Consider the following 57671-nt stretch of genomic DNA (forward strand, 5'->3'; position numbering starts at 1 on the left):
GTCTATGGTAAATAACATGTGGGAAATTACAGTTAATGAAGAACTGGATTATCAGCCTATTAAAAACAGCTTCAATAAAGAAGAAGTCGCTAATCAAATTTCCAAAGGGAACAGTGTTATTATCGGCACAGCTTATGCACGATCTGATTCTGGTAAAAGATTGGGTGGCTTGGTCAATACTGCAAAAAAGCAATATGCTCCAAAAGGTACAGAAATTACACTTTTTCCAAGTTCAGCTTATTATGAAGAGTGGTTAGAAGTGAACAAGAAAATCCGCAAACAGAAAAAAATGCCGGAAGTTCCTTTAAACTCCGATTTCGGATATTCTGTCAAAAAGGCCAAAGTTTATGATGATCAGGGACATTTTGAATTTGCAGATCTGATGCCGGGTACCTATGTAGTTATGGTCAGCTTTGATTTTTCTAACTCCTATAATTATTCGTATGTATCCGGATATACCAATTATTATAATTATTTTGGTTATCAGGGGTCTACAACCAATTATGGTACAGCAAGACAATCCTACACTGATAAAGCGAATATTGAGAAACGCGTAACCATAGATAAGGATGGCGAGAAAAAAGAAGTGAATTTAAAAGAAATGTAATCAAAATAGCAAAACCGCATAAACCATTAGTTTATGCGGTTTTTTTAATTATTTAATGTTAACATCATTTGTATATCGACTCTTTTATAAGGAGAAGGAATACCTTTGATTTCTTTAAAACCTAGTTTTTCATATAATTTTATCGCTGCTCCAAGCTTGGTATTGCTTTGTAAATAAATTTTGGAAGCACCTTTTTTCTCAGCCCATTTTAGGGCATTTTCTGCCAATAACAGCCCGATTCCTTTTCCTTGTGCTTTTGGACTTACTGCCATTTTTACTAATTCAAAATCGAAATGATCATTATTATTTTTTAATAATGCACAAACTCCTAAAATTTCATTGTTTAAAATTGCAGAAAAGATTTCTCCGCCTTTATCAATAATATATTCCTGAGGATGATTTAAAGTTTTTAAATCACTTGGTTCAATTTCAAAATAAGTTGAAATCCACTCTGTATTTAGGTCTTTAAAAGCCTTTTGATATGATGGGGAGAAGGGTACTACTATTACTTTTGTTGTGGTATTGGATTCCATAGTTTTAGATATTATTTTTAATGATTTGTCCCAATTTTTTTATGCTGTCTTCGACACGTTCATTCCACTCAAGAGCGTAGCTAAGCCTCATACAATTATGGTATTGATTATACTGGGAAAAAATTCTGCCGGGTGCATAGTTGATTTTTTGAGCCAAAGCAGTATTGTATAATTCCGTTGTAGAAATTCTTTCATCCAGCTCCAGCCATAACATAAAACCTCCTTTGGGCTGGGATATTTTTGTATTGTCCGGAAAATAAGATTCCACTGCACGATTTATTTGCAGGTAATTGTTGTATAGTTTATTTCTAAAAGTTCTTAAATGATGATCATAACGTCCATGTTCTAAAAAATCCGTAATTACATCAGAATATAAAGAAGAGTTACAGACGGTTTGTACAAGCTTCTGACGGATAATTCGATCCTTAAATTTTCCGGGCGCAATCCAGCCAACCCTGTATCCTGGAGCAAGGGTTTTTGAAACAGATCCGATCCATAATACCAAATCAGCTTCGTCATAGAATTTGCAAGGTTTAGGACGTTCAGTGCCAAAATAGAGATTGCCATATATATCATCTTCTATCAATGGAATATTATAAGCAGTTATCATTCTGACTAACTCTTTTTTATTCTCGTCCGGCATTTTAAATCCCATTGGATTATTAAAATTGCTGACAATACAACAGGCGGCTATTTCTGGTATTACTTTTTTAAGAGCATCCAAATCCAGCCCATACAATGGATGGGTTGGAATTTCAACGGCTTTTAATCCTAACGTTTTAATTGCCTGAAGTATTCCAAAATAAGCGGGACTTTCTACAGCCACACTATCTCCGGGAGAAGTAGTTGCCATTAATGCATTATAAACGGCACTCATTGCACCAGAAGTAATAACCAGGTCGTCTTCTGTAATTTTTCCTTCCATTACTAAGGCCCACTTCGCAATTGCACGTCTAAGCTCTTCCGTACCTTGTACCGGTTCGTATGAAGTGCCGGCATCATTTCTGTTTCGTAAGGTAGTAATAATGCTTTTATTCAATTTTGTTAACGGCAGAAAATCTTTTCCCGGGAGACCTAATGCGAATTGGGTTACATCTGATTTGTTGAGCGTGCCGAATACTTTATCAATTAAATCTTCCGGGGTGTTTTTGGATTCAAGAGGATTAATATTTGCGACGCTGGGCAGTTCTGAATTTCTCAGTGCACTTCTGCTTACAAAATACCCCATTTTTGGTCGGGATTCAATAAGTGAACGACTCTCCAATTCCAGATAAGCTAATTTTATGGTATTTACACTGACATTATAAAGTTTATGAGCACTTCTTACAGATGGTAATTTATCACCCATTATTAAAGTTTCATTTTGGATTTGCTCTTCTATAATTTTAGCAATTTTTAAATATAATATTTCAGTTTTTTTCATTTCGACTGCTTACTTTGATTAAAGATCGAGCCATTTGGCCAAGTAATTACTGCTTTTGTTGAATTGTTCAGGATCCTTAAAATTATCATTTCTTTTTTTCTTAAGAAAATTTGAGATCGTGTTTGTAAATTCATTTTTATCTTCTGCACTTAAAGTTACGTCATCAAAAATCATAAAACTGACACGGTTATCCTGATCAAGAACCAAACTGGCAAATGAATTTATTTTTTTGCCCCTTTGTGCCAATAAAAATGGAATTCCAAAAGATAAATTCTTTGAATTATTTTTATGCAGGTTTTGATAATATATATCTTGCAAGGCTAACATATCAAATATATAAACTTCTCTAAATTTTAGGTTTGTTAAAGTTTGGTCTCTTACTTCCATAATCTTTTTTTAGCAAAATTAGCGTCTTACCACTTTTAGATACAGATACAGAAAATGTTATTTTTATAGGTACAGTTTTAAAAATACTTTTTTAATCTCAAATGTTATTCTAGGCTTAATTTTTATTTTATCGTAATATAGTTGTTATAATTTTTAGTAAAATTTAGTTTTTTGTAATATTTTATATAAAATATATAATTTAAAAAAGTTTGCTATATTTGAAGTGTTGTATTAACACTTATTAGAATTAAAAAAGAGAAATGAAAAGCAATTTAAATAATCAATTAAATAAAAAAACTTTCAGTGCTGCAAGCTTATTTTTAATGTTGCTATTTTTTTCATTCAGTGTAAAAGCTCAGTTAAAAACTATAGAAAGTGAAGTAGGTTTAGGTTGGAGCAATAATTCTGTTAATACGGTTATTTTTAGAAATAGTGCACTGACATCGTTCAAAGGAAATCAATACACCGCTTATTATGATCCGGAAAGCAGAATGGTTTTGGCAAAACGAAAACTAAATTCAAACAACTGGGAAAAAGTAATCACTCCGTATAGTGGAAATGTAAAAGATGCTCATAATGATATCAGTATTGCAATAGACAGTGAAGGATATCTTCATGTGAGTTGGGATCATCATGATACGCGTTTGCGTTATGCCAGAAGTAAAAAGCCCTTTACTTTAGAATTAGGCGAAGAAAAAGCTATGACAGGAGTTGATGAAAGTAAAGTTACTTATCCTGAATTCCATAATCTTCCCAATGGAAATTTATTGTTCTGCTATCGTTCCGGAGCTTCTGGAAGAGGAAATTTGGTTATGAAATCTTATGATTTAAAAACGCAGCAATGGACATCCTTACAAAATAATTTAATTGACGGCGAAAACCAGCGCAGTGCCTATTGGCAAATATGTATGGGAGAAAAAGGAATTTACATTTCATGGGTTTGGAGAGAAAGTTGGGATGTGTCAACGAACCATGATATTTGTTATGCTTTTTCAGCTGATGGTGGTAAAACATGGCAAAAATCTACAGGAGAAAAATATACTTTACCTATTACAAAAGCCACAGCCGAAAATGCCTGGGAAGTACCACAAAACAGCAGTTTAATTAACCAAACCGCAATGACTGTTGACGAAAAAGGAAATCCATACATTACTACGTATTGGGACAATAATGGTATTCCGCAATATAAGGTAGTGTATTTGGCTGATGGAAAATGGAATTTAATCAATACCGATTTTCATACCAAACCATTTAGTTTAGGCGGAGGCGGTACAAAAAGAATTCCGATTTCCCGTCCTGAAATTTTGGTCAAAAAATCGATGTTGTATCTGCTTTTTAGAGATGAAGAACGCGACAATAAAATCACATTGGCTTATGCCAATTTAGAAAATAAAAAATGGCAGTTAACAGATCTAAGTCGTTTTACGGTAGGACAATGGGAACCGAATTTGGATAAAGAACTTTGGAAAAATAAAAAGCAATTGCATATTTTTTCTCAAAACGTAAGTCAGGCCGATGGAGAAGGATTGGTAAAAGTAAATCCGGAGCCTGTACAAATTTTAGAGGTAAAACAACTTCCTATTCTAAAGCCTTAATTTTTTGATATAATACAATTTTTCCTTTCAATATTTTTTAATTCAATAATTATGAATAATGTGAAATATCGTCTCAATTACTCGTTTTTTGGCCGTTTATGTTAATATACCCCTTCTAATTTACTGTAACGTCCCTCTTATCTTATAGGTCGTTATCTAAATTTGTGAAGTTGATTTTTATTTCGAAATCAAGCATTGACAAGCTGGTTTGAAATAAATTTTGGAGTATTAAATTAAAAACCATTGTGTAGTTAAATGAAAAAAATTGTATTAGCACTTGCTTTGTTTTGGAGTCTGCAAAATAATTTTGCCCAGAATAATGAATGGGAAAATCCTCAGATTTTGGACAGAGGAAAAGAAAAAGGCAGAAGTTCCTTTCTGCTGTTCAGTAATGAAACGGAATTGAAAGGAAATAATCCTCAAAAATCAGAGTTGTATCAAAGTTTGAATGGAAACTGGAAGTTCAATATTGTTAAAAAACCATCCGAAAGACCGTTGGATTTTTACACCACAACGTTGAATGATTCCAATTGGAAAAACATTCAGGTGCCATCTAATTGGGAACTACAAGGTTTTGATATTCCTATTTATACCAATATTACGTATCCGTTTCCGAAAAATCCGCCTTTTATAGCGGAAGATTATAATCCGGTTGGAAGTTACAGAAGTACTTTTAAAGTATCGGAATCATGGAAAGACAAAGAAATCATTCTTCATTTTGCTTCTATTTCAGGTTATGCGAGAGTATTCCTGAACGGAAAAGAAGTCGGAATGACCAAAGCATCCAAAACCCCGGCTGAATTTAATATTACTTCTTTTTTAAAGAAAGGAGAAAATCTGCTTGCTGTTCAGGTATTCCGTTGGCATGATGGAAGTTACTTAGAAGATCAGGATTTTTGGAGATTAAGCGGTATCGAAAGAGATGTTTATCTGCAGGCAATGCCTAAAACGACAATTTGGGATTATTTTGTAAAAAGTGACTTAGACAATCAATACAAAAACGGACTTTTCAATCTGGATGTAACGCTAAAATATTTTGAAAAAAGTAAAGTAAAAAATCCATCCGTAAAGGTTGAATTGTTTGACGATCAGAACAAAGTGATTTATTCTGAAAGCAAAAAAGTAAATGATAAAGCGCAAAATATAAGCTTCGAAAAAACAATTGAAAATGTAAAACAATGGAGTAACGAAACGCCAAATTTGTATCGCTATACCATTTCATTATTAGATGATAAAGGAAAAACTTTAGAAATTATTTCTAAAAAAACAGGTTTTAGAAAAGTAGAAATTAAGAACGCTCGTTTATTGGTAAATGGCAAAGTCATTATGGTAAAAGGAGTTAATATCCATGAACATGATGATGTAAACGGTCACGTTCCGAATGAAAAACTAACGCTGAAAGATCTTCAGTTAATGAGGGAACACAACATTAACGCGATCAGAATGAGTCATTATCCGCATGATCCTCATATTTATGAATTATGCGATCAATATGGTTTTTATGTGGTTGATGAAGCTAATATCGAAAGTCATGCAATGGGAGCTGAATGGCAGAATTGGTTTGACCAGAAAAAACATCCTGCTTATTTGCCGGAATGGGCGCCGGCACATTTAGACCGTATTGAAAGAATGTTTGCTATTGACAAAAATCATCCTTCGATTATTATCTGGTCTTTAGGAAATGAATGTGGGAATGGCCCTGTTTTTTATGATGCTTACGATTGGTTAAAAAAAGTCGATACTACACGTCCGGTTCAGTTTGAACAGGCAGGAGAAAATAGAAATACAGATATCGTAGCGCCAATGTATCCAAGCATTAAAAGCATGAAAAATTACGCGAATTCTGATAAAACACGTCCGTATATTATGTGTGAATATGCACATGCAATGGGACAAAGTAGTGGTAATTTTCAGGAATATTGGGACATTATCAACAACAGCAAACGTATGCAGGGCGGTTTTATCTGGGATTGGGTAGATCAGGGAATCAAAACTAAAAATGATAAAGGACAAGTTTTCTGGGCTTACGGAGGAGATTTGGGAGGCGCTGCTTTGCAAAATGACGAAAATGGTTGTGCCGATGGCCTTATCTTTTCTAACAGAACACCAAAGCCAGCTTTAGAAGAAGTAAAAAAAGTATATCAAAACATTGAAATTCTTTTAAACAGCAGAACCGAATTAATAATCAGAAATCATTTTAATTATACTAATCTGTCCAATTATAACTTTAAATATGAACTGATTAAAAACGGAGCAAAAGTAAAAACGGGCGAATTTAGTTTAGACTTAGAACCGGAACAAAGTAAAAAAGTAGCGATCTATTTAGGCGATATCGATGAAAATTCAGAATATTTTTTAAATGTTTTTGCCCTTTCAAAATACGATGATCCTTTAGTAGCAAAAGGATTTGAATTTGCCAGAGCACAATTTGAAATAGCAAAAGGAAATTATTTTGCAGCTAATACGAAAACAAATAGCGCTTCTAAATTAAAATATTCAAAAGCAAATACTATTCTTTCTTTTGAAACAGAAAATAGTAAAGGAGAATTTGACCTGAAAAAAGCAGAAATCTCAAAATACGAATCGAAAAACGGAAAAAATGTGATTACGAATTTTCCAACACCTTATTTCTGGCGTGCTCCAACAGATAATGATTTTGGAAGCGGGATGCCAAATAAATTAGGAATCTGGAAAGAAGCATCAAAAAATCCGACCGTTGTAAGCGTTGTTTTGGATGAAAAAAATACAGCAGGATTAGGAATAAAAGTAGCTTATAAATTAGCGCAAGCTGATGTTCCTTACACTGTTGATTATTTAATTCAGAATAACGGAGCAATTAAAGTTACGTCTTCAATCGATATGTCTGGAAAAGATTTACCAGAACTGCCTCGTTTTGGAATGCGTTTGAAACTCAAAGGAGATTATGATAATTTGAGTTATTACGGAAGAGGCCCTTGGGAAAATTATTCGGATAGAAATTCGGCAGCGTTTATGGGAGAATACTCGGATAAAGTGAACAATCAATATGCAAGAAATTTTATTCGTCCGCAGGAATCTGGATATAAAACAGATGTTCGCTGGCTGACATTAAAAAACAATAACGGACAAGGTTTAAAAATTGAAGGCGCGCAGCCAATTGGTTTTAGTGCACTGAATATTTCGACAGAAGATCTGGATCCCGGAAAAAATAAGGAACAACGCCATCCAACAGATTTAAACTTAGATTCTAAAGAAGCAGTTTACCTGCATTTAGATTACAAGCAAAGAGGTCTTGGAGGTGATGACAGCTGGGGAAGTTTGCCTCATGAGCAATATCGTTTGTTAGACAAAAAATACAGTTATTCCTATACCATATCATTGATTAATTAGTTAGTAGTTCATCTTTTTGGAAAGAAAAACCTATGAGTAAACATCATAGGTTTTTCTGATTTTAAAATATTTAAGAATAATTGCCTTTTCGGCGTAAAATTTTATGACATATGCGTATTTAAATTAACCTATATCTATTATAGATTCATCAAAACTTAAACTAACCTAACCACCACACATTTTGAAAAATAGAATTCTATTATTTTTAATGCTTTTAGTTTGTTCTCCGTCTCAACCACAGTCGGTTGCAGGATCGGCTGTTTCTAAATTTGGGCAGGAAAAATATAATATTGGTTACATCGGTATAAAAAACGGTCTTGCCAATAACGCTGTTACTTCGGTTTATAAAGACAAAAGAGGTTTAATGTGGTTTGGTACTTATGATGGAATAAGCAGATACGATGGCTATAATTTTTTAAATTTTAGAAATGAACCAAACGACTCTAATTCGCTAAATAATAATCGTGTTGTAAGCATTTGCGGTACTAAAAATGAGATTTGGATTGGTACAAAAGGAGGTATCAGTGTTTACAATTATCTGAACAATCATTTTAGCAGAAAATATTACTTAAATGCTAAAACTTCAAAGATTGAGCCGATAGATTTTGTGGTCAACAAAATTATAGATCATAAATCAGTTATGTATATCGGCACTGCTGGTCAGGGACTGCTTTATTACGAAGACAAGCAGGAAAAAATCATTCAGATTCCGCTGTATGTAAACGGAAAACTGCAATGGGATTATCATGTTCAGGGAATGGATTTCGATAAATCGGGTAAATTTTGGTGTTTTGTTCAGGGAATTGGATTGGTAACTATGGATGCAACGGCGAAAAAACTGATTGTTGTTTTCTCTGATTTTACTGTTGGAAGCTGTATTTTATGCGATAAATCTTCGAACATCTGGATTGGTACAGACGAAGGTTTGTTGAAATATAATTCCGTAAATAAAATACATCAAATGTATAGAAATCAGGAAGTTCAGTATCCTATTTCCGATTTGATGTGCAAACCTGATAAAAAAGAACTTTGGATTGCTACAAACGGTAACGGCATCGTAAAGTATCATTATGCTTCGGATAGTTTTTCTTTATTTAATGCCAATTCAGACGAAGAAAAACTGAACAGCAATGCCATTTCATCACTTTTTTCAGATAATGAAAACCGAGTTTGGATTGGAACTTTAAGAGGAGGAGTTAATAAAGTGGAAGAAAGAAAAAGTCCTTTTATTACGATTTCAAAAAATGAAAAAATAAAAAATACGCTGCCAAGTGATTTTATTCTTTCTTTATCTGAGCAGGACAGTGATCATTTATGGATTGGAACAGATGGAGCAGGCGCAAGTTTGTGGAACAGAAAAGATAATACATTCACAAATTACTCTCACAGCACCAATAACCCGAATTCGATTTCCAACAATTTTGTCTCGGCAATTGTAAACGACAACAAAGGAACTTGGTTTGCAACTTATGGCGGAGGTGTTTGTTTGTTTAATTCTCAGACTCGTAATTTTAAAAAATATAGTTTTTTTAATCCCAAAACAAATGCAGTCCAAAAGAATATCTGGGTGCTTTTTCGAGGAAAGGATAATACATTATGGGCCGCTTCGCCAGATGATGAAGGCTTGTATCGTTATAATGAAACACTAGATAAATTTGATTTTGTAGATGCAAAAATTAGGGGAATCATTTCAATTGCAGAAGATCACAATGCAAATCTTTGGATAGGGAATTTTACGGATCTGGTTGAGTTCAATCCAAGAACAATGAAACGTAAAGTGATTGATCTCAAATATCCCGTACGATCTGTTATTGCTGTTTCTCCAACAAAAATGCTGGTAGGAACTGAAGGCGGCGGTCTGTTGATTTTTAATCCTCAAACTTTAGAGAAAAAGTTTCTGACTCACAAAAATGGAATTCCAAATAATTCGGTATTAAATATTGTAAAAGATAATAAAGGAGATTATTGGTGCAGCACCTACAATGGAATATTTGTGTACAATGCACAGACAGGAAAAATCACAAGTTATCATGATGCTGACGGACTTCAGAGCAATCAGTTTAATTATAATGCGGCGCTCAAACTTTCAACTGGCGAGATACTTTTTGGAGGAATTAAAGGATTTAATATCATAAATACCAAAATCAATAGCCAGATTCATGATTTTCCTAAGCTTGTCATCACTTCTATAAAAGTCAATAATAAGGCTTTTGATCATTCTCATCTGACTTCTTTTGGAATTGATAAGCTAAAATTATCCTATGATGAATCCATGCTAAACATTGATTTCGCAGCTTTAGAATACAGTTTGCCTGAAAAAATTTCCTATGCTTATTTTTTAGAAGGATGGGATTCGCAGTGGCATTATGTGGATAATATTCGCAGCGCAAATTATTCCAGAATAACAGAGGGAGATTATGTGCTGAAAATTAAGTCTACGAATGCAGAAGGAGTCTGGAATACAAAATCGATTTCGCTTCCTATTACGATATTACCGCCGTGGTACAGGAGTGGTTTGGCTTATTTTATCTATTTTCTAATGATCTGTTTGGTTATTTATGTGGTTGATAAATACCAGCGCCAACAGGCAAAACTTAAATACGAAGTAAAACTTTCGCAGGATTTGGCGAAACAGGAGAAAGAACTTAATGAGAAAAAAATAACCTTTTTCACTAATATTTCTCATGAGTTCAGGTCGCCTTTAACCATGATTATTAATCCTTTAAAAGATATCATTTATGGAACCGACCAACAGATTGATCCTGGCGCCATTGAAATGGTATATAGCAATTCCAGAAGATTATTGAGTCTGGTGGATCAGCTGCTTCTTTTTAGAAAAACAGAAACAGAAACTGGAAAACTTAAAATTGGTCAGATTGATATTGTGGAGCTTGCGAAAGAGGTTTTTAGCTGTTTTGTGCATCATGCCAAAGTCAAAAAAATAGATTACAGTTTTAGTATTTCTGAAGAAAGAGTATTGGTCTATGTCGATCGGGAAAAGATTGAAATGGCTCTGTTTAATTTGATTTCCAATGCATTAAAATTTACAGAAAAAGAAAACGGAAGAGTCGCCGTTACGTTACGATGCAAAGATAATGAGGTGGTTATAAAAGTGATTGATAATGGAGAAGGTGTTCCAGATGCTGATAAAGAGAAAATATTTAATTTGTTTTATCAGTCCAATACTAACATAAAAAACAACCGTAAAGGATTTGGTATCGGACTTTATTTGGTCAAACAATTTGTGAATCAGCATTATGGACAGGTTAGCTGTCGAGATAATAAAAGTGGTGGAGCAACTTTTGAAATTAGATTACCACTTGGAAAAGAGCATTTTGGAGATATTGAAATCAGAGAAGATTTAAGCGACAGAACCTTGTTTTTAGAAGAAGCTTTGGAAGATACTGTGATACAGGAAAATGTATTGCAAAGTTTGGAAGAACCAGAAAATGTCAATGATTTAATTAAAGATGCCAAAAGTATTTTGGTTGTAGATGATAATGCTCAAATAAGAAATTATCTAAAACGCATTTTAGCCTCAAAATATCATATTACATTGGCTGAAAATGCGGAGACAGCTTTATCAATAATCAAAAAAGTACAGCCAGATTTAATTATTTCTGATGTGGTAATGGGCGAAATGAACGGCGTTACCTTTTGTAAACATATTAAATCGGATGACGAATTAAAACACATTCCTGTGATATTGCTTACTGGAGGAACTTCGGAAGAAGTGAAACTTAAAGGAGCCGAAGTTGGAGCCGATGATTATATTACAAAACCTTTTGATAATGACTATTTACTAGCCAGAATCAGCGGAATATTGGCGAGACGTGATAGTGAGCAAAATTATCTGCTTAATTCAGTGACCAAAAAAGAAGCGAATCTAAAATTATCCGATGAAGATAAAAAACTCATCGAACGAATTGTAGATATAATCGATGCCAATTTGGATGTGGAGAATTTCAACGTCCATGATTTGGCATTTCATCTAGGAATGAGTTATTCATTGGTGTATAAAAAAATTAAAAAGATTACCGGTAAATCGGTTTCAGAATTTACCAGAAATGTGCGTTTGCGAAAAGTAGCGACCTTATTAATCACAACAGATTTACAGATAAGTCAGGCCGCTTCGATTGCTGGTTTTGGCGATATTAAATATTTCAGGAAACACTTTCAGCAATTTTACAATATAAATCCTTCCGAGTTTAAGAAGAAATATCAAAACGTAAAGGATAATAAATACATACTGAATGAAAGTTTTTGGAAATCAACTTGATAATAAAATAAAATTTTAAAAAATAATTAAACATTAAAATTAACGGCTGGGTGCAATGATTTTAAACACATAGAAACATAGTTTTTAGAAGATTAAAAAAAAGGCGTTTCACTAATTTAAATGCACATAGTTTGTCTATGTGTGGAAACTAGTTTCTTTTGATCTCTTTTTTTCGACATAAAAATCTATGTTTCTATATGTTAAAGGTTATTTTTTTAAATTTCACTCAGAGGGTTAAAATTGTAAACCTTATAATCTTAAAATATAATGATGAATTTTAGAAAATCATTTTTTATGGCAATAGCTTCTCTTTCTCTTGTGACTATTGGATGTAAAACAGGAAATGTAAAACAGGAAAACGGGATAAAAGAATCTAAAAAAGAGGTAATCGCTATTATCGACAAAGTAAATAACCGTTGGCAGACAACACATCCGGAATCAGGAAATGCTTTTTGGCATGTTTCCGCTTATCACACTGGAAATATGGAAGCTTGCAAAGTAACCCAAAACAAAAAATATTTAGATTATTCGATGGTTTGGGCGGAGAAGAATCAATGGATGGGTGCGAAATCAACTGATAAATCAGAATGGAAATACAACTATGGAGAAACAGATAAACATGTATTGTTTGGAGACTGGCAGATTTGTTTTCAAACCTATATTGATTTATACAACTTAACAGGAAAAAATGATCCTAAAAAAATTGCCCGTGCCCGTGAAGTGATGGAATATGAAATGAGCACTCCTGCAAACGATTATTGGTGGTGGGTTGACGGCTTGTATATGGTAATGCCGGTAATGACAAAGCTGTACAACGTTACAGGAAACGAAATGTATTTAGAAAAACTCCATTCTTATTTGCAATATGCGGACAGCATTATGTATGATGAAGAAGCCAAACTGTATTTTCGTGATGCTAAATATGTGTATCCAAAACACAAAAGTGCTAATGGGAAAAAAGATTTTTGGGCTAGAGGAGATGGTTGGATTTTTGCGGGTTATGCCAAAATTATTCAGGATTTACCAAAATCAGCGAAACATAGAGAGGAGTATATCAGCCGTTTTAAAGATATGGCTAAAGCTCTCGCTGCTACACAGCAAAAAGGCGGCTATTGGACGAGAAGTATTCTAGATCCTGGACATGCTCCTGGGCCAGAAACCAGCGGTACAGCCTTTTTTACTTATGGTTTTATGTGGGGAATTAACAACGGCTTTTTGGATAAAAAAGAATATCTGCCAATAGTGCAAAAATCATGGAATTACTTAACCACTTTTGCGCTGCAACCAGATGGGACTTTGGGATATGTCCAGCCTATTGGCGAAAAAGCAATTCCGGGACAAGTAGTCGATAAAAATTCAACTGCTGATTTTGGAGTAGGAGCTTTTTTGTTAGCAGCATCAGAGGTTTATCGTTATGTGAAATAATTAAATAGCTTCATTTATTTGATGAAGAAAGCTGTCCAAAAGGGCAGCTTTTTTTTTAAAAGCTTCGGAGAAGCGAAATATTTATAGCAAAGAATTTAATGTTCAGAATATAAGCTCCGGAGGAGTGGTATATTTTTTTATTTGGGCTATTATTGCCAATCATTTCCATCAGACGCGGATGATACAGATTCGCTAACGCGAAGACACGGATTAAAACGGATTTTTTATTAATCTTTCCAAAAAAATAGTAATCTGTTTAAATCCGCGTCTTTACGAAGTAAATCCGTTTTATCTGCGTTCGTTCAATGTACTTTATTGAATTAATAGTTTGCTTATTTTACAGTTGTGTTTTTTTAAGCCAAATGTTGTGTGACGCTCCATATCTTTTTATTTTTCTAAAGTTATTTAAGATAAATGTTAAGAGATTATTCTACATTTTTATTTATATGCAGCTTTTAAATAATTATGCATCATGCATTTTGAAGATGCTTTTTTTGTCATTCGTATAAAAAATTCCCGTTTTGCATCTAAAAATACGGATTTGCCCCTTTTTTAATGTTGTAATTACCCCCTTTTGCTCATGCTTCTTGCTATAGATTTGTAATGCAAACTATTGATAATTACATGATAATGTTTACTTAAAAAATTTTGAAAAAGAAAATTGTAAAAAACACACTTATTGAATGTTGTTTCTATATTTTGCAGACTTATTAACTAAACTTTTAACCAAAACGACAACCAAAAATGACAAACTTTATTAGGAAGATTAAGGCTCCTGATTATGGATCTGGATTTGATTTGAAAAAGAAACTCACACTGCTTTGTGTATTAGTTTCATTGTCTCAAGTACATGCATTTTCTACTGAACCGAGTAGTAAAATAGGAGCAGAAAAAGTACAGCCACAAAACAGTATTAGTGGACAAGTAAAAGACAGTAAAGGTGTTCCGCTTCCAGGAGCATCAGTTTTAATTAAAGGAACAAAAAATGGTACGATAACAGATTTTGACGGAAAATTTACGCTGGCAGGAGATGGGAATTCAGTATTAGTAATATCTTTTGTTGGTTTTGTAACCCAAGAGGTAGCTGTAAACGGCAAAACAAATATTAATATAAAACTAGAAGAGAATGCGGCTTCATTAGACGAAGTGGTGGTAGTGGGATATGGTAAAATGAAGAAAAAAGATTTAACCGGATCAATTGTTCAGGTTAAAGCCGAAGCATTAGCCAATCAAAACCCGCAGACTGTTCAGGATTTATTAAGAGGCGTTCCTGGTCTAAAAGTGGGATATGACCCTTCTGCAAAAGGAGGAGGATCTTTGCAGGTTCGTGGGCAGACTTCTGTTTACAATCCTGATGGAGCCAATCATAACTCACCGCTTATTATTTTAGACGGAATGCAGTTCTACGGAGAACTTTCAGAAATTAACCCTGATGATGTTGGCCAGATCGATATCTTAAAAGATGCATCTGCTACAGCTGTATATGGTTCTAAAGCGGCAGCTGGGGTTATTGTTATTTCGACAAAAAAAGGAAAAACAGGAAAGCCTGTTATTAATGTTACTTCCAATATGACGATTGTCAATGAAAGTGCTTACAGAAACGTATATTCTCCAGAGGGATATGTAAAATACCGCCAAGATTGGGAAACAGCTAAAACGTATGGCACCAATACTGCAACTGGAAATTACGAGGCATGGGTTACAGGAACAGCAGCAGGTAAACCGGGGTATTATTCAAGCCCAAGTCAATTAAGTCAGTACGGTATTACTGAGGCGCAATGGTTAGCCTATCAGCCAGCTTCACAAATACAAGGAAAAAGTTTAAATGAAGTTTGGGGATTACGTCTAGGTATAACTGATGCAACGCTTTTAAAGAATTTTACAGAAGGAAAAACACACGATTGGTACAATAGCACTTTTAGAACAGGAATTAATCGTGACAATAATTTAAGTGTTTCCGGAGCAAGTGATAAAGTAAATTATTATATGTCTTTAGGATATTTAACATCAGAAGGAGCTATTCAGGGTAATGATTATACAGCTGTTCGTGCGAACATGAAAGTAGATGCTAAGATTACAGATTGGCTTGAATTTGGAGCAAACGTTAATTTTCAGGATCGATCAGATGGAGATATATCTGTTGGAACAGGAACGAATTATTGGGATGCCAATATGTTAAGAAACAGCCCGTTTGCTAACTTTAAAGAAGCAAATGGCGATTACGCAAGACAACCAATGGGCCCTACAATTGGAGGGTATAACTACTACTATGATCGCCAATATATGGATCTAGATAAAGGGTATACAGTATTGAATACAATATTTAATACAAAAGTAACTTTACCTTTAGGTATTACATACTCATTTAATGCAGCACCTCGATATGAATTCTTTTACAATCGTTATTTCCAGTCAGCAGGTAATAAAAACTGGAATCCAGTTAACATAGGAGTGGATAGAGGTAATGGTAAAAAATTTACATGGAATATAAACAACACCATAACATGGGACCATACATTTAATGAAAAACACCATATTATAGCCACTTTTGTTCAGGAAGCTGAAGATCTTAAAACATGGTCAGATGTTGTTTATGCGCGTAATATACAGCCTTCGGATGCTTTAGGATACCACAATATTGCCAATGCGACACTTGCTAATAGTACTTTTACAGCAACAGATACACACCAGACAGGCGATGCTTTAATGGCAAGACTTTTCTATTCGTTTGACGATCGTTATATGATTACAGGAACAGTACGTCGTGATGGATATTCAGCATTTGGAGCTTCTTATCCTTATGCCACTTTCCCTTCTGTAGCATTAGGATGGAACTTTAATAAAGAAAAATGGCTTAATTGGGAACCGTTAAGCACTGGTAAATTACGTTTATCATGGGGTAAAAACGGAAACAGATCACTTGCAGATCCATACTTAGCTTTAGCCAATTTAAGCTCAGGTACAGGAGCAACAATGGGATATATCGATGCTTCGGGAAACATCGTGGATATGAAATATCTGGGAATAGACCGCATGGCAAACCCTAATTTGCAATGGGAAAAAACAACTGCGTCAAATATTGGTCTTGATTTAGGCTTCTTAAATGACAGAATTACAAGTACAATCGATATTTACAGATCTGTTACTCATGATATGATTATGAGCCAGCGTCTGCCTGAGTTTACAGGATTCTCATCTATTGCAACCAATCTTGGAGAGGTTGAAAATAAAGGGATTGAGATCAGTCTTACAACTTTAAACATGAAGAGACCAAACTTTGAATGGACTACTATGGTTGCTTTTTCATACAACAAGAATACGATTAACAAATTGTATGGCAATATGGAAGATATTAAAGATGCCAATGGAAATGTTATTGGAAGAAAAGAGGCTGACGATAAAACCAATGGATGGTTTATTGGAAAACCTATTTCTCAAATCTGGGATTATAAAGTAATTGGAATCTGGCAGAAAGATGAAGCCGTTGAAGCTGCAAAATACGGACAGCGTCCAGGTGATCCAAAAGTAGAAAACAGCTATACTGCTGATGATGTTAACGGAAAACCAACTTATAACGAAAAAGACAGACAATTTTTAGGACAGACAACACCACCAATTAACTGGTCGCTTCGTAATGAATTTACGTTTTATAAAAATTGGAATTTGGCAATCAATATGTATTCGTACATGGGACACAAATCTATGGATGGGCGTTATATGAATACCTATAATGATGGTAGTTTATATACCAACAACTACAATCCATTTGTAAATCCTTATTGGACAATTGACAACCCTACAAATGACTGGGCACGTCTTGATGCCAGAGGACCTGCAGGAGCTGGGACAGCAAAATTATACGATCGCAGTTTTATTCGTTTAGACAATATTTCGCTGGCGTACTCACTTCCTAAAGATCTTATAAATCGTTTGCATGTGAGAAATTTCAAAATCTACACTTCTGTTCAGAATGTGGCAACTTGGTCAGCTTCTAAACAATGGAAATATTATGGTGATCCGGAGACTGGCGGGCTTGCTACCCGAATGTTTAATTTAGGATTTAACGTTTCACTTTAAAAAATAGTCAATAATGAAAAGATATATACAAAATAAAATTGCAAGAATAGTGCCTCTAGTTGCGGTTGCTGCTCTTTTTGTCTCTTGTTCAGAGGATTTTCTGGAGCCAGATCCGCTTTCGTTTTACGAACCAGAAGCTACATTTACTACAGAAACTGGATTACAGGCGGTTTTGGCAAGTGCAGATAAACAGCTTCGTAATAACTATATTCATTACAATAATGCTGGTAATAGTGTACCTATTGGAACAGAGTACGTTTTCTCTGATATGTCAAAATATGGAAAAACAGATAATACCAGTACCATTTCTGATTTTGCTAATACTATGGTGCCTACCATGAGTTACAAAACGTCAACAAATGATGATTTTTATTTCGGATTTTACTGGACTGAAGCTTATACTGGAATTAAACATGCCAATACTGTTTTAACTTATATTGATAAGGTAACAAGTTTAACAGAAGAAGTGAAACGTAAATATATTGGTCAGGCTTATTTTCACAGAGCTTATCGATATCTAAATTTGGTCTATCAATTTGGAGATATTCCGTTGATTACAAAAATTTTGGAAGTTCCAAAGCAAAGTTATTATTCAACTAAAAAGGAGGCAATTATCGAAATGATTACGGCAGACATGGAAAAGGCTGTAGAATGGGTTCCAGAACAATCGAAATTACCTTATTTAGGTGTTGTAAACAAAGGGGCATGCCGTCAGCTATTGATAAAGTGCTACTTAGCTTCCGGAAGATTTAAAGATGCTGAAAATCAGGCCGACTTATTGATTAATTCTTCTGGTTATTCTTTAATGCAGGGTTCTTTCGGAACTTTTGATCCAGGAGGAAATCCAACAACATGGACTATCACAAGAAATGTGATTTGGGATTTACACCGACCTGAAAATAAAGTTATTGCTGGTAACAGAGAAGCTATAATGGTAATGCCAAATGGTGGCGTACAATCTTTTTTACCATTTGCTTCTATGAGAATTTTTGGACCAAACTGGAATTCTGGTACAGTTACTACTCCTGACGGAAAACAAGCAGCAAATCGTTTTGCTTCAAACAATGCTAATTATCAGGCTAACTATGATTATGCCAGAGCTTTAGGACGTGGTATTGCTACAATTAGTGCTTCTTATTATTCACAACATCCAATGTGGGTGGTTAATGGAGTAGAAGATAAACAAGATCTTAGACATAATAGTACCGTTGGGAACTGGGTAAACATGGAAAATTTGAAATACAGCGATAAAACTTCTGCGTATTATGGACAAAATTTCAGATTAAAAAATGGTACTACATTGCTGTCAAAAGATACGCTTCGCGAATGGTTTGATTTCCCGTTATACAAAATCTATTTGCATGATGTTGTAAACGAAACGAATCCAAATGCAAATGATTTTCAGGGAGCTAGTACGGGAAGTAAAGCACATTGGTATTTATATCGTTTGGCTGAAACTTATTTGTTAAGAGCAGAAGCTCGTTTTTATCAAGGTAACGTTGGTGGTGCGGCTCAGGATGTAAATGTTGTTAGAGCAAGAGCCGGTGCATCACAAATGTATGGAACAGTTACTATCGGCGATATTTGTGCAGAAAGAGGAAGAGAGCTTTATTTAGAAGAATGGAGAAATGTGGAGCTAAAACGTATTTCACATTGTCTCGCACTCAGCGGACAGGCTGATGAATGGGGACAAACCTACAGCAAGACCAACTGGGACAAACAGTCAGGAACAGATAACGCAGGCGGAAGTTATTGGTATCAACGTATTGTACATTATACCCTTTACAACAAATATCCTAGCGGAATTGTGGTTCCTAACGGAACTAAGTTCTACACCATGGACAAACGCAATAATTACTGGCCAATACCAAACAGTGCTATTACGGCCAATATCAAAGGTAAATTAAGTCAGAACTTTGGTTATGATGGTTATGATCCGAGCGTTAAAGTTTGGGATAAATGGCAGGATGCTGTCGCAGATGAAAGTCAGCTTTAAGTAGCCGTTTAATAGAAATAAGTATCTAAACTGCAGTGATTTAATTGGAATGGTTATTATTTTGCTGCAGTTGAAGATACATACTTTAAGTATTTTAAATATCCATTTTTTTAAATACTAATTTTATAATTACCTGACTGTTTAAGTATTATCCTCGATTATAAAAGAGGATAATACAGGCAGTCATTATAAGCCGCATGAATACTATATTGTGCAGTATGATTCAAAATATCATGTGTTTAACAATATAAAATACCACAACAAATTTCAGTACAATTTTGCCCGTTAATAAAAGCGGAAGGAATTTTCTTGCCCAGTTTTTAGTTTTAAAATCAGCGGTTTGGGAGTTGCCTGCGCCAATAATTTTGTCGGTTACCAATGAAAGCATTCAACAAAAATTTTAAAATAATTTTTAAACAAATATTTCATATGAAAAAACTATACGCATTTTTATTATTCTCGTTATCGGTTTTTGTATTCAATATACAGGCACAAGCTCCTAATTTACCTGTAAAGGCAAATTTAGCCACAACATTAAATGGTTCTAAGATTTTTACAAATGCTACTGCTTCAGATATTCTATCATTTCCATTATCCAATCAAACAGAATTTACTTTAGAGGTAAAAGCCAAAGTCAATTCGGCCGTTGGAAGAGGATTTGATGTTGAAGTTAAAAACACAATCGGTCTCGGATTTAGAACTTCTCTGGATAAAACAACTTTTAATAGTACTACAATCCTATCAACTCCCGAAAATTTAAGTACTTCTGTAGATAACGCACAGGAACAGACTTATAGATATGCAATAAAAGATGGTGTTGCTAATATTTATCAAGATGGACATTATTTAACTTCTAAAACATTAGATTTTCTAAATGATACTTCAGGAGCTGCAATTGCTTATGGTGCAGATAATTTATTAGGAAGATGGGCAGGAGTAACCGGAAACAACTCTGGAAAACCAAACGATTATGGCTGGGCAAATACGTCAACAAGCCTTCCTTGGAATACTGCCAATTCGACTTCTGGTGTTCGCTATTTGGATGTAACTTCTGGACATACTTTTGAATCTGATAATTCGGTTTACAACGGCAGAATCATGTACATTCGTTGGGATAATGCCAGTTATTCAGGTGCGACCTATAGTTATCCTGTCAAGCTGGAGCAAGGTTTGAGATATGAATTTTCATGGCTTTATGAGTATATTTCCAATGCGACGGCAGGTGTCAAATTAAACGTGGCAATATCATCAGGTGCTGACGGATCTGGAGTTATTGCTTCTAAAACATTTACAACAGGAAGTGCTAATAAACTACGAAAGGGAGATTTATCTTTTGTTTCAAATGTTGATGGGAATTATTATCTAACCATCACAGGAGATTATGCACTTTTTGCTATTGCCGACTTAAAACTGAAATCTTCCAATTTAATCAATACATGGGACGGTTATTATAATGATAATGCCGGAACTCCCGCTGCTTATGGATGGACGAATGTTGCTTCTCCATCTATCTTTAATACAGCCAACAGTACAAGCGGAGCACGTTTTATGGATGTAACTTCGGGTCATACTTTTGAATCCGATAACTCAGTTTACAGTGGCAGATTAATGTACATCAGATGGGACAGCACTGCACTTGAAAGCTCCGTTTATTCATTTCCAGTACAATTAGAAGCCTCAAAAGGTTATCAGTTTTCGTGGATATACGAATACATTTCGAATTTAAGTCCAGGTTCTCAAATGACGGTTTCGGTTTCTACAGCGACAAACGGCGGAGGAACCGTTTTGGCAACTAAAAATTTTACGACAGGAGCTGTTAATAAGCTAAGAAAAGGAGATTTGTTATTTCAATCGCAAAGTGCAGGAACTTATTATATTAATATAAGTGGAGCTAAAGCACTTTTCGGGATAGCAGATTTAAAAGTTCAAGGACAGGAAACAGCCAATATTGTAATTGGTAAAAATTATGCAAGCGGTGCTGTAGATATGGCGATTACTTCGGTTACATTTGAAAATGTAGCTTATGCTCCTGATAAAGTAATTAGCCCGTCACTGCAAACCATAAATATTTCAAGCAATACGACTACAGGAGCTTTTGCAAAATCAAAAGTAGTTTTAAGCGGAACAGCTTCTTTGTATCTTAAAAATGGAAACAATCCATTAATTAATTCGACAGTCAACTTAACATCAACAGATAACAGTTTATATTTTGAAAATGTCAAACCGAGTGACGTAATTAGTTCACAGTTGCAATATGTTTCGGTAAACGGTGTTTTGGCAGTCAATGGTACAAATGTAAATGTTACCAATTATGGCGGAGGAACAGTTGTTTCGCCATACGTTGCAGACTATCAGCCGTTACAAGTTTTTACAGAAGAAAATTTTGCAGGATCATCACAGCAGTATGTTACCGTGACTCCTTTTGATAATTTAGGGGCTTTTGACAATGCCATCAAATCATTCAAACTAAAAAAAGGATATATGGCGACTTTCGCTACCAGTGCTGATGGATCTGGCTATAGCCGAGTTTATATTGCAGAAAATGAAGATTTGGAATTGCCAGTTTTACCCATTAATTTAAAAGGAACCATTTCGTTTGTCCGAACCATGAAATGGCATCAGGTTAACAAAAAAGGACTTGCAGGCGGCAGCACAGAAGCTATTAATTCAACCAATATTACTTGGTATTACAATTGGAACACAGGAATGGACACTACGCCAAATGTAGAATATGTTCCAATTCGTCAAACGCAATGGTGGCCATCCTTTACACCTGCTTATACTAAAGAAGGATATACGCATTTATTAGGCTTTAACGAACCAGATCGTCCAGATCAAGCCAATATGACCGTTGAGGCAGCCATAAGCAATTGGCCAGCTCTATTGAAATCAGGATTACGAGTAGGTTCTCCTGCAACTTCGGATCCTTATAATCCCTGGATGGCTAATTTTATGACGCAGGCTGAGGCTAATAATTACCGTGTAGATTACGTAGCATTACACTGTTATTGGTATAAAACCGCTGCACAATGGAAAAGCGATCTGCAATATATCTATGACAAATACAAAAGACCAATCTGGATTACTGAATGGAATATTGGGGCAAACTGGACAGCCAACAATTTCCCTGATGATGTGAATACGCTTACAGATGCCAATGCCACGAAACACAAAAATGATTTAGCATCGATTTTGGCTGTTTTAGAAAGTGCTGATTATGTAGAACGTTATTCGATTTACAATTGGGTGCAAGATGCGCGAGCAATGTATGTTACGATTAACGACGCTTTTAAAACTAGAAATCCAAACTGGCAAAATTACGTTTGGCTTCAGAATGCACCAGTAATTTCTAGTACAGCGACTGATTATACAGTTTTAACTCCTGCGGGGCAATATTATGCTAAAAATGCATCGGCGAAAGCCTATAGCTCAACTAGAGAATATATTCCATTATGGAAAACAAAAGTAGAAACGTTGAGTTATACACTTTCTTCTGATTATAAAAATATTACCATAAAATGGACAGGAACCAATCAGGAGTTAGTAAACAAATATATTTTGGAAAGAAAACTAACAGGTGAAAATGCGTTTTCTGTTTTCTATGAATCAACAGATTATACTATTATTTCAAAAATAGATCAGGTTCACACTCATGCCGAATACAGAATTAAAGTGGTTGGTAAAGACAATGTGGAGTCGGCTTATTCAGCGATATTGGTTTACGATCAGCCTGCGATTTCGGCAATTCCAACCAATTTTACAGGCGAAGCAGTCTCATCGTCAGCAATCAATTTAAAATGGTCGCTTGTAACGGGTGCCGAATCATATAAAATCAAAAGAGCCACAACACTTAACGGTACTTATGATATTATAAACGCTTACGTAAAAGACAGCATTTTTGCCGACACCAATTTAGAAGCAAACAAAGATTATTTCTACAAGATTGCATCAGAAAATGCGGGAGGAGAAAGCCAATATTCTGCTGCTATACAAGTGAAAACATTAACAACATCGGGTTCTTTGAGTGCTAAAAACGCAAATATAGGAGACATAAATGCACAAGGAGAAGCTTTTAAAACAATCAGTGCGTTTCCAAATCCAACAATGGGTCAGTTTGATCTTTTCTTGCCATCAAATGGGGACAATACCACAATTGCAATTTACACGCTGGATGGCAAATTAATTTCAACAGCACATTATGGAAATATAAATGGTGCAATTCATTTGAATATAGAAAATCAGCCTTCGGGAATTTATTTGGTTAAGATTCCGTCACATCCTGATGCAACAGTCCGAATTATTAAAAAATAAAATATGAAAAAAATAGGTAAAGCGTAGTGAAATTATTTTTAAACACATAGGAACATAGTTTTTGCAACTGCGTAAAGGCATTTCATTAGCATCAATACACATAGCAAACTATGTGTTAGAAACTAGTTTCTTTCTGATTTCTTTTTTTAGATAAAGAACAACTATGTTTCTATGTGTTTAATTTAACAGTTAAGTGAAGTTTGGTTTTAATTAGTGTAGAAATGACGAGGGATCTTTCGGGATCCCTTGTTATAATAGAAAGATCTCAGAATTAACAGAGATTATTTAGGATTAAAAAATAGATATAAAATGAGATTTATTGGTAAGTTTTTGGTGTTGGGAATTGTCCTGATGCTGCTTTTTAGTTTCATGAGCCACAAACAAAAAGTTTCGACTTCTGAAGATTATAAGTTGGTCTGGGCAGATGAGTTTAGTACAGATGGCCTTCCAGATGAAAAGAATTGGAATTACGAAACAGGTTTTGTGAGAAATCAGGAAAATCAATGGTATCAAAAAGAAAATGCGGTTTGTAAAGACGGTTATTTGATTATCGAAGCCAGAAATGAAAATAAACCCAACCCAGATTTTGTATCTAAAACGCATAAAGATTTTGCTAAAAACAGAGATTCCATAAAAGTGACTTCTTCCTGTTTAATTACCCGCGGAAAGCATTCCTGGAAATACGGACGTTTTGAAATGCGTGCTAAAATTCCAGTTGGTAAAGGAATGTGGCCGGCCTTTTGGAGTTTGGGTGTAAAAGGAAACTGGCCTGCAAACGGCGAAATAGATATCATGGAATATTACACAGGAAAAATACTAGCTAATGCCGCATGGAAATCAAACGAGCCGGATACAGCTTGGGATAGTGAAACGTTTAAGTTGAGTGATTTTAAAGACAAATCATGGGCAGACAAATTTCACATTTGGAAAATGGATTGGGATGCGCATTCGATTAAATTATATGTTGATGACCAATTATTAAATGAAATTAATGTTGATGTAACAATACCATCGGCAGATCAAAAAATAAGTCCATTTCAACAGCCTCACTATTTGTTAGTGAACCTTGCCGTTGGAGGAATAAATGGTGGAGCATTTTCGAAAGCAGATCTTCCTTCGAAATACAGTATAGATTATATAAGGGTTTATCAAAAAAATAAGTAAAAATGAAATTAAAATTTTCGATGATTATCAGTTTTGTGTGTTCTTTTGTTTTTTCGCAAAACAATTATTTTGTTTCGGGAAAACAGTGGAAAGATACAGATGGAGTGCATATTAATGCCCATGGCGGCGGAATTGTTTTTGTTGATGACACCTATTATTGGTATGGAGAATATAAAACTTCTGGCCGTTCAGGAAATACCTCATTGGAAGGAATCAGTTGTTATTCCTCAAAAGATTTGTACAATTGGCATAATGAAGGTATTGTGCTAAAAGTCGAACAAAACCCTAAATCTGAAATTACAAAAGGATGTGTTATGGAACGTCCAAAAGTTGTTTATAATAAAAAAACAGGGAAATATGTTATGTGGTTTCATTTGGAACTGAAAGGGCAAGGTTATGATGCTGCAAAAGCCGCTGTTGCCATTAGTGATACTCCAAAAGGACCATTTAAATTTGTTAAATCCTATCGTCCGAATAAAGGAGTTTGGCCAATTGATTTTAAAGAGGAGTTTAAAGTCGCGTCCAATAATGAAGCTTCTTTAAAATCTTGGAGTCCCGAATGGCTGACAGCAATAAAAAACGGAATGTTGGTTCGTAGGGATTTTGAAAAAGGGCAAATGTCAAGAGATATGACTGTGTATGTTGATGATAATGACAAGGCGTATTTAATTCATTCTTCAGAAGAAAATCTGACACTTCATATTTCAAAACTTACAGACGATTATTTAGATTTTACAGATAAATGGTCAAGAGTAGCACCGGCAGGACATAATGAAGCTCCAGCTGTTTTAAAAAAAGACGGAATTTATTATATGATAACATCAGGTTGTACGGGTTGGGATCCAAATGCTGCAAGATCTTTTAAATCGAAATCTATTTTTGGGCCATGGGAAACTTTAGGAAATCCATGTGTTGGCAAAGATGCGGAACTGACGTTTCATTCGCAAAGCACTTATATTCTTCCTGTAGAAGGAAAAAAAGATCAGTTTATTTTTATGGCTGATCGATGGAATCCTAAAAATCCAATTGATGGCACTTATATTTGGCTTCCAATACAATTTGAAAACGGGAAACCTATTTTAAAATGGCTTGATAAATGGAATTTAACTGCTTTTACAGAAAATCAATAAAAAACAATTGTAAATCTGTAAATTTATAAACTATGAAAATGAAAACACACCAAAATTATTGTATACAGAAATTACGTCTTGTTTTTTCTGTGCTTCTATGTTTTTTATTTTTTTCGATTATGCAGGCTCAAAAAAAGAGACAAATTAAAGAAGCAGTTTCTTTAGATTCCATTAGATTAAGTGATCCAGCTATTTTAGCCGATAAGAAAACCAATAGGTATTACATGACTGGTACAGGAGGATTACTTTGGAAAAGTAAAGATTTAAAATCATGGAGCGGCCCGTATGAAGTTGTAAAAACAGATCCAAATTCATGGATGGGACCAAACCCTATGATTTGGGCCGCAGAACTTCATTTTTATAAAAATAAATATTACGATTTTGCGACTTTTACCAATAGAGACAAAATAATAGATAAAGTGGACGATATTAGTATTGAACGCCGTGCAAGCCATGTTTTAGTCAGTGATAAAGCGGAAGGACCTTATGTGCCAATGGAAGACGATACCTATTTACCAGCCAATAAACCAACATTAGATGGTACATTTTGGATTGACAAAGATGGAAAACCTTACATGATTTATTGTTACGAATGGCTCCAAAATGGCAACGGAACAATGGAAAAAATAGAACTTAAACCAGATTTAAGTGGATCGGTAGGAGAGGGAAAATTACTTTTTAAAGCAAGTGATTCTCCTTGGAGCAGGGAAAAAGATGCGAATGGAAATGACAACCCCAATAAAGTGACAGACGGTCCTTATTTGTTTAAGACAGGAACTGGACGTTTGGGAATGATTTGGACGAGCTGGATTTATGATGTTTATACGCAGGGAGTTGCCTATTCCAAAAGTGGCACTTTAGATGGTCCGTGGATTCAGGAAAAAGATCCTATTACACCTCCAAATTTTGGTCACGGAATGTTGTTTCAAACTTTTGAAGGCAAATGGTTGATGTCGGTGCATAGTCATAAAAAAGTTGATGGTAAAACAGTTCGAATTCCAAAATTATTTGAGGTCGATTTATCTGGAGATAAATTAATCATATTAAGACCTTATTTACAGAAGTAGTTCCTTTTTAAGAAAATCAATAAACAGTTGGTATTAGAAATTAGAAAAAAAATAAGCATGAATAATTTGAAAATGTGGTTTTTAGCCACAATGTTTAGTCTCTCTTTATATTCACAGCAAAAACAAAATACGGATAACGTTTTTAAAATGGTTAATCTAGATTATAAACTGAGTCCTTATACCGGAATGACAAAACAGCATTGGAAAGATGCGGGACTTTATTTGTTAGAAGGTGCTTTTAGTTATATTCATACTCTCGATGATCCGATGAAGTTTCCAAAACAGCCAGGAAAAAGTTATCCGCAGGATGAAGGTAGAGTACCGACAGAAAAACTGGAAGGATTGAGTAGAACGTTGTTTATAGCTTCTCCGCTTCTTAAAGAAAATCCGAATTTGGTCATTAATAATATCAAAGTTGCGGATTATTACAGACATCAGTTCAGTAAATTAGTCGATCCCAATAGTCCTTCTTATATTACGCCAAGACCTAAAAATGGTGGGCCAAGCCAGAATTTGGTTGAATATGGAGCAATTGCTATGTCTTTGCTTACCAATCCTGAAGTACTTTGGAAACCATTACCACAAGATCAAAAAGATGCATTGGCAAAATCAATGCTTAGTTATGGCGATGGACCAACGGTATCTTCAAACTGGAAGTTTTTCAACATTTTTGTTTTAAGCTTTTTTAAAGAACAAGGTTATGCTGTCAACGAAAAATTGCTGGAAGAATATCTACAGAAATGTTTAAACGATTATAGAGGCGATGGTTGGTACAACGACAGTCCGGCGTACGATTATTACAGTATGTGGGGATTTCAATTGTACGGAGCGCTTTGGTCTGAATATTTTGGAAACAAATATTATCCTGAATATGCGGCGAAGTTCAAAAGTAATTTTAGAGATCTTAATTCCAATTATCCTTTGATGTTCAGCCAAAATGGCGAAATGATTATGTTTGGCCGTAGTATCAGTTACCGAATTGGTTCCATTGCTGCTTTTCCTTTTATGGGATTAGAAAATGATCCAGCTGTTAATAGCGGATGGTTGCGCAGAATTTCATCAGGAGTTTTGAAACAGTTTCTTGAAAATCCTGATTTTATGAAAGACAATGTGCCAACACTTGGTTTTTACGGAGCATTTGAGCCTGCTGTTCAAGTCTATAGCTGTAGAGGAAGTGTGTATTGGATGGGAAAAGCTTTTATGGGACTTTTATTGCCAGATAATAATCCGTTTTGGACTGCAAAAGAAAATGATGGAGATTGGGAAACTAAATTCAAAAAAGAGAATGTTTATAATAATTTCCTAAACGGTTCGAAGATTTTAATTACAGATTATCCGAACATTGGAGCATCAGAAATCAGAGCATGGTGTCATGAGAAAAAGAAAGACGACTGGCAGGGATTCAGATCAACTGAAAACTATAACCGACTTTCTTATAACAGTGCTTTTCTTTGGCAGGCTGATGGCGAAAATGGCGAAGTTGCCATGAATTACGTAATCAAAAATAAAAATAATCAGTGGGAACCTTTTAGATTGTACACTTTTAAAAAGTTTGAAAACGGTATTTATTACAGAGATGTAGTTTTGGAAACCGATGAAAAAATTCAGTTCAATTTAGCTGATATTCCTTTGGTTAATGGTATTTTAAGAATCGATAAAAATAATACTGATAAGCCAATTTCAATGCGTTTAGGTCATTATGCTTTACCAAAATTGAATAAAGAAATAATTACGACTAAAAAAATCGTAGAAGGACATGAGGTTACCATTATCGATAACGGAAAATATCAATTAGCAATGGTTGCGCTTTCAGGATGGGATAAATCAGAAGTTGTCAATGCAAATGGATTACATCCAGAAAGTACAGAAAGTGCCGTGGTTAATGTTAGTAGTGATTCCAAATCCCAAAAAACATCCATTTATGCAACTTTAATGCTTTGGAAAAAGTCAGGCGAAAAATGGAAGAACAAAGAATTGATGCCGCTAAAAATTCAAGAGCAGAAAAATGGGACTATTAGCGTAGAATTTAATAATGGAACAAAAAAGTTGGTTGATTTTAAGGATAAATAGTTTTTGATATTTTTTACAATTGCATTCTATATGATAGTTTAGTAATATCTAATTAATTTAAAGATGAATAAATTATATTTTCTTTTTTGTCTTTTATGGTTAGCTTGTACTTATGGACAATCTAAACAAGACAAACAATTAGAAAAAAAGCTGGATGAACTGCTTTCTTCTAAATTTAGTCTATCGGAACCTGGCATTGAAGTTTTGGTGGCAAAAAAAGGAGAAATCGTTTATAATAAAGCTTTTGGTAGTGCAAATCTAGAATTAAATGTACCTATTAAACCTGATATGGTTTTTAAGCTGGGTTCTATAACGAAACAATTTACAGCTGTGGCGATTTTGCAATTAGTAGAGCAAGGTAAAATTTCTCTACAAGATAATCTGCAAAAATTTGTACCTGATTATCCATCGTATTCACAAAAAATAACTATTGAAAATCTATTGACTCATACTTCAGGAATAAAGGATTATATGCAGATTGATTATCAGGAGCCTTATTTAGAAAGAAGAGATTTTGAACCAAAGGAACTTATTGACCTTTTTAAAAACGTTCCATTAGAATTTGAACCGGGCACTAAATATAAATATAGTAATTCAGGGTATTATTTATTGGGATATATTATCGAAAAAATAAGCGGTAAAAGTTATAGTGCTTATTTACAGGAAAACATTCTGAAACCATTGGCTTTAAATAACACTTATTTTGATAATTCCAATAGCATTATTCCTAACCGAGTAAATGGATATCGAAAAGACGGTAAGGTATTTAAAAATGCTGATTATTGGAGTATGACTATTGCGTATGCTGCTGGTGAATTGATTTCCAATACTGAAGATTTATTAAAATGGAATGAAGGATTATATTCGTATAAAATTCTTAAAAAAGAAACCATAGAAAAAGCATTTGTTCCGTTTAAATTAAAAGATGGAAGTGTGGTAGAATATGGTTACGGCTGGATATTAAAAAATGTAAATGGGATAAAATCAATTGAACATGGTGGCGCTATTACAGGATTTTTAACTAATGAAATTTATTATCCCGAAGAAAAAGTATTTGTTGCAGCATTATTTAATTGTGAATGTGCTCCAAAGGACGAATTAACGGTTGATATTGCCAGTCTTGCATTAGGGAAAACATTTCAGCAGGAAGTAAAAGTGGATACTGCTTTACTAAATGAGTATATTGGTATTTATACCTTATCAATAGATACGAAAAGAACCATAACAATAACAAATGAAAACGGACAACTATTGGCTAAGATTTCTGGGCAGGGAACAGTTCCATTAATTTTTCAATCGGATACAAAATTCCAGTTTAAGAATGTTCTGGGTGCAGAATGTGAGTTTGTAAAGGAAAATGGAAAGGTGACAAAATTTAATATAAGTCAGAACGGGAATTTTGAATGGAAAAAAAAATCAATAGAAACCTATATATTAACAAAAGATAAAATTAAAAGCCTAAAATGAAATTTATTAAATTATCTATTTTAACCCTATTGGCTGTGGTGTATTCATTCCAAACTTATTCACAGTCCATTGAATTCAATAATCCAATAGCAGAAAAACGTGCAGATCCGTGGGTATATAAGACCGCTTCTGGCGAGTATTACTTAATTGCGACAGTTCCTGAATATGATCGCATTGTACTGCGAAAAGCGAATAGTATTAACGGACTAAAAGAAGCTAAAGAAAAAGAAATCTGGCATAAACATACAACAGGAGTGATGGCAAATCATATTTGGGCTCCTGAATTGCACTGGATTGATGGCAAGTGGTATATTTATTTTGCGGCTGGAGAGGCTGAAAATAAATGGAATATCAGAATTTGGGTATTATCCAATCCATCAGCAGATCCAATGCAGGGCAAATGGACAGAAGAAGGTCAGATAAAAACTAAAATAGATTCCTTTTCTTTAGATGCTACGACTTTTGTACATAACGGTAAAAGATATCTAATATGGGCGCAGAATGTAAGAGGAGGAAAACATGGTACAGCTTTGGTTTTATCAGAAATGAAAAATCCTACTACACTTACAGGCCCGGAAGTAGTTATTACAGAACCTGAATTTAGTTGGGAAAGAGAAAAGTATAATGTCAATGAAGGTCCAGCTGTCATTCAAAAGAACGGAAAAATATTTGTAAGTTATTCTGCTAGTGCAACGAATCATAATTATTGTATGGGATTACTTTGGATTAATGAAAATGCCGATTTGCTAAATGCTGCTAATTGGAATAAATCTCCGGCTCCTGTTTTTTATACGAATCCAGATTTAAAGAGATATGGTCCAGGCCACAATTCATTTACCACTTCTGAAGATGGAAAAGCGACTATAATGATTTACCATGCAAGAGATTACAAGGAAATTCAAGGAGATGAATTGTCGGATGTAAATCGTGCAACTCGTGCACGTGTCGTAGAATGGACAGAAAGCGGTTTTCCTGATTTTGTGCAAAACAAAAATGATTAAATTTTAAGAGGTTCAATAAAAGTTATCAGGAGAAATTGAGGAACTATTGTTTTATATTGTTAGAAATGACTCAAAATAAAGCCCAGTCTAATAAAAATAACTGAACAGGATTTAAATTCGTATTCAACAGATTGTGAGTAAAAATTAAAAAGCTTTTTTTATAGGTAAAAAAGCTTTTTAATTTTATTGACCTAATTCAATTTTTTGGACAGAAACTTAATTAGAGAAGCACTCCACATATTTGGCGCATGCCAAATATTGCATATTTTTGTAATGGGTAAAGTAACTAAATCTTTTAATATATATCATGTGTAACACATTTTCTGCCAACAAACAAATTGGTTTAGTATCTACTTTCTCCGATCTTGTGAATACCAATTTCGAGGGAGAAATAAATGCGTTGTGCTGGTACAGAAATTTGGAGGGTGATTTTAATGAGATTGTAACAAGATTATCTTTAAAAGAAAATATAACCGAAGTTTTTCCAGAAGATCTAATGACACTCGAACTCTCGGAAAAGGGGAATACAGCAAGGGAAATTATCTTAAATGATTTACAATTATTAACGGAATTTGGCGCTTCACCTTCTCTTAATTTATTGAAGTGTTATGAGCGTGATGATGAATTTGATTTTATATCTACTGATGTCTATTCGTTTCATGTTGATCGTTCGCCCATTGCAACCGATACTTTTTTATGTACTTATCACGGAGCAGCAAGCGATATTATTCCTAATTCACAGACAGAACAAAAAATCCTGATTCCGGAAATCCGGGCAAAGTTAAAAGAACTACATGATGGACCGGAAGAAGAATTTGAAGACTTTTTGAAAGAAAATTATTTTGATTTGCATTATCAGGTTCATGAGGGTGCGGAACCTGTTAATTTAGAATTAGGACATCTTTGGCGTCTGGCTGTAGACCATCCAAAACAAAAAGTTTTGCCTTGTGTTCATAGAGCACCAATAGAAAGGGAAAGAGAATATCGGTTGTTGTTGATTTGTTGAGGCAAGTTTGATTTTAATAATCTATAGGGATATACGTTAGGTTTTGATTCTTTTAAATGTTTATGCACTGCGTTGATTACTTCTTTTATTAAAAAGAAGCAAACCAATACTTATTGCAATTCCGCCAAGTACAGCAAGTGTAAGATTTGATGCAGTTTTTGCAGAAGGATTTCCATAAACTCTTAATGGTTCTTTTGACCTGGATAAAACATTTCCAGGGTTATTCCTTTTGTTTTCATTGAATTTCATTTTAGTACGGATAACAGCAGATGCTGTGTTAATGACCATTTTTGGAAATAACTTGTAAGTACCTGTGATAGCAGCAGATTTGAAATCAGGGAACAGCTCTTTTTTAGGATTTTTAGCAAGTTCTACTATTTTAGCAGCAGTATCACGAGGGTCCGATGCAATAAATGGTATTGTCATATCAAACCCGGAATACTTGGCAGAATGTAGATTACCAGTAGAGTTTTGTAACTGCGGATATAGATTAGAAATATGGATATGTTTCCTATTCGATATTTCACCCTGCAGGCATTCCATCATCCCCCTGATTCCGTATTTGCTGGCAGAATAAACAGCGCTGTATGGTGCAGGCATAAATCCGCCTATCGATATATTATTAATTAGAATGCCTTCGTTTTGTTTTTTAAAAATTTTGATGGCGTTATAAGCTCCGTGCATATAGCCAAACAAATTCGTTTTAATTACCTGCTGATGAATTTCTAAAGGAATTTCTTCAAATTTTCCACTGGCCATAACACCTGCATTGTTAACCCAGATATCAATTTTTCCTCCAATTCCCATTGCTTCTGCAGCTACTTTTTCTACATCCACAGGACTAGACACATCTGCAGAAATACCAATTGCCATAACGCCTAGTTCACGGCAAAATTTTACCGTATCATCGATTCCTTTCTGTCCTCTGGCCACTATCACTACATTACAACCTTCCTGAGCAAATGCTTCGGCTGTAGCTCTGCCAACACCGCTGCTCGCTCCGGTTATAACAACATTCTTTCCTTTAAGGCTCTTTTCAGTTGTGGTTTTATCTTTCATCTTTCTAATTAATTACAGGATTAGATTTAGTATAAAGTAGGGTATTCAGAAAACTTTTTAAATGTTACAACATTATTTTTTTCATTGGTTCTGCTTGAGATACTTTTCATAATATATTTTTTCTCTGAAGTTCTGGAACTAAGACTTCTGTTCTTCTGATTTGAAAAATTCATGGTTTTTTATATTTAAACATTAATTATTGATGTAAATCAGTAATAAAATTATGCAAACGAATTAGTTTATAGTTATATAATTTTTAATGTTAATTATTTAATTAAAAGGTGTTTAGAGTATTTTGTTGCTGGGAATTTTGTAAAATCTGAATGAAATTAAATACTTATCCTCCTGCAGACATTTGTAATTTTATTCTTAGTTAAAATCTAATTAAAAACAATAAAGTCATGGCAGAAATTAAAATTGAAAAGAAAAAGCCTATATGGCCCTGGATTATAGCAATTCTGTTAATCTCGGCAGTTGCGTACTACGTCTTTGTAAAAGATAACGAAACAGTTGACAGAAGTGTAGAAACCGAAAATACAGTAGGTACAGATACAATAGCAGAATAATTTAAAGCAGGACAGGAAATAGGAGGCACAGATTTACTTTGATAGAAATTTAGGCAGTACTACGACAAAAACAGAGCATTGTCCTGAAAAATAAAATAAAATATAAAGCGAATAACTATGGAAACTAAAGATAGAAATTTATACCGACTGGACGAACTTTCTGATTATAAGATTGCTTCAAACTATTCTGATGTTAGAGGATGGAAAATAGTAGATGCTGATAACCGCACAATAGGCACTATTGATAATCTTTGGGTTAATAAGGATATGCAACGCGTTGTTTACCTGGATGTTAAGGTTGATAAGAAATTAATTGAGGACAGTCATAATGAGGTACACGATGCAATTGCTTATGACAATGGTAAAGAGTTTGTTTATAAGGATGGAGACAGTCATATCATTATACCAATTGGATCTGTAAATATAAATAAAGACACGAAAATTGTAATGGCTAACGGTATAGGATATGATACATTTAGAAATACAAGCCGATATAACAGCCAGTATAATTTTGGCAGGGATTATGAAAGAAATGTAATGAAATCTTATTATCCTGCAGACGAGACGGCATTTAATGACGATGATTTTTATAACCGTAGAGAATTTGAAAATCGTTAAAAATGGAGCACTAAGATGTAATTGTTTTTAGTAATAATGATCATTAACAATGGAAACAGAAATTATAGAATTGGAAAAAAGATATTGGCAGGGGATGGAGGATCATGAGTACGAGATTGTAAAAAATCTTACCTATTTTCCCTGTATAATTGCTGGTAAAAATGGTGTACACAGTATAGATGAAGCCAATTTCAAAAAGATGTTTGAGTCTGGAGAAGGAGATAAAATAAAAGTTTTGAGTTTTTCAGATTTTGAATCCCAGCTACTTACTAACGAAACTGCGGTAACAGCTTACGTAATAGAATTGTTAGATGCAAAAGAAAATAAATCGATGAAATGTGCCTGTACTTCAACATGGATAAAAGAAAATGGTCATTGGGTTTGTGTCCTGCATACTGAGTCCGAATTATCTTCAAAATAAATTACACAATTTACAATTTCAAATGGCTAAATGCTAAATGAAAGTTGCTCTGAAACATTTCATTAGATTAAAAAAATAAAAGGTGACCGGCGGGATTTTCTGGAACAGTGTGTGTGGAAATTTAGTTAATTAGAGATACTTTTCAGGTACCGGCCGGCTGCCGAAAAACTCCTTAGTTTTACTAGGGAGTTTTTTTTATGATTGTCTAAAATTAAGCTTGTCATGCTCATGGATTATTTGTCATAAGTGAAGAGCAAAGTATCAATATTCTGCTTGCCGGAGCAGCTGTTTATGGTACAGGTGCTGGTCTCATTTCATTAGCAGTAGGTCCGTGGACAATATAGATTTAAACGAACAGAAGTTTAGAGGAAAGGCAATAGCGACCATGTATATCTGTATGGAGCTTGGAATAGAACTTGGAGCATTTTTTGCCGTGATGTATTATAAGGGTTAAATTCTTCGTATTCCTGATATAATAAAATTTGATCTATTACTGATTTTACTGGGCACATTCTATTTATGTATTCAAAAAAGTTTAAAAATAAAATACTAAATAGTAAGATGGTTAATAAGGCTTAATTTAGCAAAGATCTTTTATTTGCTACATTTTTTTAAGCTGACTGGGTACTATTCCGAATTTTTTTTTGAATGCCGCAGAAAAGTGCCTATGGTTTTTATACCCGACTACATTTGCTACTTCACTGATATTCATATTTTGATCTAATATAAGGAGTTTGGCTTGTTCCATTTTGGTATCATTCCAAAAACCAAAAACAGTAGTTCCAAATAGTTCTTTAAACCCTTTTTTCAAAGTAAATTCATTGGTGCCGGCTTTATGTGCCAGCTCAATAAGAGAACTGGCAGAATCCAGATTATGAAGCATAAACTCTCTTACAGAGTATATTTTATCTATATCCGATTTTTTCAGTGAAGTGGAAGAAGAGGCATCAGTAGAAAATTGTTCCAGCTGTAATAATAACAATTCAATGACTTTGGCTTCCAGAAACATTCTTTTAAAAGTTCCTTTTCTTTCGCAGTGCATAATCTCATAAATGATTTGATACATTTGATGACTGGCACGATAGTTTTGACTGCTGATAAGGCTTGATTTTCCTTTTTCAATATTATTTCTGAATGTATCGAATAAAGCTGTATCCTGTGTTATAAATTTTTTAAAGAAGATCGGTGATAAATTAATTTCACAAAGCTGAAAATGGTCGCTTTCCCAATTCATTTTTCCGCACATGGCATTGGCATATACAATATTGTGCTGATGGGTTTCGAACGATATTGCTTTATCAAATTTTTCGGCCATTGCTGTACTTTTTCCTTTTAAGGAAAAATGCATTTCGATAGTTTCAAAATCACTTTCAAAACTAAGCTGCATTTTTTCTCTCATTTGCGCATTTCCAAAACCAATATGAACTCCCTCAAAATAGATTTCTTTATAATAACCCTGACCAAACGGATGTTCAAGATGTATAATTGTTTCATTTAATCCATCTTCCGCAAAATAAAATGATCCGGGGTATTCTTTCTCAAAAAGGATATTGGACGGACTGTCGTCGTATAATTTTAAATTCATGCCTGATAGTTTAAATATTCCCTATTGCGGACCTTTTATTCCCTACAGCGTACTCTGAAAATGCAGTGCCGTATTACTTTTGCACAAATCTAAAAATTATTTAGAATAATTCTTAATAATAAACCTGTTTTTATTATTAGTGACCAAAAAGTAATTATTAAAGAACAAATGAATAGAGAAAAAAATATCCAGTTAAGTCATGTATTATATCGTGTTACTGATCTTTATGAAGCAGTTAAAAAACTAACAGATGCAGGATTTACTGTAGAATATGGAACTGTACCGGAGAAAGCTTACAACGCTTTCATATGGTTTGAAAAAGGAATTTTTATTGAAATATATGAAAATCCCGGATTATCCCGATTTACAAAATGGTTTATGAAAATTGCAGGATATCAGCCCATATTGGACAGAATGAAAAAATGGGAAAGTTTCAGCAACGGCTGGTGTGAATGGTCGCTGGAGTCTTCAGAAGAAAACCTTAAAGAAGAAAAAGAGCTGTTTGCCAATAACAAAATCCCTTATCGGTTTCATAAAGCTAAACGGGTCGATAAGGACAAGCGAAAATTAAAATGGGAATTATTGATCCCTAATGATATTGTTTTTCCATTTATAATGTCGGCTTATGTCCCAAATCCAAAACCTAAAAACATAAAGCATCCAAACGGGGCAGAAGGAGTAAAACTATTGCGCATAGGAAAAGATTTTCTTGACAAATCATTGCTGGACAAGCTCCTTATTGATCAAAGAGGAATTGAATTTGTTAATGGCAGAGGACTACAGACCGTAATACTGCTGAATAGTAATTTAAGAATTGAAGAAATAGTACACTAAAATGGATAAAGAGAAACAGTTTATATTAAAAGGAAATTTAACCACTGTGATGTGGCAGATGTCATGGCCGGCTATTACCGCAATGGTTTTGTATGGAATGAATAATTTTCTGGATGGCATTTTTGTAGGTCATCTCATAAACAGTACGGCTCTGGCCGCCGTGGGTGTGGCATATCCGTTGGCACAGTTTGTACAGGGATTCGGTTCTTTAATCGGTACAGGAGCGGGATCAGCTGTCAGTATCTGGATTGGGGCTGATGATAAAGAAAAACTGGGCAGGGTTTTTGGCTCAGTAAATTATCTTAGTATTTTATTTTCTATAATCATTACAATACCCTGTTTTTTTTATGCAGAAGAATTGATTTACATGATGGGAGGACGGGATGAAATTTTAGTTCTTGGAACAGAGTATTTCCGTGCTACTATTTTAGGAAGTTTTTTTTGGATACACGGTCTTGCGCTTAATATGATTGTCCGTGCCGAGGGGCGCATGAAAACAGCGGCATGGATGATTGCTGTGGGACTTGTAGTTGATGTCGTATTGAAACCGGTTTTTATAGACACCTTTGGATGGGGTGTTTCCGGTGCGGCATGGGCCACCAATATTTCAATGATTATCTATACCGTTTTAGGAATCTGGTATTACAAAAGCGGAAGATCAGTTTTCAAGAGTAAGTTTTGGTCCGTTTCCGGGAATAAAGATATTATTAAGGAAATATTCCTGCTGGGAATGCCGGGGTTTATTATGATGATTATGATTGTCATTCAGAATATCGTAGTTTTTAATGTATTGTCAAAATATGGAAACACAACGGATATTACCTTTTTTACAGCAGTAAACCGATTTTATATTCTGCTAAATACACCGCTTTGGGGACTTATGCGTGCCCTGCAGCCGGTTGCAGGTATGAACTATGGAGCACGTCATTATACAAGGTGCATCAAAACGTACTGGCTGTTTTCTGTGACTGGTTTAGTCCTGCTTCTTCCTTTTTGGCTGTTTGTAATGCTGGATCCTTCCGGAGCGATGTCTGTAATGATGCCCAATACCCATTTTACACTGAACCAATTAAGAGATTTTCGCATTTATATGAGTATTCTGCCAGGATTGTCCTTTGTTTTTATGGCGATGGTCTGGTTTCCGTCTATTGAAGATGTAAAACCTGCTTTTGTGATTACAATCCTCAGACAAGTTGTATTCTATATTCCCGTTATGCTGACTATACCTCGCTTTTACGGAATAAGCAGTATCTATTCTGCAAGTGCCATAATTGACTGGATCATTTTTGGTATTATAATTTTTACAGTTTGGAAAAGTTCAAAAAGACTAAATTTTAAGACTATATCATGAGTTTAAACAGGCATAATTCAATATTGGGAATAGGAGCAGATCACCAATCTGCTGCCATGAAAAGGTATCCGGCAGCAAATCAAACAAAAGATACGAGCGGAATTTGTGTCAATAAGATTATCTTTAAAGATATTCAGATTTTATTTTTTGAAAACCTTTCTCCAAATAAAGTTGATTTAAAGTTACCATCAATGAATCAGTCAGTTCTTTTTTATTATCAATTTTCGGGTAAGAGCGATGTAATTGTCAGTAATGAAAAAGTAAGGTTCAATAGCAATGAGCAGAGTTTTTATCTGATAGACAAAGGAAAAACAGCCGTCAAATTAAATACAGATTCTAAGAGCTGTATAATTCAGGTTTCGAAAGATATGGTTTCCGGTTATTTTAAAGAGATGAAACTCCATTTAAAAAATGGTTATTCTGATCATGAAAGTCCGCTTTTCCCTTTTCATAAACATCAACTTTTTATCACGCCTCCTATGAGGGACTGTATAGAAGAAATGTTTGGGTCCAAAAGAGAAGGTCTTTTTTTAAAACTCCATTTAGAATCACTTTTCATCCGATTAATGCTGCTTCAGTTTGAGCAGATGCAGAACCATGACTGTGATGTATTCTGTTCATTGAAAAGCAGTGAAGTAGATATGATTTACAAAGTAAAAAAAGTGATGGTTGACAACTTAAACTGCTGGTTTACTATTTCGGAGCTTTCTGCTTTTGCAGGCACAAATGAATGTTCATTAAAAAAAGGTTTTAAAGAAGTTTTTGGATCACCTGTATTTGAGTTTATTCAGAATTACAAAATGCAGGAAGCGCATAAGATGCTTTGCGAAACAGAATGGAATGTTACCAATATAAGTGATAAATTAGGCTATAAAAATGCCACTCATTTTTCTGCTGCTTTTAAACGAAAGTTTGGAATATCTCCCACAGAAATTAGATTTAAAAATAAATAATAAACGCCCTAAGAAAGGGCGTTTGTTGTTATTAAAGAGAATATTGATCTTTAATCAATTTGAGTTTATTTACGGGAATTGTTTTTGCCAGGTCATTGTACCAGTCAACAGCGGTTAATTTTGATTCCGATTGCAGGGACTGTCTATAGAATGTCCCAATTGCATTAAGAAGGAATTCATTTCCAAGCGTATTGCCAGTCGCATATAAAACTTCGAGCGCTCTGTTATTGTATATGTAATCCTGATTTTCATCACTTAAGAGCACAGCTTTTTCCTGAATTCCTGCCAGGGCTCTTCCAGCCAGATATTTATCATGATTTTTTTTCAGAAACTTATCAATTGCAGCTTTGCTGTAAAGCTGCTGCATCTGTGTTAATGCCATATAACGAGGGACAGATTTGGTTAGAAACGGATAACCCTGCACTCTTGAAAAATGACCTCTCTGCAAATACTGTTCAGCGATAAGCTGTGAACACACAAAACGCAGGTAGTCACGGTCTTCCTCTCTTTGTATATCAGCAATCCAGCCATGATTTTCTGAAAGGACGATCATTCCTGCAGACGAAAGATGCTCATCGTTATATCTTGGTTTTTCGGCAATGATAAGCTTATCGTATGGATATTCTCCCAAATATTTAGAGAGAAATTTTAAAGCTTCTTCGGCAGATTCTACCCAGGCTTTGATGTTATAGGAGTGCTGGGGATGATAATAAACCTCTAAAGCAATTTGTTTTCCGTTAACGATGATATTTTGAATTTTTGATTCGTAATCCGCAGAAAGTATATTGAATTGGTAAGGAACAGGAATTTCACTTTTATATCGGTAATAATTTTTTTGGCTGTTGTTCCATTTTTTTTCCAAAATACCCGGCATTACAATATTTTGTTTTTCAGAAGTGCTGATGGTAAAATCATACGTAAAGTATTGCGACTGGGTTGAGGCAAAAAGAGTGTTGTTTGCTTTGACATTGTTTGGCTCAGGAAGTGAAGAATTCATTTTAGAAAGACCATATTCTCCTCGGTATTTATTCTCGGCAAGTTCACGCCTGTTGTCATAACCTCCAATAAACGGAAGAAGATTTTCATTGATGCAGGAACCGTTAAATGCCAAATCCTGCTGCGGATCATCATTGGTAAAATCTTTATATTGTTTATGCGCTTTAACAATTAGTCTTGCAGTATTTTCAGGAAGAATCGGTTTTCCTAATTTATAAACGGCATGTCTGAGTTTTTCATCTTTCTGTATTAATTTAAGGGAATTGTTGGCTAGTTTTAAATCTTTAATAACCATAAAATCGACCCATTCAATATGCAGTGTATCAATAGAAACGGCATGTGGATTGTATAATTTTAGAGCTGCAGTGTAATCCATGCTTCTGATTTCAGGATTTATATTCAATTCCAGATCAACATGTTCAATTTTTGGTTGTAAGCTGTTTTCAAATTTTTTATATGCTTTTTCATAAGAAGCATCATCATTTCGATCATCTTCCAATGAAGAAAATTTGTTTTCAATATTGACCGTCTGATAAATATGATGAGACGCATAAGCAAAAACACTACTGAATATTAACAGCAGAATAATAAATACTGAAGCTGTTTTTCCTTTGAATTTCAAACGCTTTATAAATGGAGAAGCCAGACCTCTTGTCCATGCCAATAATCCAATGGATAGTAGCGCTAAAATAAAAGAAATCCAATACAGGCTGTACCAAAAATTGGCCGTTCCAAAAAAACTGATGCCATTCATGTCGGTATATTTTAATGCTCCGGGCGCAAATGTGAATGCAAAACGCTGCTGTTCCAGCACGCCTATTTCATGAAGAATAATGGTTACCACCAAGACCAGAATAGAGATTCCGTGTGTAATAAATTTACTTCCAGAGATTCCGGCCACAGCAGCACAGAGTATTATATATCCTATATATTTAGGCATCCAGCGGAGGATCACTTCGTTAAAATAAACCGAAAGTTCAAAATCATAATATCCTTTTGCACCCTGAACTATAATACCTAAAACAATAAGACAGCAGCAAAGAAAAAAGCTGACCAGAATCATGGCATTAATTTTTGAAAGTGCAGTTACCCAGGAAGGAACAGGTAATGAATCGGCAATTTTCCAGAACTCAGTAGTCTGATTTCTAAATAACAGTTCTGTTGTATTTATGATAATAAACAATTGAAAATAGAAAGACAATGCAATAGTGATATTCGTTATCTCAACAGTTACCGGCAGAGTAGGGGCTGCTGAATAATACTGTTGCTGCCATACGGCAATATAACAGATATACATAATAGAAAGAAGTCCCAGAAATATTTTGAAACCAACAGGAGCCGTTACGCTTTTAAACTCCGTTAAAGAAAGTGAAAATGCATTTTTCCAGTTTAACCAGCTTGAGAATTTTGGTTTGAAAACGGCTGTTAAATTTTGGTTTTGAGAAATTTCCGGTTGCGCAAGTTCTTTTTCCCTGATTTGTTTTTCTTTTTTGCCAGTAGAGATAGTTCCGAATTGTTTAAAAGAAAAAGTCTTTCTACTTAGCACAAGTGCAGCTCCTGCCAGAAATAGCCATGCTAACCGGTTTCCGATCAAATTTAGGGAACCTGTGGGCATGTAAATATTTTTTTCGGAGGGAGACATATGTTCCAGTTCGTCCAGTAAAACCCCAAATGATGTGGGGTCAATAAGAGCTACCGTGCGGTTGAAGTCGTGCATGGAAACAGCAAATATCATAAAAAGCATGATAAACATACTTGCCAGATAAGAGCTTCTTATGTTTCTGCTTAGTGCTGCAGCGCTGAAACAGAAAGTGAAAAGGATGAAAGTGTTTGGAATAAGAATATAAACCACTGCCGCTGCCAGTGCTGGAAAATTTATAGGTCCCAGATTCTTAACCGGAAGAAAAGAATAAGAAAATGCCCCGAGAAGATAAAAGAGATTTAATCCGAGCATTATAGTATATCCTGCCAGATATCTTCCCCAGAAATAACCGCTTTCGCTGGCAGAGGTCGTAAAAAGGATCGAAGAAAATCTGGACTGAATGTCTTTTGTAATTACGGTTCCCGCAATAATTGCAGTTACAATAAATCCAACGTATCCTACCCCGGCAAAAACAGTAAAGAAAATGGCGGATGCATTGGCGAAAGTTTCGTCATTAGCATAAAACTCTCCGCTGTGATGCATGTAGAAAATACCCTGAATGAACATCAAAAGGCATACAATCCAGATGAAAGGACGTTTCAGCTGCTGAAACATCTCAAAGCTGTATATAGATTTAAGCATATTTTTTCTATTTGATATTTTGCTGAAACATTAGATTAAAATATGCATCCTCCAGAGTTGGTTTTTTCATTTCAAAGGAGCTGTCGGGTCTTTCGTCTGAAAGAATAGTTATGATAGGCTTTCCGGCTTCGTAATAGGTTGAGATCACCTGATGGTTTTCTGAAGCTGTTTTAAGACTGGACTTGTCAATTTTTTTTGTCCAGAGTTTACCTGATAATTCATTTTCTATTTCGCTGGGTTTACCTGCTTTAAGAACTCTTCCGTTTCCTATAATTGCCATATCATTGCAAAGCGTTGAGACATCTTCGACAATATGCGTAGAAAGAATAACAATAGTATTTTCGCCAATATCGCTGAGCAAATTATAAAAACGATTTCTTTCCATAGGGTCAAGTCCTGCCGTGGGTTCATCAACTATGATAATTTCGGGAGAACCGAGGAGTGCCTGAGCGATTCCAAATCGCTGGCGCATTCCTCCCGAATATTGCGATAATTTGCGGTCTTTTACATCATATAAATTTACTCTGTGCAGCAACTCTTCTACAGACTGTTGTCTTTCTTTTTTCTCTGATAAGCCTTTCATTTTAGCAATATGATGCAACATTTCAAATGCAGTTATATTTTCGTAAACTCCAAAATCCTGAGGGAGATATCCTAAAATTTTGCGCATTTCTTCAGGTTGTTTTCTTATGTCAATGTCATTGAGTGTGATACTGCCCGAGTCGGGATCCTGAAGTGTAGCGATGGTGCGCATCAGAGTTGATTTTCCGGCACCATTTTGCCCAAGAAGACCAAACATGCCTTTTTTTATCGTTAACGTAATATCAGATAATGCCTTTTTATCTTTATTGTAAGTTTTGGAAAGACTTTTTATTTCTAAAGCCATAATGTGTTTTTTAAGATTAGAAATTAACTTTTGCGCTTAATCCGTATGTAGTAGGAAGTCCCAATAAAACAGGAGAATTGTTTCCACGATAATTTGCATATACGTATGATATATAGCGGCTGTCAGTTATATTTTTAGCCCAGAATTTTAATTCATATTTTTTGTATTTAATTCCTGCATTGGCATTTAGCAGAGAAAAAGGATCCTGTACCAGATCATTGTAGTAAGTCATATACTGTTTACCCAAATATTTCCATTCAGGAACGATAAAGAAACTGATGTCTTTGGTAAGATTTCCTGAATAAGTAACCGAAAGAGCAGATGAAAAATCAGGTGTAAATATCTGTTTATTGCCTTTATAATCTACGTTATCTGTATTATCTTCATTTAACAGCAAAAGTTTATCATACTTTGTATTTACAACACCAAGATTGTAATTAATTTGCAGGTTTTTGAAAGGCAGCGCTGTAATTTCAAGCTCCAGTCCGCGGCTGTACATTTCACCAACATTCACAATTCTGATTTCAGGAACCATTAAACTCTGCTGCTGATCTTTCCAATAGGTGTAAAATGCGGCAAAATTAGCTCTTAATCTACGCTGCAGCCATTCGGTTTTAATTCCAATTTCATAGTTATCGGTATATTCAGGAGCAAAAGAAAGATAATTGCTGGTCGCACTTGCATATTGATTTACACCTCCGGGACGAAATCCCTTTGCATAATTAGCATACATCGTGATATCTTCGGCAGCCAGATACGCCAGATTTATTTTGGGAGATATTGCATTATCAGATGTACCCACCGTTTTTGCAGGGAAAATTTGTGTTGGATTTGGCGCTTTAATATACTCATCGTGCAGTGTCAATTCCTTTTCATCATAATCGTAACGTATTCCTCCGGTTAATTTCCATTTATCAGATAGAGCATACGTGATGTGTGCAAAGGCTGCAAATCCTTTTCCATTCTGTTCTGAGAATGTAGACAAAGTATAAGGTGCATTCGGATACATTGATACGGCATCATTACCGTATGATGTATAGGTTTCGGCTTTTCTGTTATCTGAAAAACCAAACAAACCGCCAGTAATATCCCATCGTCCTAAATTTTGCGAAGCGATTTTAAATTCCTGAGTCCATGTTCCCTGCGGACGTACAGGAGCATTCCAGTATGAAAAATCATAAGGGGAGTAGTCATAATCATAATCACGGTATACATCATCTAAATAATTAAATGCAGTAAGAGAAGTCAGTTCCCATTTGTCCATTTGATATTTTGCAAATAATGACGTAGTCGATAAAGTACGATTTTCTATATTTCTTCCATTTTGATTAATTCTATACGGATTTTCAAAAGCATAAGCGGCATTTTGGGAATAAGGGAATGTTCCGTTAATATCATTTTTTTCAAGTTTAGAATTCAAAACAAAAGAAAGACGGTCAGTAGCCAGATATTTTAAATAAAAGTTACCGCCATAATTTTTATAATCGTCAAAATCACTGTTTGTATATTCATTTTTGTAAGCCCCTTTTCTGGTATTGTAAAAACCATTTACAGAAGCAAATAATTTATCTTTAATTAAAGGAGATGAAATGCCGGCTCTATATTCCTGCATATTAAATTTTCCTATTCCTACTTCGGCAAAACCTTTAAAAGTATTATCAGGCTGTTTGGTCAGAATGTTGATTACACCTCCCAAGGCATTTCTTCCATACAATGTACCTTGAGGTCCTCGCAAAACTTCTATACGCTCAATATCCTGAAGCTGCATCGAAGTTGCATAACCGTCAAACATTGGAACGCCGTCGATATTAACTCCAATTGAAGGATCTGTTGAAAAGGTTATAATACCTCTGATAGACATGGCATTTAAAGAGGGAGAACCACCACTCATGGTGATGAGGTTGGGGACAGTCATTACCAAATCGGTCATGTCGATCATTTTGCGCTGTTGTATTTCCTTAGAAGAAATAGCAGAAACTGAAATAGGGGTTTTCTGCAGTTTACTTTCTCTTTTATTAGCTGTAATAATAACTTCTTCGAGAGCATTAGAGTTTTCTTCCATTACAAGAATGAGATTTTCTATAGCGTCTTCATTTAAGTTAATTTGTTTTTGAGTGGTTTTAAAACCGAGATAGGTGCAGACAAGAGTAATGCTGTTTTTTCGGTTGATACGTATTTCAAATGTTCCTTCAGAATTGATGTTTACAGTCTGGTTGGTTTCTTTTACCGAAATAACGGCTCCCGGCAATGGCGAGCCGTTAGCATTTTGGACAATACCCTTGATTGTTTTTGTTTCCTGTGCCTGTATTGAGAATACTGAGACAGTAAAGAAGAAAACAAAAGCAGTAATAATTTTAAATTTCATAAATCTATGTTTTTATAAAGCTGATTGTACAAGAACACTCTATAGGATTCAGAAAAGCGCTTACTCTGAATTTATTTAGAATGATTTTAAACTGAGCCAAAGATATTATCTGCTAAGGTTTGTCTTGTGACGTGATGCGGAATAAATATGACGCGAATTATAGAAGTAGAGGTAAAGCAGTTTGTGTTTGTAATTAAGACCACATTTTAAAAACAAGCTTTAAGAAAAGCGAATTACACCATTAGGAAACCAGCCTGCTGAATGGGAATAAATTATGTAGGTAGCGGAATTGTAATTGGAACGATTCAATAGGAGGAGTTAATGACGTCAGTAAGAGACCGTTTAAAAAATGCAGGGTAACTGGTTAAAATTGGTTTGAAAAGTAAAACCGATTTTTACTAAATACTGCTCTAAGCTACCAGAAAAATAGTTTGCAGATACTTTGAAAGCTTAATTATCTAATAGAAGTATTTAAATTCAAGAATTTGTAACAACTATTTTTATTTAGTCTAAATTATGTTATATTTGCAACTGTAAATCACCTTTTTGTTATATGTCTTATAACTGCCAGTTACAAATTAATTAAAATGCTTTTTTTTCATAAAATTTCTGCACTGCTTTTTAAGAATATTAAGCTTACTATTCTTTTATCATCTTTATTATTTTTTTCTTCTGTTTTTTCCCAAAGTACAGAAAAATTTAGCCTTACGATTATAGTGAAAGATGCTGAGACTAAACTTCCGGTAAAAGATGTACTGCTTTCTGTTCAGGGAGTGTTTAAAAAATATGAAGCGCAATCGGATGATTTTGGTGGTATCGTTTTAAATTCAATTTCAGGAGGCAGTTATAAAATAAAACTGTCACACATCGCATATGAAACTCTGGAAAGAAATCTGGAAATTAAATCCAGTCAGAATCTGTCTTTTGAATTAATTTCATCCAGCGTTGAGTTAAATGAAGTAGTGGTAACAGCTGTAGAGTCACGCGGAATGACCAGTACATCGATTATCGATAAAAAAGCAATGCAGCATTTACAGCCTTCAAGCTTTACTGATCTATTGGAACTTTTACCTGGTGGACGTTCAAAAGATCCTGTTTTTAATGCTTCCAATTTTATAAAATTAAGAGAAGTAGGTACATCAGATTCTAATTATGATATTTCATCACTTGGAACAGCTTTTGTTGTTGACGGAATTCCAATTAATACCGATGCTAACCTGCAATATACAACGGGACCAAGAATGAGTGTGACGCCCGGTTCCGGTTATGCAGACACACGGAGGAATACAACCTCGAAAGGAGTTGACATGCGTTCTATTTCTACAGACCAGATTGAGCGGGTCGAAATTATCCGCGGAATCCCTTCTGTAGAATATGGTGATTTAACCAGCGGGCTTATTAAAATTAAAAGAAAAAGAGGTCGTACAAACTGGGAATCTCGTTTTAAAGCAGATGAATTCAGTAAATTATATTATGTTGGGAAAGGTTTTGAATCAGAAGCAAAACGTTTTGTGCTTAATGTCGGATTAGATTATTTAGATGCAAAACCTGATCCACGGAATAGTTTTGAAAATTACAAAAGAATTACGGCATCAATTCGTGTGCAAAAAACTTGGGAGAATGCTTCTCACTCGCTTCAATGGGATTCTAGTTTAGATTATACAGGTTCAATAGATAATGAAAGAGCAGATCCGGATGTGGGTTATGCTAAAATAGACCGTTTCAGTTCTGATTATAATAGATTTTCGACTGGCAATTCTTTCGATTTAAATTTCAAAAATTCCTCTTTTCTAAAATCAGTTCAATTATCAACTTCTATCAGCCAGCAATTAGATAAAATTGAACAGACGAAATGGGTTCAGGTATCCAGTGCTACTGCCATTCCCAATAATACAGAACAAGGCGAATCTGACGGTATTTTTCTAACACCGCAGTATATTTCTAATTTAACTGTTGATGGAAAACCTTTTGATGCTTATTTAAAAGCAGTGGGAGATTTTGAACTTCGTTTATTTGGAATAAAACATGCTTTAAAAGCAGGATCGGAGTGGACGTATTCTAAAAACAATGGGAAAGGTCAGGTTTACGACACAACGCATCCGCCTTCTCCAGAAATGTCAACACGTCCGCGATCGTACAAAGATATTCCAGCCAGTACTGATATTTCTTTTTTTGCAGAAGATGCAATTAGTATTCCTTTAGGAAAACATCAGTTGAATATGACAGGCGGAATTAGAGCTATGTCGTTATTAAATATCCCGTCAAATTATGCGATTTATGGTCAATATTATTTTGATCCGAGAATAAATGCACAATGGGTAATTCCTTCTTTTAAAATCGGAAAACATTTCTTAAAAACAGAATTTACGGCTGGAATTGGGCAATACACGAAGTTTCCAACTCTGGCACAGTTATATCCGGATTTTATCTACAATGATTTGGTACAGCTTAATTATTATCATGATAATCCTGCGTACAGAAGAATCAATTTGATGACTTACAAAACACTGCCGGTCAATTATGATTTAAAGCCGGCTGTAAATAAAAAATGGGAAGTTCGTGCTGATTTCTCGTATGATAATAATCGCTTTTCTATAACCTATTTTAGCGAACGAATGAATTCAGGTTTTCGAAATGGCTCAAGGTATCAGGCCCTTTCTTATAAAAAATACGACAATAATTCTATTGACCCTTCAACTCTGACTTCTCAGCCTGATCTTACTCAAATGACTTATGTTATGGATACTTTGCTAACCTCGTACAGTATTACCAATAACGGCAGCTCATTGTTTAAAGATGGAGTTGAATTTCAATTTTCATCGAAACGTTTCTCTGTAATCAATACACGATTTACCTTAAACGGTGCCTGGTTTAAAACCACTTATACCAATAGTAGTCCCGTTTACAAAAGCGGTCAGAAAGATATTATTATTGACGGAAAAAGAATGCCTTACATCGGTCTTTATCAATTGGATGACGGTTCTGAAAGGCAGCAGTTCAATACTAATTTAATTGCCGATACCTACATTCCTTCACTTGGAATGCAATTCTCCGGTTCGTTTCAGTTTTTGTGGTTCAGCAGCAGTCAGTCAACACCAATGAACGGTACACCTGTTTCATATATAGATCCTTTAGGAGAGCAGCATCCGTATCTTGAAAGCCATAAATCAGATCCTATTCTGCAATGGCTCGATATCAAGTATAATGATGCGACATTTCAAAAAAGAACTGTTCCCATGTCGATGAATATGAATCTCAAAGTCTCTAAAGATTTCTACAAGAGATTTCGAATTTCCATGTTCGTTAATCGCCTTTTCAGCTATTATCAAGACTATGAAATCAATGGTCAGAAGACAGAAAGAAGAGGACTCAATTCGCCTTATTTCGGTATGGAACTCAACCTGAATTTTTAACTTTTAATACTAAATAAATACCCGATTATGAAAATTAAATTACTTCCCATTTATCTTACAATAGCCGTTATGGCACTATTACAGTCTTGTTCTAAGGATGATGATAATGATAACAGACAAAGCGCTGTAACTTTAACAGTTGTAAATCCTGACGATTTAAGTAGTGTTTCGTATTCAGATCTTTCGGTTTCTTTTAAAGAACTTAATACCGGTAAAGTGACTGAAAACAGTTCATTTACAGGAAATAATCTTTCCATTACACTTGCCGAAGGTTCTTACGAAATTTCCATTAACGGAAAAATTAAATATGCAGCAGATGGTACTACTACCGAAGCCTTAGTAAGCGGTTACAAAGAATCGGTTGTAATTACAGGTCAGGCAGCCGCAGTTTCTTTAAATCTGTTTTTAAAAACGACTCAATCCGATTTTGTTATAGAAGAAATATTTTTCACAGGAACAAGAACTGCTGAAGGAAAACAATACCTGGGCGATAAATATTTCAGAATTTACAATAATACAGATAAAGTGTTGTATGCTGATGGATTGATGATTGCACAATCAGAATTTATGACGACTGATAAACAAGAGTACACACCAAACATTATGGCGCAGTCGTTTGCAGCATCTGCAATTGCAGTAGTTCCTGGTAATGGAACAACTTATCCAATTGAGCCGGGAGAATATTTTATTATTGCTGAAGATGCTATTAATCATAAAGAATACAATCCGAATTCAATGGACATGAGAACAGCTAAATTCGAATTTTATTCTGATGATTCAGATGACGTTGATAATCCTTCAGTTCCAAATATGGAAAACTTATTCTCTTCGATGGTAATTCACAACAGAGGTTTCAGAAGTTTTGTGATTGCTAGAATGCCGTCAACAGTTACCAAAACAGCTTATTTAAAAGATTATACTTATGATTACGAATACAATTTAGTTTTTGGTGGCGAAAGTTATCCAATGGGTGAGAGTGTATATTCTATTCCTAATGTATGGATTATTGATGCGGTTAATTTAAGTGTTCAGTCAGAATTTCAATGGATTGTTACGGCTCCGTCATTAGATATGGGATGGACGTATTGCGGAAAAGTAGATTCAGATGCTACCCGTTACGGAAAAAGTGTACGCCGTAAAACACTTTCTACTGCTTCAAACGGTAAAAAAATAGTAAAAGACACTAATAATTCTACAGTAGATTTTAACGCAGAAGTTAAACCTTCTTTAATGAATTAATACTCTAATCATGAGCTTTCGTTTCGTATTTCTATTTTTTGTTTTTAGTTCAGGTATGCTATACGCACAGGACAGTACTTCTGTCTTAATCCGTATTCATGAAAATTTAGCTCCGTCAGGTAATTTTTCAAATGTGTTTTATATGAATCCTGCGAATCTGCCTTTTGCCCGCAAATATTCTTTGTCAGAATTGAGTGCGGGGTATAGCGCAACATCGCAGGAAACGAATATTCAACAATTAGGAAACGGAATTAATCAGTTTATGGTAAACGCACAGTCTTACTATAAGATTAATTCTGAAAATACTGTTATTGGAAGAGCCTACTATAAAAATGGGAAACGAAAAAATGTATATTGGAACGAAAGCTCAGATTATCAGGTTGTATATCCTTACGTAACAGCAGATTCTATAGGGGGAGATATTTCTTTTGAAGAATATGCCTTTAAAGGCGGCTATTCAAAATCATTCTCTAAGACAATAATTGGAATTTTAGCAGATTATCGGGCTTTATTAGAATATAGGGATGTAGATCCAAGACCTAAAAATACGGTTTCAGATCTGAAAGTCCAGGCAGGAATTTCCCAAAATATTGGAGGTCACTATGCAGTCGGATCTTCAGTAAATTTTCAAAAATATACACAATCTAATAGTTTAAAATTCTTTAGTGAACTCGGCGCACCTGCAGTTTATCACATGACAGGACTTGGTGTTTATAATAATCTGCTTACCGGAAATAAACTGAGTTCTTTTTATGATGGAAGAGGGTACGGTATTAATTTGCAATTGTTTCCAAAAGATCAAAATGGTTTTGTTTTATCAGTAGGATATAACCATTTTGATTATGAAAAAATAATGACCGAATTTCAAAACCTTGTTGCATCCGGTATTGTAGAACAACGTTTAGAAGGAGAGATTTCTTATTTGAAGAAATTAGAAAAACAGGTTTTAGGTGCCAAAATTCAGGCTTTTTATACTGATAGAACAGGAACAGAGAATATATTCGACAATAAATCGACTACTTCTTATATTAAAATTTCTGAAGCGGCTAAATATACCAATCAGGTTTCTTCAATTGCAATTTCTGGATTGTATTATATTCCTCAACCGGAATTATCATGGTCTGTTTTACCCAGTTTGCAATTAAAAAAAATTGCCGAAAAATATGTTGATCCATTAAGAAAGATGGAGGTTACACAAGGAACTGGAAAATTGGATTTTTCAATTTCAAAACTCTTGTCCCGATCATTAATCAATATAATTGCAGGTTTTGAATACGGCTGGGCTTTAGATTCAAAAATGGATCTTAGTGATCGTACACAAAACACTCCCATTTTTGATGTACTTGATTATAATTTTGCTTATTTATCTTCTGCTTACGCTAAAGTAAATTTGGGAGGAAGATGGGATTATAAATACGATTCTGATTTTAATTTTTTCCTTAAAACAAATCTGGATTATTACAATTATTCTAAAAATAAAAACAATACCTATTTCCAAATGTCAATAGGGTTGACATTTTAATTATTGCAAATGAAATCTCTAGTTTTAAAAACGTTTTTCTTTTTTCTTTTTATTGCTCTTATTTATTCACTTTTGAGTTTTAGTGCTGCACTCTGTGAAAAAATGAGTAGTGCCAACCTGCGTGAACTTTACAGCAAACCTGTAAAAGAATGGCCAAAACCAACTATTGATAAAGGAGTTTTTTATCAGGAGTTTGAATCTTTAGAAATTGACACGAGTTATTATGATGTAATGGCTGATCCGAAAGTAATTTTAGGTCAGATGCTTTTCTTTGATCCTAAACTTTCGGGTTCCAATCAGATTTCCTGCAGCAGCTGCCATGATCCGGAACTGGCTTGGGGAGATGCGAGGGAGGTTTCTCTTGGAAATGATCATTTGCAGGGAAAACGAAATACACCGTCTTTATATAATATCGGCGCACGAAAAACTTTTTTTTGGGATGGTCGTGCTGCAACTTTAGAAGAACAGGCGCAAGGACCAATAACGGCACATCATGAAATGAATATGGAATCTAGAAGCCTAGCAAAAAAACTCAAAAAAGTAAAAGGCTATAATGTTTTATTTCAAAATGCCTATGGAACTTCTGAGATTACATACGAGAAAATTTTAAAATCACTGGCAGATTTCCAGAAAACCATACGCAGTAAAAGAAGTCGTTTTGATGCTTTTATTGACGGAGACTACACGCAATTAACCGATCAGGAAATAGAAGGAATGCATCTTTTTCGTACGAAAGCACGCTGTATGAACTGTCATTCAGGAAAATATTTTACAGATGAATCTTTTCATAATATAGGACTAACGTATTATAAAAGAGAATATGAAGATTTAGGATTGTATGCTATTACCAAAAAAGCAGAAGATGTCGGCAGATTCAGAACGCCTTCACTTCGGGATGTGATGCATACAGGTCCGTGGATGCACAACGGTTTGTTTGATAATATGACAGGAATCATCAATATGTACAACAGTGGAATGCACATGATTGATCCTGATGAAAGTGAAAAAGCAGCAGATCCGTTATTTCCGCAGACAGATGTGTTGATGCAGCGACTAAATTTGAATGATGAAGAGATTGTAGCTTTAGCTTCTTTCATAAAAACATTATCCGGCAGACAATACAAAATGGAAAGACCAAAGCTTTTGAGATAAGTTCTTTCTAATTTAAGGTGTTAAGTATCCAATCTGTTTAAACCAAAGATTGGCATTGAGAAGTTTTTTTGTTTTAGACTTGCTTTTTTTGCAGGATAAAAATGCCTAAGAATTTGTTTTGGTGTTTTAATAACTTCTTTATTGATTGGATCAAACCATTTTACTTCTTTTGTAACTTCTGCACAGCATTCGTTTTTTGAGTTAAAAAAACAGCTTTTAATATTGATTTTATCCTTTATATAGCAATGCTTCATTTCAATTAAAAAAGGTTCTGTAAACATCAGGTCTTTATGGATGATTACTTCATGATTTCCTTCCTGTAAACCTAAATGCATATAGTTTAGTTTTTCTTTTGAAAATCCGTTATGAAACAAAAAATGATATAACAATCGAACAGTATATGAAATGTATGCGGGCTCTTCCATAACCATATAATCATTTACATCTTCTCCGGTAACAACATAATTTTTATAGATCATTTTAATGTGATTTAAGGTTAAAAAAGAGACCGGCATAATCAATTTACCGGCCTCCAGAACATTAGTCATGTTTAAAACTCTTTTGAATCTGAATGAATCTGATTCTTAAATGGCATTATTTAACTAATAAAAAATTGTAATTAATCTTTATTTTGTCAGCAATTTTCTTTCTGACAAGACTTGGTATTTCAATATCAAAATCTTCAGGTTTTGCTTCAAATGTACCAATGGCATTAAGACCATTTGGAGCCTTTGAAATTTTTACAATCACTGAGACTGGTTTTGTTTTTCCGTGAATAGTAAGATCTCCTTTTAAAGTGAAATTTTTAGGAGAACTTGTAATTTTTGAACTATCAAAATCTTCTATTTTACCCTTGAAAGTTGCTTTTGGAAATTTTTCAGATTCCATATAATTTTCATTAAAGTGTTCTTCCATCAATGCTACTTTAAATCGAAAACCTTTTATAAGCACCAAACTGGCAAAATCTCCAGTTGTCTGATCCAGAACTGCTGAAACCGATTTGCTTTCGGCAGCAACTTCCTCGTAAGAAGGCATAGAAGCTTGAAATTTTATATTTCCTGTTTTTGTAATTAGTTTTTGTGCAAATCCTTCACTGTTTGCAACTATAATAAGCAGTAATGCAAAGAAATTTAGAAATGATTTTTTCATAATTAGTTTTCTTTTAAACCATCGGTATTCCATTTCACAATTAGATCAATATTAGCCTGAGCCATTCTGCCGCCTTGAGGCATAATTCCCTGTTGCCCGCTTTGAAGCTGGATTCGACCTAATAAACCAGCGTTTTCTACGGCAGCTTTTACCTGAGCATAGGTAGTCAGCGGTCTAAAAGCGGCAGATCTTCCGCTTGCGTGACAGCTTACACAATTGGCATCAATAATAGATTTTACATCTTTATTGTAAGTAGCCGCAGTTGTAGGAGTTGTGGGATTCGTTGGGTTTGTCGGGTTTGTTGGATTCGTTGGATTCGTTTCGATATCCTGATAAGTGTCAGAATCACTACAGCTTGCCAATACAGCCAGTAAAATTGTAAGTACGATTGTTTTTTTCATGATTTATTGTTTTTAATTGTTAGAACACTCTGTATAGGTTAAAGCCAAAGAAGAAATCTCCTTTACCCCAGTCGCCAGAAGCATTGGTAAGGTATCCGCTCTCACTCATAGATTGCGAATTGGTAAAGATTAATTGAAATACGTGTCCGCCTGTTTCTACATCAAGACCTACAGACAACGGATTTTTATAAAAGTCAGGTTTGTCAAAATTGTGCATGTATTCTAAATTGACAGATAACCGTTTCGTGATTTTATAGCGTCCGCCTCCTCCAAAAGAAAACTGATTGTCTCTTTCGATATCAGGATTGTAAAGGTTTTTGTGAATAAAGGACGGCACTAATTCTAATGAGAATTTTTCGCTGACTTTTCTAGATATTAAAACCTGCTGTACATACGTCATGCGGTGTTTAAATTCTAAGCCTGGATATTGGTCTTTTTCTAAAAAAGTATTGATATCGGCAACACTATATCCAACAATATCCAACGGAAAATTATCGTTTTGTCTTGCTACTCGGTACTTCAGCCCAGTTTCATACATTTTATTTAAAGTATGTCTCGAAAGGCTGACAGATAACCAATCTGTAACACCATAAATTCCTCCAAGTTTTGTGGTGGCATTGTCAAGACCAAAAAAACTGTCAAAACCATCTTTTACAGTACCAAAACGATGCGAAACCACAAAATAAAACTCTTTTTTAGCAGGCATTTTTGTGGTCTGTAAGGTTACCAGCTGTAAAGCTTTAAAAGTTGCTGTAGAGTAGCTTTCTTCTGTTTGTGTAGAATCAAGACTCTTCAATAAATCATCCTGAGAATAAGCCATTGTTACTAAAAACAGGCAGAACGGAACTAGAATTTTCTTCATAAATTAATTATTATTTGTTTTGGTTTATTTAACAGTGCATTGGTCAATTTTGACTTCCAGAAATAGTTCGTCATATCCAATGCATTTGCCTTTAATCGTAGTTTTTTTATCAATCATTTTGGTGTTTAGCTTTTCTTTGAAAAGACAGAAGACACTATTTTCAAGTACAATTACAGAGTCGGTTTCTTTGGTTGCTTTGCCTGTTATTTCAATAGTTTTGTTGAGGTATAATGAATTTGCTTTTCTAGGATCTGCGTTATAATCTTCAAGTAATTTTTTTGCTGTTACACTAAAATCCGGAGCTTCTGATGCTATATTACGAGCTTCTTTAAAGACAACTCCATAATAAAAGTAGACGCCGGCAGAAATCATTAGTAATACTACTGCGATCGCAATTGCTGTTTTTTTTCTTTTCATATTTGGTTTTTATTTGTGCTCAATAATAATCAGTCATCGCTTTTTTTTATTTGATGGCTTTCATCACGTATTTTTTTTCGATGCTTCATACCAAAATCCCGTAATGATTTTATAATAGGTTCAAGTGATGAACTGTAATCAGTTAATTGATATTCGGTTTTGGCGCGGCTTTGATCATTTGTTTTCTTTTCTACAAATCCATTTAGTTCCATCTCTTTTAGCTCATCGGTTAAAACTTTGGAGGTAATTTTCTGCACTTCTTTTTGAATTTCAGAAAACCGTTTGTTGCCTTCCATAAGTGTCAGGATTATTGGAATTCTCCATTTTCCGTTAATGATGTAAAGAGCATCCATAATGGGCACTATTTCCGATTTGCATTTTGACGCAAATCTGATCTGCCGTTTATTAGATGTTGAATTTTCTGGTGTATTCATACTTTAAAACTGTCTCAAATCAAATGATGATTCTATAGTGAAACAGCCTTAGTGCAGATTACCCTACCAAAGAATTGTGATTTTTTGAAAAAAAAATAAAAATGTAGAATAAGAGCTTCAAAAACTCTTGTAGAAAAGATATTAAAATGAACCTATTGGGTGTAATTCATGTTTTTTTTATTCAAAACATAGAAACATAGATTTTATTTAAAAAAAAGGGATTAAAAAGAAACCAGTTTCCAACACATAGCCAACTA

General features: G+C 34.5%; 40 protein-coding genes (1 of these 40 cut by a window edge). 25 read left to right on the forward strand and 15 right to left on the reverse strand.

Features of this window, described 5'->3' with window-relative positions:
• On the forward strand, positions 1 to 607 hold the final stretch of the coding sequence (locus ACFS3A_RS08930) for a DUF3108 domain-containing protein (protein WP_379825044.1). The gene continues 686 nt to the left of window position 1, outside the view; only the last 607 of its 1293 coding nucleotides appear in the window; its start codon lies off the left edge, out of view; the stop codon is at positions 605 to 607.
• Between the two features lie 44 nt (positions 608 to 651).
• On the opposite strand, the gene ACFS3A_RS08935 is transcribed toward ACFS3A_RS08930, so the two are convergent.
• From ACFS3A_RS08935 to ACFS3A_RS08945, 3 genes are read right to left on the reverse strand one after another with little or no spacing between them, the layout of a single operon-like run.
• Positions 652 to 1140 (reverse strand): GNAT family N-acetyltransferase, encoded by a 489-nt coding sequence (locus ACFS3A_RS08935; protein WP_379825045.1) that lies wholly within the window; start codon positions 1138 to 1140, stop codon positions 652 to 654.
• 4 nt (positions 1141 to 1144) lie between these two features.
• On the reverse strand, positions 1145 to 2563 hold the full coding sequence (locus ACFS3A_RS08940) for an aminotransferase-like domain-containing protein (RefSeq protein ID WP_379825046.1): 1419 nt from the start codon (positions 2561 to 2563) through the stop codon (positions 1145 to 1147).
• Positions 2564 to 2581: 18 nt separating this feature from the next.
• The gene (locus tag ACFS3A_RS08945) at positions 2582 to 2950 is read right to left on the reverse strand and encodes a hypothetical protein (protein WP_379825047.1); all 369 of its coding nucleotides are present in this window, start codon (positions 2948 to 2950) and stop codon (positions 2582 to 2584) included.
• Between the two features lie 260 nt (positions 2951 to 3210).
• Between ACFS3A_RS08945 and ACFS3A_RS08950 the strand changes: the two genes are divergently transcribed.
• The 14 genes from ACFS3A_RS08950 to ACFS3A_RS09015 all read left to right on the forward strand — a co-directional run bounded on the left by ACFS3A_RS08950 (position 3211) and on the right by ACFS3A_RS09015 (position 32907).
• Positions 3211 to 4545 carry a BNR repeat-containing protein gene (locus ACFS3A_RS08950; protein WP_379825049.1) on the forward strand — a complete coding sequence of 445 codons (1335 nt, stop codon included), beginning with the start codon at positions 3211 to 3213 and terminating at the stop codon, positions 4543 to 4545.
• 255 nt (positions 4546 to 4800) lie between these two features.
• Positions 4801 to 7914 carry a glycoside hydrolase family 2 TIM barrel-domain containing protein gene (locus ACFS3A_RS08955; protein WP_379825050.1) on the forward strand — a complete coding sequence of 1038 codons (3114 nt, stop codon included), beginning with the start codon at positions 4801 to 4803 and terminating at the stop codon, positions 7912 to 7914.
• Between the two features lie 181 nt (positions 7915 to 8095).
• Complete coding sequence (locus ACFS3A_RS08960) at positions 8096 to 12193, forward strand: hybrid sensor histidine kinase/response regulator transcription factor (RefSeq protein WP_379825051.1); 4098 nt, start codon at positions 8096 to 8098, stop codon at positions 12191 to 12193.
• Positions 12194 to 12463: 270 nt separating this feature from the next.
• The gene (locus ACFS3A_RS08965; RefSeq protein ID WP_379825052.1) at positions 12464 to 13618 is read left to right on the forward strand and encodes a glycoside hydrolase family 88/105 protein; all 1155 of its coding nucleotides are present in this window, start codon (positions 12464 to 12466) and stop codon (positions 13616 to 13618) included.
• A gap of 744 nt (positions 13619 to 14362) precedes the next feature.
• Positions 14363 to 17695 carry a SusC/RagA family TonB-linked outer membrane protein gene (locus tag ACFS3A_RS08970; protein WP_379825054.1) on the forward strand — a complete coding sequence of 1111 codons (3333 nt, stop codon included), beginning with the start codon at positions 14363 to 14365 and terminating at the stop codon, positions 17693 to 17695.
• A gap of 13 nt (positions 17696 to 17708) precedes the next feature.
• The gene (locus tag ACFS3A_RS08975; RefSeq protein ID WP_379825056.1) at positions 17709 to 19691 is read left to right on the forward strand and encodes a RagB/SusD family nutrient uptake outer membrane protein; all 1983 of its coding nucleotides are present in this window, start codon (positions 17709 to 17711) and stop codon (positions 19689 to 19691) included.
• 429 nt (positions 19692 to 20120) lie between these two features.
• Positions 20121 to 24002, forward strand: coding sequence for a glycosyl hydrolase (locus ACFS3A_RS08980; RefSeq protein WP_379825058.1), 3882 nt, complete (start codon positions 20121 to 20123; stop codon positions 24000 to 24002).
• Positions 24003 to 24311: 309 nt separating this feature from the next.
• Positions 24312 to 25166 (forward strand): glycoside hydrolase family 16 protein, encoded by an 855-nt coding sequence (locus ACFS3A_RS08985; RefSeq protein WP_379825060.1) that lies wholly within the window; start codon positions 24312 to 24314, stop codon positions 25164 to 25166.
• A gap of 2 nt (positions 25167 to 25168) precedes the next feature.
• Positions 25169 to 26296: a glycoside hydrolase family 43 protein gene (locus ACFS3A_RS08990; RefSeq protein WP_379825061.1), complete on the forward strand. Its 1128-nt coding sequence runs from the start codon at positions 25169 to 25171 to the stop codon at positions 26294 to 26296.
• 119 nt (positions 26297 to 26415) lie between these two features.
• Positions 26416 to 27363, forward strand: a complete 948-nt coding sequence (locus tag ACFS3A_RS08995; protein WP_379825062.1) for a glycoside hydrolase family 43 protein — start codon at positions 26416 to 26418, stop codon at positions 27361 to 27363.
• Between the two features lie 57 nt (positions 27364 to 27420).
• Positions 27421 to 29433 (forward strand): DUF2264 domain-containing protein, encoded by a 2013-nt coding sequence (locus tag ACFS3A_RS09000; protein WP_379825063.1) that lies wholly within the window; start codon positions 27421 to 27423, stop codon positions 29431 to 29433.
• Positions 29434 to 29496: 63 nt separating this feature from the next.
• Positions 29497 to 30900: a serine hydrolase domain-containing protein gene (locus ACFS3A_RS09005; protein ID WP_379825065.1), complete on the forward strand. Its 1404-nt coding sequence runs from the start codon at positions 29497 to 29499 to the stop codon at positions 30898 to 30900.
• A complete protein-coding gene (locus tag ACFS3A_RS09010) occupies positions 30897 to 31901 on the forward strand; it encodes a glycoside hydrolase family 43 protein (protein ID WP_379825066.1) in 1005 nt (334 codons plus the stop codon). The genes ACFS3A_RS09005 and ACFS3A_RS09010 overlap by 4 nt, the downstream gene beginning before the upstream one ends.
• A gap of 307 nt (positions 31902 to 32208) precedes the next feature.
• On the forward strand, positions 32209 to 32907 hold the full coding sequence (locus tag ACFS3A_RS09015) for a DUF1826 domain-containing protein (protein WP_379825067.1): 699 nt from the start codon (positions 32209 to 32211) through the stop codon (positions 32905 to 32907).
• A gap of 60 nt (positions 32908 to 32967) precedes the next feature.
• On the opposite strand, the gene ACFS3A_RS09020 is transcribed toward ACFS3A_RS09015, so the two are convergent.
• Both ACFS3A_RS09020 and ACFS3A_RS09025 read right to left on the reverse strand, forming a co-directional pair.
• On the reverse strand, positions 32968 to 33966 hold the full coding sequence (locus ACFS3A_RS09020) for an SDR family NAD(P)-dependent oxidoreductase (RefSeq protein WP_379825068.1): 999 nt from the start codon (positions 33964 to 33966) through the stop codon (positions 32968 to 32970).
• A 26-nt stretch (positions 33967 to 33992) separates the two neighbouring features.
• Complete coding sequence (locus ACFS3A_RS09025; RefSeq protein WP_379825069.1) at positions 33993 to 34139, reverse strand: hypothetical protein; 147 nt, start codon at positions 34137 to 34139, stop codon at positions 33993 to 33995.
• A 228-nt stretch (positions 34140 to 34367) separates the two neighbouring features.
• Here ACFS3A_RS09025 and ACFS3A_RS09030 point away from each other — a divergent pair, with 228 nt between their 5' ends.
• The 3 genes from ACFS3A_RS09030 (at position 34368) to ACFS3A_RS09040 (ending at position 35571) form a co-directional block, all read left to right on the forward strand.
• Positions 34368 to 34532, forward strand: coding sequence for a hypothetical protein (locus ACFS3A_RS09030; protein WP_379825070.1), 165 nt, complete (start codon positions 34368 to 34370; stop codon positions 34530 to 34532).
• 117 nt (positions 34533 to 34649) lie between these two features.
• Positions 34650 to 35150, forward strand: coding sequence for a PRC-barrel domain-containing protein (locus ACFS3A_RS09035; protein WP_379825072.1), 501 nt, complete (start codon positions 34650 to 34652; stop codon positions 35148 to 35150).
• Between the two features lie 49 nt (positions 35151 to 35199).
• Positions 35200 to 35571 (forward strand): DUF4440 domain-containing protein, encoded by a 372-nt coding sequence (locus ACFS3A_RS09040; RefSeq protein WP_379825073.1) that lies wholly within the window; start codon positions 35200 to 35202, stop codon positions 35569 to 35571.
• Positions 35572 to 36172: 601 nt separating this feature from the next.
• Here the strand turns inward: ACFS3A_RS09040 and ACFS3A_RS09045 are convergent.
• Positions 36173 to 37156, reverse strand: a complete 984-nt coding sequence (locus ACFS3A_RS09045) for a helix-turn-helix domain-containing protein (protein WP_379825075.1) — start codon at positions 37154 to 37156, stop codon at positions 36173 to 36175.
• Between the two features lie 168 nt (positions 37157 to 37324).
• On the opposite strand from ACFS3A_RS09045, the gene ACFS3A_RS09050 reads away from it, so the two are divergent.
• The 3 genes from ACFS3A_RS09050 to ACFS3A_RS09060 are packed head-to-tail and all read left to right on the forward strand — an operon-like array spanning position 37325 to position 40294.
• Entirely contained in the window at positions 37325 to 37990 is a 666-nt protein-coding gene (locus ACFS3A_RS09050) for a VOC family protein (RefSeq protein ID WP_379825076.1), read from the forward strand.
• 1 nt (position 37991) lies between these two features.
• The gene (locus tag ACFS3A_RS09055) at positions 37992 to 39341 is read left to right on the forward strand and encodes an MATE family efflux transporter (RefSeq protein WP_379825078.1); all 1350 of its coding nucleotides are present in this window, start codon (positions 37992 to 37994) and stop codon (positions 39339 to 39341) included.
• Positions 39338 to 40294, forward strand: a complete 957-nt coding sequence (locus tag ACFS3A_RS09060) for a helix-turn-helix domain-containing protein (RefSeq protein WP_379825080.1) — start codon at positions 39338 to 39340, stop codon at positions 40292 to 40294. Before ACFS3A_RS09055 ends, ACFS3A_RS09060 begins: the two co-directional genes overlap by 4 nt.
• Before the next feature lie 31 nt (positions 40295 to 40325).
• On the opposite strand, the gene ACFS3A_RS09065 is transcribed toward ACFS3A_RS09060, so the two are convergent.
• From ACFS3A_RS09065 to ACFS3A_RS09075, 3 genes are read right to left on the reverse strand one after another with little or no spacing between them, the layout of a single operon-like run.
• Positions 40326 to 43574 carry a hypothetical protein gene (locus tag ACFS3A_RS09065; protein WP_379825081.1) on the reverse strand — a complete coding sequence of 1083 codons (3249 nt, stop codon included), beginning with the start codon at positions 43572 to 43574 and terminating at the stop codon, positions 40326 to 40328.
• Between the two features lie 7 nt (positions 43575 to 43581).
• On the reverse strand, positions 43582 to 44460 hold the full coding sequence (locus ACFS3A_RS09070) for an ABC transporter ATP-binding protein (RefSeq protein WP_379825082.1): 879 nt from the start codon (positions 44458 to 44460) through the stop codon (positions 43582 to 43584).
• A gap of 16 nt (positions 44461 to 44476) precedes the next feature.
• Positions 44477 to 46825, reverse strand: coding sequence for a TonB-dependent receptor (locus ACFS3A_RS09075; protein ID WP_379825083.1), 2349 nt, complete (start codon positions 46823 to 46825; stop codon positions 44477 to 44479).
• Between the two features lie 587 nt (positions 46826 to 47412).
• On the opposite strand from ACFS3A_RS09075, the gene ACFS3A_RS09080 reads away from it, so the two are divergent.
• From ACFS3A_RS09080 to ACFS3A_RS09095, 4 genes are all read left to right on the forward strand, one after another.
• Positions 47413 to 50238 carry a TonB-dependent receptor gene (locus ACFS3A_RS09080; RefSeq protein WP_379825084.1) on the forward strand — a complete coding sequence of 942 codons (2826 nt, stop codon included), beginning with the start codon at positions 47413 to 47415 and terminating at the stop codon, positions 50236 to 50238.
• A gap of 27 nt (positions 50239 to 50265) precedes the next feature.
• Positions 50266 to 51477 (forward strand): DUF4876 domain-containing protein, encoded by a 1212-nt coding sequence (locus ACFS3A_RS09085; RefSeq protein ID WP_379825085.1) that lies wholly within the window; start codon positions 50266 to 50268, stop codon positions 51475 to 51477.
• A gap of 10 nt (positions 51478 to 51487) precedes the next feature.
• The gene (locus tag ACFS3A_RS09090; protein WP_379825086.1) at positions 51488 to 52999 is read left to right on the forward strand and encodes a DUF6850 family outer membrane beta-barrel protein; all 1512 of its coding nucleotides are present in this window, start codon (positions 51488 to 51490) and stop codon (positions 52997 to 52999) included.
• Between the two features lie 102 nt (positions 53000 to 53101).
• Positions 53102 to 54151, forward strand: a complete 1050-nt coding sequence (locus ACFS3A_RS09095; RefSeq protein ID WP_379825337.1) for a cytochrome-c peroxidase — start codon at positions 53102 to 53104, stop codon at positions 54149 to 54151.
• Positions 54152 to 54171: 20 nt separating this feature from the next.
• Here ACFS3A_RS09095 and ACFS3A_RS09100 read toward each other — a convergent pair whose 3' ends face one another.
• The 6 genes from ACFS3A_RS09100 to ACFS3A_RS09125 all read right to left on the reverse strand — a co-directional run bounded on the left by ACFS3A_RS09100 (position 54172) and on the right by ACFS3A_RS09125 (position 57414).
• Positions 54172 to 54630 carry a hypothetical protein gene (locus tag ACFS3A_RS09100; RefSeq protein WP_379825088.1) on the reverse strand — a complete coding sequence of 153 codons (459 nt, stop codon included), beginning with the start codon at positions 54628 to 54630 and terminating at the stop codon, positions 54172 to 54174.
• Between the two features lie 115 nt (positions 54631 to 54745).
• Positions 54746 to 55300 (reverse strand): YceI family protein, encoded by a 555-nt coding sequence (locus ACFS3A_RS09105; protein ID WP_379825089.1) that lies wholly within the window; start codon positions 55298 to 55300, stop codon positions 54746 to 54748.
• 2 nt (positions 55301 to 55302) lie between these two features.
• Positions 55303 to 55701, reverse strand: coding sequence for a cytochrome c (locus ACFS3A_RS09110; RefSeq protein ID WP_379825090.1), 399 nt, complete (start codon positions 55699 to 55701; stop codon positions 55303 to 55305).
• Between the two features lie 19 nt (positions 55702 to 55720).
• Positions 55721 to 56563, reverse strand: a complete 843-nt coding sequence (locus ACFS3A_RS09115) for a DUF5777 family beta-barrel protein (protein ID WP_379825091.1) — start codon at positions 56561 to 56563, stop codon at positions 55721 to 55723.
• A 24-nt stretch (positions 56564 to 56587) separates the two neighbouring features.
• A complete protein-coding gene (locus ACFS3A_RS09120; RefSeq protein ID WP_379825092.1) occupies positions 56588 to 56980 on the reverse strand; it encodes an OB-fold protein in 393 nt (130 codons plus the stop codon).
• Positions 56981 to 57009: 29 nt separating this feature from the next.
• The gene (locus ACFS3A_RS09125; protein ID WP_379825093.1) at positions 57010 to 57414 is read right to left on the reverse strand and encodes a winged helix-turn-helix transcriptional regulator; all 405 of its coding nucleotides are present in this window, start codon (positions 57412 to 57414) and stop codon (positions 57010 to 57012) included.
• Positions 57415 to 57671: the final 257 nt, after the last annotated feature.

Origin of the sequence: Flavobacterium notoginsengisoli, assembly GCF_042686225.1 — a bacterium.
Lineage (GTDB): Bacteria > Bacteroidota > Bacteroidia > Flavobacteriales > Flavobacteriaceae > Flavobacterium > Flavobacterium notoginsengisoli.

Excerpts from the sequence above, each read along its gene's own strand:
- ACFS3A_RS08935 (WP_379825045.1), bottom strand. The coding sequence starts at position 1,140 with ATGGAATCCAATACCACAACAAAAGTAATAGTAGTACCCTTCTCCCCA.
- ACFS3A_RS08940 (WP_379825046.1), bottom strand. The coding sequence starts at position 2,563 with ATGAAAAAAACTGAAATATTATATTTAAAAATTGCTAAAATTATAGAA.
- ACFS3A_RS08945 (WP_379825047.1), bottom strand. The coding sequence starts at position 2,950 with ATGGAAGTAAGAGACCAAACTTTAACAAACCTAAAATTTAGAGAAGTT.
- ACFS3A_RS08950 (WP_379825049.1), top strand. The coding sequence starts at position 3,211 with ATGAAAAGCAATTTAAATAATCAATTAAATAAAAAAACTTTCAGTGCT.
- ACFS3A_RS08955 (WP_379825050.1), top strand. The coding sequence starts at position 4,801 with ATGAAAAAAATTGTATTAGCACTTGCTTTGTTTTGGAGTCTGCAAAAT.
- ACFS3A_RS08965 (WP_379825052.1), top strand. The coding sequence starts at position 12,464 with ATGAATTTTAGAAAATCATTTTTTATGGCAATAGCTTCTCTTTCTCTT.
- ACFS3A_RS08970 (WP_379825054.1), top strand. The coding sequence starts at position 14,363 with ATGACAAACTTTATTAGGAAGATTAAGGCTCCTGATTATGGATCTGGA.
- ACFS3A_RS08975 (WP_379825056.1), top strand. The coding sequence starts at position 17,709 with ATGAAAAGATATATACAAAATAAAATTGCAAGAATAGTGCCTCTAGTT.
- ACFS3A_RS08980 (WP_379825058.1), top strand. The coding sequence starts at position 20,121 with ATGAAAAAACTATACGCATTTTTATTATTCTCGTTATCGGTTTTTGTA.
- ACFS3A_RS08985 (WP_379825060.1), top strand. The coding sequence starts at position 24,312 with ATGAGATTTATTGGTAAGTTTTTGGTGTTGGGAATTGTCCTGATGCTG.
- ACFS3A_RS08990 (WP_379825061.1), top strand. The coding sequence starts at position 25,169 with ATGAAATTAAAATTTTCGATGATTATCAGTTTTGTGTGTTCTTTTGTT.
- ACFS3A_RS08995 (WP_379825062.1), top strand. The coding sequence starts at position 26,416 with ATGCAGGCTCAAAAAAAGAGACAAATTAAAGAAGCAGTTTCTTTAGAT.
- ACFS3A_RS09000 (WP_379825063.1), top strand. The coding sequence starts at position 27,421 with ATGAATAATTTGAAAATGTGGTTTTTAGCCACAATGTTTAGTCTCTCT.
- ACFS3A_RS09005 (WP_379825065.1), top strand. The coding sequence starts at position 29,497 with ATGAATAAATTATATTTTCTTTTTTGTCTTTTATGGTTAGCTTGTACT.
- ACFS3A_RS09010 (WP_379825066.1), top strand. The coding sequence starts at position 30,897 with ATGAAATTTATTAAATTATCTATTTTAACCCTATTGGCTGTGGTGTAT.
- ACFS3A_RS09015 (WP_379825067.1), top strand. The coding sequence starts at position 32,209 with ATGTGTAACACATTTTCTGCCAACAAACAAATTGGTTTAGTATCTACT.
- ACFS3A_RS09020 (WP_379825068.1), bottom strand. The coding sequence starts at position 33,966 with ATGAAAGATAAAACCACAACTGAAAAGAGCCTTAAAGGAAAGAATGTT.
- ACFS3A_RS09025 (WP_379825069.1), bottom strand. The coding sequence starts at position 34,139 with ATGAATTTTTCAAATCAGAAGAACAGAAGTCTTAGTTCCAGAACTTCA.
- ACFS3A_RS09030 (WP_379825070.1), top strand. The coding sequence starts at position 34,368 with ATGGCAGAAATTAAAATTGAAAAGAAAAAGCCTATATGGCCCTGGATT.
- ACFS3A_RS09035 (WP_379825072.1), top strand. The coding sequence starts at position 34,650 with ATGGAAACTAAAGATAGAAATTTATACCGACTGGACGAACTTTCTGAT.
- ACFS3A_RS09040 (WP_379825073.1), top strand. The coding sequence starts at position 35,200 with ATGGAAACAGAAATTATAGAATTGGAAAAAAGATATTGGCAGGGGATG.
- ACFS3A_RS09045 (WP_379825075.1), bottom strand. The coding sequence starts at position 37,156 with ATGAATTTAAAATTATACGACGACAGTCCGTCCAATATCCTTTTTGAG.
- ACFS3A_RS09050 (WP_379825076.1), top strand. The coding sequence starts at position 37,325 with ATGAATAGAGAAAAAAATATCCAGTTAAGTCATGTATTATATCGTGTT.
- ACFS3A_RS09055 (WP_379825078.1), top strand. The coding sequence starts at position 37,992 with ATGGATAAAGAGAAACAGTTTATATTAAAAGGAAATTTAACCACTGTG.
- ACFS3A_RS09060 (WP_379825080.1), top strand. The coding sequence starts at position 39,338 with ATGAGTTTAAACAGGCATAATTCAATATTGGGAATAGGAGCAGATCAC.
- ACFS3A_RS09065 (WP_379825081.1), bottom strand. The coding sequence starts at position 43,574 with ATGCTTAAATCTATATACAGCTTTGAGATGTTTCAGCAGCTGAAACGT.
- ACFS3A_RS09070 (WP_379825082.1), bottom strand. The coding sequence starts at position 44,460 with ATGGCTTTAGAAATAAAAAGTCTTTCCAAAACTTACAATAAAGATAAA.
- ACFS3A_RS09075 (WP_379825083.1), bottom strand. The coding sequence starts at position 46,825 with ATGAAATTTAAAATTATTACTGCTTTTGTTTTCTTCTTTACTGTCTCA.
- ACFS3A_RS09080 (WP_379825084.1), top strand. The coding sequence starts at position 47,413 with ATGCTTTTTTTTCATAAAATTTCTGCACTGCTTTTTAAGAATATTAAG.
- ACFS3A_RS09085 (WP_379825085.1), top strand. The coding sequence starts at position 50,266 with ATGAAAATTAAATTACTTCCCATTTATCTTACAATAGCCGTTATGGCA.
- ACFS3A_RS09090 (WP_379825086.1), top strand. The coding sequence starts at position 51,488 with ATGAGCTTTCGTTTCGTATTTCTATTTTTTGTTTTTAGTTCAGGTATG.
- ACFS3A_RS09095 (WP_379825337.1), top strand. The coding sequence starts at position 53,102 with ATGAGTAGTGCCAACCTGCGTGAACTTTACAGCAAACCTGTAAAAGAA.
- ACFS3A_RS09100 (WP_379825088.1), bottom strand. The coding sequence starts at position 54,630 with ATGATCTATAAAAATTATGTTGTTACCGGAGAAGATGTAAATGATTAT.
- ACFS3A_RS09105 (WP_379825089.1), bottom strand. The coding sequence starts at position 55,300 with ATGAAAAAATCATTTCTAAATTTCTTTGCATTACTGCTTATTATAGTT.
- ACFS3A_RS09110 (WP_379825090.1), bottom strand. The coding sequence starts at position 55,701 with ATGAAAAAAACAATCGTACTTACAATTTTACTGGCTGTATTGGCAAGC.
- ACFS3A_RS09115 (WP_379825091.1), bottom strand. The coding sequence starts at position 56,563 with ATGAAGAAAATTCTAGTTCCGTTCTGCCTGTTTTTAGTAACAATGGCT.
- ACFS3A_RS09120 (WP_379825092.1), bottom strand. The coding sequence starts at position 56,980 with ATGAAAAGAAAAAAAACAGCAATTGCGATCGCAGTAGTATTACTAATG.
- ACFS3A_RS09125 (WP_379825093.1), bottom strand. The coding sequence starts at position 57,414 with ATGAATACACCAGAAAATTCAACATCTAATAAACGGCAGATCAGATTT.